General features: G+C 63.8%; 49 protein-coding genes, 1 tRNA gene and 2 pseudogenes (1 of these 52 running past the window's edge). 25 read left to right on the top strand and 27 right to left on the bottom strand.

The genetic code is table 11. From position 1 onward, the window contains the following. The 4 genes in view from X735_RS149865 to X735_RS149880 are tightly spaced (at most 8 nt apart) and all read left to right on the top strand, a layout consistent with a single transcriptional unit that may run on beyond the window. Nucleotides 1-188 carry the 3' end of a sarcosine oxidase subunit beta gene (locus X735_RS149865; protein ID WP_023811549.1) on the top strand. The gene continues 1,066 nt to the left of window position 1, outside the view, so 188 of the gene's 1,254 nt are visible here — the last part of the coding sequence; its start codon lies off the left edge, out of view; the stop codon is at nucleotides 186-188. A gap of 8 nt (nucleotides 189-196) precedes the next feature. Continuing rightward, on the top strand, nucleotides 197-463 hold the full coding sequence (locus X735_RS149870) for a sarcosine oxidase subunit delta (RefSeq protein ID WP_023811548.1): 267 nt from the start codon (nucleotides 197-199) through the stop codon (nucleotides 461-463). Next, nucleotides 460-3,345, top strand: coding sequence for a sarcosine oxidase subunit alpha family protein (locus X735_RS149875; RefSeq protein ID WP_023811547.1), 2,886 nt, complete (start codon nucleotides 460-462; stop codon nucleotides 3,343-3,345). Before X735_RS149870 ends, X735_RS149875 begins: the two co-directional genes overlap by 4 nt. Continuing rightward, nucleotides 3,338-3,877 carry a hypothetical protein gene (locus tag X735_RS149880; RefSeq protein ID WP_023811546.1) on the top strand — a complete coding sequence of 180 codons (540 nt, stop codon included), beginning with the start codon at nucleotides 3,338-3,340 and terminating at the stop codon, nucleotides 3,875-3,877. Before X735_RS149875 ends, X735_RS149880 begins: the two co-directional genes overlap by 8 nt. A gap of 11 nt (nucleotides 3,878-3,888) precedes the next feature. Here X735_RS149880 and X735_RS149885 read toward each other — a convergent pair whose 3' ends face one another. From X735_RS149885 to X735_RS149945, 15 genes and pseudogenes are all read right to left on the bottom strand, one after another. Continuing rightward, nucleotides 3,889-4,374: a hypothetical protein gene (locus X735_RS149885; protein WP_023811545.1), complete on the bottom strand. Its 486-nt coding sequence runs from the start codon at nucleotides 4,372-4,374 to the stop codon at nucleotides 3,889-3,891. A gap of 116 nt (nucleotides 4,375-4,490) precedes the next feature. After that, nucleotides 4,491-5,051 carry an FMN reductase gene (gene msuE / locus X735_RS149890; protein WP_023811544.1) on the bottom strand — a complete coding sequence of 187 codons (561 nt, stop codon included), beginning with the start codon at nucleotides 5,049-5,051 and terminating at the stop codon, nucleotides 4,491-4,493. 72 nt (nucleotides 5,052-5,123) lie between these two features. Continuing rightward, nucleotides 5,124-6,371 (bottom strand): SfnB family sulfur acquisition oxidoreductase, encoded by a 1,248-nt coding sequence (locus tag X735_RS149895; RefSeq protein WP_023811543.1) that lies wholly within the window; start codon nucleotides 6,369-6,371, stop codon nucleotides 5,124-5,126. Nucleotides 6,372-6,395: 24 nt separating this feature from the next. Then, nucleotides 6,396-7,202 carry an ABC transporter ATP-binding protein gene (locus X735_RS149900; RefSeq protein ID WP_023811542.1) on the bottom strand — a complete coding sequence of 269 codons (807 nt, stop codon included), beginning with the start codon at nucleotides 7,200-7,202 and terminating at the stop codon, nucleotides 6,396-6,398. A 79-nt stretch (nucleotides 7,203-7,281) separates the two neighbouring features. Next, on the bottom strand, nucleotides 7,282-8,619 hold the full coding sequence (locus X735_RS149905; RefSeq protein ID WP_023811541.1) for an ABC transporter substrate-binding protein: 1,338 nt from the start codon (nucleotides 8,617-8,619) through the stop codon (nucleotides 7,282-7,284). Between the two features lie 83 nt (nucleotides 8,620-8,702). Next, complete coding sequence (locus tag X735_RS149910) at nucleotides 8,703-9,743, bottom strand: branched-chain amino acid ABC transporter permease (RefSeq protein WP_023811540.1); 1,041 nt, start codon at nucleotides 9,741-9,743, stop codon at nucleotides 8,703-8,705. Between the two features lie 3 nt (nucleotides 9,744-9,746). After that, nucleotides 9,747-10,647: pseudogene (locus X735_RS01000000165905) on the bottom strand (branched-chain amino acid ABC transporter permease). After that, nucleotides 10,647-11,582: an ABC transporter ATP-binding protein gene (locus X735_RS149915; RefSeq protein WP_023811539.1), complete on the bottom strand. Its 936-nt coding sequence runs from the start codon at nucleotides 11,580-11,582 to the stop codon at nucleotides 10,647-10,649. The pseudogene X735_RS01000000165905 and the gene X735_RS149915 overlap by 1 nt, the downstream one beginning before the upstream one ends. A gap of 224 nt (nucleotides 11,583-11,806) precedes the next feature. After that, nucleotides 11,807-12,874: pseudogene (gene sfnG / locus X735_RS149920) on the bottom strand (dimethylsulfone monooxygenase SfnG); the annotation flags it as partial. Between the two features lie 165 nt (nucleotides 12,875-13,039). Beyond that, a complete protein-coding gene (locus X735_RS149925; protein ID WP_023811537.1) occupies nucleotides 13,040-14,500 on the bottom strand; it encodes an FAD/NAD(P)-binding protein in 1,461 nt (486 codons plus the stop codon). Then, a complete protein-coding gene (ssuD, locus tag X735_RS149930; RefSeq protein ID WP_023811536.1) occupies nucleotides 14,497-15,669 on the bottom strand; it encodes an FMNH2-dependent alkanesulfonate monooxygenase in 1,173 nt (390 codons plus the stop codon). The genes X735_RS149925 and ssuD overlap by 4 nt, the downstream gene beginning before the upstream one ends. A 235-nt stretch (nucleotides 15,670-15,904) precedes the next feature. Then, entirely contained in the window at nucleotides 15,905-16,843 is a 939-nt protein-coding gene (locus X735_RS149935) for a sugar ABC transporter substrate-binding protein (RefSeq protein ID WP_023811535.1), read from the bottom strand. Nucleotides 16,844-16,857: 14 nt separating this feature from the next. Then, a complete protein-coding gene (locus X735_RS01000000165900; protein ID WP_023811534.1) occupies nucleotides 16,858-17,538 on the bottom strand; it encodes an ABC transporter permease in 681 nt (226 codons plus the stop codon). 313 nt (nucleotides 17,539-17,851) lie between these two features. After that, nucleotides 17,852-18,850 carry an ABC transporter permease gene (locus X735_RS149940; RefSeq protein WP_245273225.1) on the bottom strand — a complete coding sequence of 333 codons (999 nt, stop codon included), beginning with the start codon at nucleotides 18,848-18,850 and terminating at the stop codon, nucleotides 17,852-17,854. Next, a complete protein-coding gene (locus X735_RS149945) occupies nucleotides 18,847-20,349 on the bottom strand; it encodes a sugar ABC transporter ATP-binding protein (RefSeq protein WP_023811531.1) in 1,503 nt (500 codons plus the stop codon). Before X735_RS149945 ends, X735_RS149940 begins: the two co-directional genes overlap by 4 nt. Before the next feature lie 339 nt (nucleotides 20,350-20,688). Here X735_RS149945 and X735_RS01000000165895 point away from each other — a divergent pair, with 339 nt between their 5' ends. The 4 genes from X735_RS01000000165895 (at nucleotide 20,689) to X735_RS149960 (ending at nucleotide 24,197) form a co-directional block, all read left to right on the top strand. Then, complete coding sequence (locus tag X735_RS01000000165895) at nucleotides 20,689-21,420, top strand: GntR family transcriptional regulator (RefSeq protein ID WP_245273224.1); 732 nt, start codon at nucleotides 20,689-20,691, stop codon at nucleotides 21,418-21,420. Next, nucleotides 21,390-21,635 (top strand): L-rhamnose mutarotase, encoded by a 246-nt coding sequence (locus tag X735_RS149950; RefSeq protein WP_023811530.1) that lies wholly within the window; start codon nucleotides 21,390-21,392, stop codon nucleotides 21,633-21,635. Before X735_RS01000000165895 ends, X735_RS149950 begins: the two co-directional genes overlap by 31 nt. Before the next feature lie 235 nt (nucleotides 21,636-21,870). Further along, nucleotides 21,871-23,382: an altronate dehydratase family protein gene (locus X735_RS149955; RefSeq protein WP_023811529.1), complete on the top strand. Its 1,512-nt coding sequence runs from the start codon at nucleotides 21,871-21,873 to the stop codon at nucleotides 23,380-23,382. A gap of 68 nt (nucleotides 23,383-23,450) precedes the next feature. Beyond that, nucleotides 23,451-24,197, top strand: coding sequence for an SDR family NAD(P)-dependent oxidoreductase (locus X735_RS149960; RefSeq protein ID WP_023811528.1), 747 nt, complete (start codon nucleotides 23,451-23,453; stop codon nucleotides 24,195-24,197). 14 nt (nucleotides 24,198-24,211) lie between these two features. On the opposite strand, the gene X735_RS149965 is transcribed toward X735_RS149960, so the two are convergent. The 6 genes from X735_RS149965 to X735_RS149990 form a co-directional block, all read right to left on the bottom strand. After that, on the bottom strand, nucleotides 24,212-25,117 hold the full coding sequence (locus tag X735_RS149965; RefSeq protein WP_023811527.1) for a dihydrodipicolinate synthase family protein: 906 nt from the start codon (nucleotides 25,115-25,117) through the stop codon (nucleotides 24,212-24,214). Between the two features lie 11 nt (nucleotides 25,118-25,128). Continuing rightward, nucleotides 25,129-26,841 carry an L-arabinonate dehydratase gene (gene araD, locus X735_RS149970; RefSeq protein WP_023811526.1) on the bottom strand — a complete coding sequence of 571 codons (1,713 nt, stop codon included), beginning with the start codon at nucleotides 26,839-26,841 and terminating at the stop codon, nucleotides 25,129-25,131. Between the two features lie 14 nt (nucleotides 26,842-26,855). Then, entirely contained in the window at nucleotides 26,856-27,635 is a 780-nt protein-coding gene (locus tag X735_RS149975) for an SDR family oxidoreductase (protein WP_023811525.1), read from the bottom strand. Nucleotides 27,636-27,650: 15 nt separating this feature from the next. After that, nucleotides 27,651-28,601 (bottom strand): L-arabinose ABC transporter permease AraH, encoded by a 951-nt coding sequence (araH, locus tag X735_RS149980; protein ID WP_023811524.1) that lies wholly within the window; start codon nucleotides 28,599-28,601, stop codon nucleotides 27,651-27,653. 10 nt (nucleotides 28,602-28,611) lie between these two features. Continuing rightward, on the bottom strand, nucleotides 28,612-30,123 hold the full coding sequence (araG, locus tag X735_RS149985) for an L-arabinose ABC transporter ATP-binding protein AraG (RefSeq protein ID WP_023811523.1): 1,512 nt from the start codon (nucleotides 30,121-30,123) through the stop codon (nucleotides 28,612-28,614). A 70-nt stretch (nucleotides 30,124-30,193) separates the two neighbouring features. Continuing rightward, a complete protein-coding gene (locus X735_RS149990; RefSeq protein ID WP_023811522.1) occupies nucleotides 30,194-31,183 on the bottom strand; it encodes an arabinose ABC transporter substrate-binding protein in 990 nt (329 codons plus the stop codon). A 257-nt stretch (nucleotides 31,184-31,440) separates the two neighbouring features. Between X735_RS149990 and X735_RS149995 the strand changes: the two genes are divergently transcribed. Both X735_RS149995 and dgoD read left to right on the top strand, forming a co-directional pair. After that, entirely contained in the window at nucleotides 31,441-32,130 is a 690-nt protein-coding gene (locus X735_RS149995) for a FadR/GntR family transcriptional regulator (protein WP_245273229.1), read from the top strand. 8 nt (nucleotides 32,131-32,138) lie between these two features. Next, a complete protein-coding gene (gene dgoD, locus X735_RS150000; protein ID WP_023811520.1) occupies nucleotides 32,139-33,287 on the top strand; it encodes a galactonate dehydratase in 1,149 nt (382 codons plus the stop codon). Between the two features lie 192 nt (nucleotides 33,288-33,479). On the opposite strand, the gene X735_RS150005 is transcribed toward dgoD, so the two are convergent. Beyond that, nucleotides 33,480-33,555: transfer RNA gene (locus tag X735_RS150005), tRNA-Ala, on the bottom strand. A 172-nt stretch (nucleotides 33,556-33,727) separates the two neighbouring features. Beyond that, nucleotides 33,728-34,117: a TIGR02300 family protein gene (locus X735_RS150010; RefSeq protein WP_023811519.1), complete on the bottom strand. Its 390-nt coding sequence runs from the start codon at nucleotides 34,115-34,117 to the stop codon at nucleotides 33,728-33,730. 206 nt (nucleotides 34,118-34,323) lie between these two features. On the opposite strand from X735_RS150010, the gene aroA reads away from it, so the two are divergent. From aroA to rpsA, 3 genes are all read left to right on the top strand, one after another. Then, on the top strand, nucleotides 34,324-35,682 hold the full coding sequence (gene aroA / locus X735_RS150015; RefSeq protein WP_023811518.1) for a 3-phosphoshikimate 1-carboxyvinyltransferase: 1,359 nt from the start codon (nucleotides 34,324-34,326) through the stop codon (nucleotides 35,680-35,682). Between the two features lie 105 nt (nucleotides 35,683-35,787). Continuing rightward, entirely contained in the window at nucleotides 35,788-36,438 is a 651-nt protein-coding gene (cmk, locus tag X735_RS150020; protein WP_023811517.1) for a (d)CMP kinase, read from the top strand. Between the two features lie 209 nt (nucleotides 36,439-36,647). After that, on the top strand, nucleotides 36,648-38,345 hold the full coding sequence (gene rpsA / locus X735_RS150025; protein ID WP_023811516.1) for a 30S ribosomal protein S1: 1,698 nt from the start codon (nucleotides 36,648-36,650) through the stop codon (nucleotides 38,343-38,345). Between the two features lie 113 nt (nucleotides 38,346-38,458). On the opposite strand, the gene X735_RS150030 is transcribed toward rpsA, so the two are convergent. The 3 genes from X735_RS150030 to X735_RS150040 all read right to left on the bottom strand — a co-directional run bounded on the left by X735_RS150030 (nucleotide 38,459) and on the right by X735_RS150040 (nucleotide 41,799). Continuing rightward, nucleotides 38,459-39,166: an SDR family NAD(P)-dependent oxidoreductase gene (locus tag X735_RS150030; protein WP_023811515.1), complete on the bottom strand. Its 708-nt coding sequence runs from the start codon at nucleotides 39,164-39,166 to the stop codon at nucleotides 38,459-38,461. Between the two features lie 186 nt (nucleotides 39,167-39,352). Continuing rightward, nucleotides 39,353-40,954, bottom strand: coding sequence for a 5-guanidino-2-oxopentanoate decarboxylase (locus X735_RS150035; protein ID WP_023811514.1), 1,602 nt, complete (start codon nucleotides 40,952-40,954; stop codon nucleotides 39,353-39,355). Then, nucleotides 40,951-41,799: an arginine deiminase family protein gene (locus X735_RS150040; protein WP_031213356.1), complete on the bottom strand. Its 849-nt coding sequence runs from the start codon at nucleotides 41,797-41,799 to the stop codon at nucleotides 40,951-40,953. The genes X735_RS150035 and X735_RS150040 overlap by 4 nt, the downstream gene beginning before the upstream one ends. A 244-nt stretch (nucleotides 41,800-42,043) precedes the next feature. Between X735_RS150040 and X735_RS150045 the strand changes: the two genes are divergently transcribed. The 8 genes from X735_RS150045 to X735_RS150080 all read left to right on the top strand — a co-directional run bounded on the left by X735_RS150045 (nucleotide 42,044) and on the right by X735_RS150080 (nucleotide 48,781). Further along, the gene (locus X735_RS150045) at nucleotides 42,044-42,859 is read left to right on the top strand and encodes an ABC transporter ATP-binding protein (RefSeq protein ID WP_023811512.1); all 816 of its coding nucleotides are present in this window, start codon (nucleotides 42,044-42,046) and stop codon (nucleotides 42,857-42,859) included. A gap of 54 nt (nucleotides 42,860-42,913) precedes the next feature. Next, nucleotides 42,914-43,714 carry a transporter substrate-binding domain-containing protein gene (locus X735_RS150050; RefSeq protein WP_023811511.1) on the top strand — a complete coding sequence of 267 codons (801 nt, stop codon included), beginning with the start codon at nucleotides 42,914-42,916 and terminating at the stop codon, nucleotides 43,712-43,714. 154 nt (nucleotides 43,715-43,868) lie between these two features. Next, nucleotides 43,869-44,582, top strand: coding sequence for an ABC transporter permease subunit (locus X735_RS150055; protein WP_206638004.1), 714 nt, complete (start codon nucleotides 43,869-43,871; stop codon nucleotides 44,580-44,582). Continuing rightward, nucleotides 44,582-45,391, top strand: a complete 810-nt coding sequence (locus X735_RS150060; protein WP_023811509.1) for an ABC transporter permease — start codon at nucleotides 44,582-44,584, stop codon at nucleotides 45,389-45,391. Before X735_RS150055 ends, X735_RS150060 begins: the two co-directional genes overlap by 1 nt. A gap of 147 nt (nucleotides 45,392-45,538) precedes the next feature. Beyond that, nucleotides 45,539-46,540, top strand: coding sequence for an Ldh family oxidoreductase (locus X735_RS150065; protein ID WP_023811508.1), 1,002 nt, complete (start codon nucleotides 45,539-45,541; stop codon nucleotides 46,538-46,540). 240 nt (nucleotides 46,541-46,780) lie between these two features. Further along, complete coding sequence (locus X735_RS150070; protein ID WP_023811506.1) at nucleotides 46,781-47,062, top strand: hypothetical protein; 282 nt, start codon at nucleotides 46,781-46,783, stop codon at nucleotides 47,060-47,062. A 195-nt stretch (nucleotides 47,063-47,257) separates the two neighbouring features. Further along, entirely contained in the window at nucleotides 47,258-47,710 is a 453-nt protein-coding gene (locus tag X735_RS150075) for a DoxX family protein (protein ID WP_023811505.1), read from the top strand. A gap of 93 nt (nucleotides 47,711-47,803) precedes the next feature. Further along, nucleotides 47,804-48,781 (top strand): complex I NDUFA9 subunit family protein, encoded by a 978-nt coding sequence (locus tag X735_RS150080; RefSeq protein WP_023811504.1) that lies wholly within the window; start codon nucleotides 47,804-47,806, stop codon nucleotides 48,779-48,781. A gap of 28 nt (nucleotides 48,782-48,809) precedes the next feature. Here the strand turns inward: X735_RS150080 and X735_RS150085 are convergent, their stop codons facing one another. After that, nucleotides 48,810-50,177: a cytochrome P450 gene (locus X735_RS150085; protein WP_023811503.1), complete on the bottom strand. Its 1,368-nt coding sequence runs from the start codon at nucleotides 50,175-50,177 to the stop codon at nucleotides 48,810-48,812. Between the two features lie 177 nt (nucleotides 50,178-50,354). Here X735_RS150085 and X735_RS150090 point away from each other — a divergent pair, with 177 nt between their 5' ends. The 4 genes from X735_RS150090 (at nucleotide 50,355) to X735_RS150105 (ending at nucleotide 57,417) form a co-directional block, all read left to right on the top strand. Then, nucleotides 50,355-50,924 carry an NADPH-dependent FMN reductase gene (locus X735_RS150090; RefSeq protein ID WP_023811502.1) on the top strand — a complete coding sequence of 190 codons (570 nt, stop codon included), beginning with the start codon at nucleotides 50,355-50,357 and terminating at the stop codon, nucleotides 50,922-50,924. 91 nt (nucleotides 50,925-51,015) lie between these two features. After that, nucleotides 51,016-53,634, top strand: a complete 2,619-nt coding sequence (locus X735_RS150095) for a caspase family protein (protein ID WP_023811501.1) — start codon at nucleotides 51,016-51,018, stop codon at nucleotides 53,632-53,634. Between the two features lie 161 nt (nucleotides 53,635-53,795). After that, nucleotides 53,796-56,267 (top strand): DNA topoisomerase (ATP-hydrolyzing) subunit B, encoded by a 2,472-nt coding sequence (gene gyrB, locus X735_RS150100; protein ID WP_023811500.1) that lies wholly within the window; start codon nucleotides 53,796-53,798, stop codon nucleotides 56,265-56,267. Nucleotides 56,268-56,499: 232 nt separating this feature from the next. Next, nucleotides 56,500-57,417, top strand: coding sequence for a hypothetical protein (locus X735_RS150105; RefSeq protein WP_023811499.1), 918 nt, complete (start codon nucleotides 56,500-56,502; stop codon nucleotides 57,415-57,417). The last annotated feature ends 254 nt before the right edge of the window (nucleotides 57,418-57,671 follow it).

Genomic DNA, 57,671 nt, shown 5'->3' with positions numbered 1-57,671 from the left:
TGCCCGGCCTGTTCCTCAATTGCGGCTGGGGCACGGGCGGCTTCAAGGCTATCCCCGCCGGCGGCACGCTGCTGGCGCAGTTGCTGGCGACCGGCAAGCACAACGACATCAGCCGCCCCTTCGACCTCGATCGCTTCGCCAGCGGGCGGCTGATCGACGAAGCGGCCGGCTCCGGCATCGCGCATTAGAGGCAATCATGCAGTTGTTCCCTTGCCCATTTTGCGGCCCGCGTGACGAGACCGAATTCCACTATGGCGGCGATGCCGGCAACATCAGGCCTGACGGTGCCGACGTGCCGATCGATCGCTGGGCTGAGTACCTCTATCTGCGCGGCAATCCGAAAGGCACGGCGCGCGAGATCTGGGTTCACATGATTTGCGGCGAGTTCTTCGTCATGGGGCGGGACACCATCACCCACAAGGTGCTGTCTTCGGCCGCTCTCGACGGGGAGCATGCCGCGTGACCGCCTCGCGTCTTGCCACCGGCGGCAGCGCCATCGACCGCTCGCGCCCGATCCGCTTCAGCTTCGACGGCGCCACCGTGCATGGCTTTGCCGGCGACACCATCGCCTCGGCGCTGCTGGCCGGCGACGTCGCGGTCGTCGGCCGCAGCTTCAAATATCACCGGCCGCGCGGCATCTGGGGTGCCGGCGTCGAGGAGCCGAACGCGCTGGTCGATCTCGGCGGCAGCGTGCCAGCGAAGCCCAACACGCGCGCCACGACCGAGCCGGCGCGCGACGGGCTGGTGGCGAAAAGCGTCAACGCCACGCCCAGCGCGCTGGCCGACCGCAACGCCTTTCTCGACCGTTTCGCGCGCTTCATACCGGCGGCGTTCTACTACAAGACTTTCATGTGGCCGGACTGGCACAGGTTCGAGCCGCGCATCCGCGCCATGGCGGGATTGGGCACAGTCGACGCCGACTGGATCTCGCCGGGCACGGCGGACCAGATCAACCATCATTGCGATGTGCTGGTTGTAGGCGCGGGACCCGCAGGGCTGGCGGCGGCAAGGCTGGCGTCTGGTGCTGGCCTGACCGTCACACTGGTCGACGACCAGCATAGCCCCGGCGGATCGCTCGGCCATCGTGCCGCGGAGATCGACGGCAAGCCGGCGGCCGTATGGGTCAAGGAGACGATTGCCGAGCTTGCCGCTGGCGGTCACCTCATCCTGCCTTCGACCATCGCCTTCGGCATTTACGACCACAATCTGGTCGGGCTGAACCAGCGTCATCTCGACGGCCGGCCGGATACGCTGTGGCGGGTCAGGCCGCGCCAGATCGTGCTGGCGGCCGGCGCCATCGAGCGGCCGCTGCCCTTCGCCAACAACGACCTGCCGGGCATCCTATCGGCGGATGCGGCGCTCGCCTATCTCCGGCGCCACGCTGTGCTGGTCGGCCGCCGCATCGTCGTCGCCACCAGCAATGACAGCGCCTATGAGGTGGCGGGGGCGCTTGCCGAGGCCGGCGCCGAAGTCAGGCTTGTCGACATCCGGCGCGACGGCACGCCTGCCGCGCCGGCCAATGTCCGGCTGGCCAAAGGGCGTTCTCTCATATCCGCCAGCGGCAGGCTGCGCGTCGACGGCGTAACGCTCGACGACGGCACGAGGTTCGATGCCGATTGCGTCCTGATCTCGGGCGGCTGGACGCCGACCATCCATCTCTTCGGCCAAGCCAAGGGCAAGCTCGCCTGGAGCGAGGCGCGCGCGGCCTTTCTGCCGGGCGATCCGGTTGATAACATCGCGGTGGCAGGTGCGGCTGCCGGCGCGGTTTCCTTGTCGGAGGTGTTTGCTGGTGCCAGCACCGCCGTTGCATCGCTCGGCCAGACGAAGGCTCCCCTACCGCGGAGCACCGGACCGGAGGCGACGGACGGCATAGTCGCCGCATGGCCGATGCCGGGCTCGAAGGGACGCATTTGGATCGACTATCAAAACGACGTGACCGTGAAGGACGTCGAGTTGGCAGCGCGCGAAAACTTCGTCTCGGTCGAACATCTGAAGCGCTACACCACGCTCGGCATGGCGACCGACCAGGGCAAGACCTCCAACCTGCCCGGCCTGGCGCTGATGGCCGGTATCACCGGGCGTACGGTGCCGGAGGTCGGCACCACCACCTATCGTCCGCCATTCACCCCGGTGCCGCTGGCAAGCTTTGCCGGCACGCGCGTCGGCGAATTGATGGCACCGGTGCGCCGGCTGCCGCTCGAAAATGTCCACCGCGCCAATGGCGCCGTCTTTCAGGAATATGGCGGCTGGCTGCGCCCGGCCCACTATGGTGGCTACGCAGATGCGGAGCGTTCGATCGCGGACGAGGCACGGCGCGCCCGTCAATCCGTGGCGCTGTTCGATGGTTCGACGCTCGGCAAGATCGAGGTGATCGGGCCGCAGGCGGCGGCATTCGTGGATTTTCTGTACTACAACACCATGTCGACGCTGAAGCCCGGCCGCTGCCGCTACGGCTTCATGCTGTCGGAGAACGGCGTGGTCTTCGACGACGGCGTTCTGGTGCGGCTGGACGAGCATCGCTTCGTCGTCTCGTGCTCGTCCTCGCATGTCGCTGCCGTTCACGCCCGGCTGGAGGAATGGCGTCAGGACCGTTTTGGGCGCGACGCCGTCTACATCCACAACGCCACATCAGACATGGCGACGCTGACCGTCTCGGGGCCAAACTCCCGAAAACTGCTCGAAACGCTTGGCCTCGGCCTCTCGCTCGACGATGCCGACCTGCCGCATATGGCGATCGCTCATGGCACCTATGCCGGCGACGATGTCCGTATTGCCCGCGTCAGCTTCACTGGCGACAGGAGCTACGAAATCTCCATCCGGGCCGATCGCGCCGAGCCGTTATGGGCGCATCTGCGCGAGGCCGGCCAGGCGCTCGAGGCCGTCGACATCGGACTCGAGGCGCTGATGATCCTGCGGGCAGAGAAAGGCTTTATCGTCATTGGCAAGGACACTGACGGCACCACGTTGCCGCATGATCTCGGCGTCGACGGTCCGCGCGCCAAACGCCAGAGCGAGTTCGTCGGCCGCCGCTCGCTGTTCACCGAGGAGGCCTCGCGCGGAAACCGCATGCAGCTTGTCGGGCTGGCGGTGCCGCAAGGCGACGCGCCACTGCCGACCGGCGCGCATGGCATCAAACGGAGCGACGGCAGAGTGCACAGCCAGGGCTTTGTCACCTCGAGCTACCAGAGCCCGACGCTCGGCCGCCCGGTTGCGCTTGGGCTGATCGAGCGCGGCGCGACGCGGCACGGCGAGACGATCGACATCCAGCATCTCGGCAAGATCAGCAAGGCGACGATTACCGCCCCTTGCGCCTTCGACCCGGCAGGAGAGCGGCTGCATGCGTGATCTCGCGGAAAAATGGTCTGTTGCACCGGACTGGCAGTCGGCGGTGATCACGGCGACCGGCCTCGTGGTGCGCGCGATCTGCGGCCTCAATCAATTGCTGGTCAGCGGCGACCTCGACGCGTGGGCGCACGCTTCCAGCATCGGCGGGACTGGCGTGGGTGCTTTTGGTACCGCACAGGGCGACCGCTATGCGGCGCGGCTGGCACGCGACCGGTTGCTCGTCGTGTCGAAGAGCCCGCTCCCCATCGCCACGGGCTGGCATGCAGACGGGTTCGCGGCGACGGCGATCAGCGCCGGGTTGCAAATATTCGAGGCCGAGGGCACGGCGCTCGATGCTTTCATCGCGCGTGGAACGACGCTCGATCCCAGCCAGCCAAGTGCCAGTGCAGCGCTTTCCTTTGCCGGCATCAGCGCCGTCGTCTATCGCCATGACGGCAAGCTGCGCATCCATGTCGATCGCGGTCTTGCCGCCTATCTCTGGACATGGATGGCAACGGCGGCTGGCAACATCGCCACCGGATCAGCCGCTTAGCCGGCGGCACGTCAGAGCGTGAACGACCAGAACAGGCAGGCCAGCGTCGCGGCGGCAAAGACCACGAAGAACAGGCTGCGCAGCAGCACGTTGCGGCGCAGCTCGTTCATGACGAAGTGACAACCTACGATCGCCGCCGCAAACAGGAACCGCCAGTTCAGCAATGCCCACACGGCGCTGCCCTGCCCGAACGCCCATCTGGCGACAAGACAGCCGACGATGGTCGCAAACAGTGCAATCACGGTCCAGAAGAGGGCATCGGCGGCATGGGTCAGGACGATGCCGGCCGCCCTGATCGGCAGGATCATCATCAGCATTGCGCTGAAGAAATAGACAGCGGCAATCGGGATGAACACGCCGGCGTCGGCGATGCCGTCAAGGCGCCTGACGCCGATGGCACCATAGGGATAGCCGTGCCTGGCGACAGCCAGGCTCAACGCCATGAGCAAGGCGGTCAGCACGGCGACCAATGCGAAGGATGTGAGGGCTTTGCTCATGACGTTCCTGTCCCAGACGAATCAGACAGGAACGTTTTTAGCGGGCAGTCGTAAATTGCGTAAGCGAGATCAATCACTACGCGAATTTCGATTGCGGCGTAATCCGCCGACGGCGTCTATTCGGCGGCGATCCTGCCTGCCGAGCGGTTGGCCAGCACGAAGCCGACCTCGTCGACCGCCTGCGCGGCACGCTTAAGGATCGCCTCGGAGTGTAGCACGCCGTCGGTGAAATCCTTGTCGGTGGCGTAGACGGCGGTGGGCAGCGCAAAAGCCTCGAAGAAGCCGAACAGCGGCCGCAGCTGATGTTCGACAATCAAGGCGTGGCGCTCGCCACCGCCGGTCGCCGTCAACACGATGGGCTTCCCCCGCAGCGCTGCCGGATCGATCAGGTCGAAGAAGTGCTTGAACAGGCCGGTATAGCTGCCCTTGTAGGTCGGCGAGCCGACGACGAGCACGTCGGCAGCGAGGACTTCGTCCAGGATCGCCCGGGCCTGGCTATCGAGGTCGCGGGCCCATCTTGCCGTGCCGAGCGACGGGCCGAGATCCTCGATATCATAAGTGGTCGCCGACAGACTGTGGCTGGCGGCGATGTCCCTGGTGACCAGATCGACGAAGGCGCGCGTCTTTGACGGCCGGGTGATGTTGCCGGAAAAGCCGACGACTGTTGGATTTGACATGGCAGTGAACCTCTTGGGGTATAGTGGCCGAAAAATTTTGCTGTGGCGAGCCTCTCGCCCGCCGGTGAGAAATCAGCTCCAGGCGTGCAGCGGCGGGTTTTCGCCGTTGAGGAAATATTTGCCGAGGATCGAATATTTCCAGCGCACCGGATCGTGCAGCGTGTGCGTGCGCGCGTTGCGCCAATGCCGGTCGAGATTGTGTTCGGCCAGCGTTGAGCGGGTCCCCGCAAGTTCGAACAGCTTGTTGGTGGCGGCAATGGCGATCTCGGTCGACAGGATTTTTGCCTCGGCGGTGACGATCTGGGCGTGCGCCACCGTGTCGGCGGTCGGCTCGATCACCGCCCGGTCGATTGCCAGGCCGGCCTTTTCCAGCAGCGCCTGCGCCGCGTGCAGGCGCAGCGTCAGGTCGCCGATGGCCTGGATGGTGTAGGGATCGTCCCAGGCATTGTCGACGCCACTGTCGATCCAGGCTCGGCTCTTGGTCCTGACGAAATTGACCGTCTCGTCGATCGCTGCCTGGGCGATGCCGGTGTCGACCGCCACTTGGATGATCTGGAAGATGGCGCCGTCGGCGGTTGGCCTGTCAAAACCCTTGTAGCCTGGCACCAGATGCGTCTTCGGCACCTTGACGTTGTCGATGATGACGGTGCCGGACAGCGTCGTGCGCTGGCCGAAGCTCGACCAATCGTCGATGACGGTCAGGCCGGGCGCGCCGCGGTCGGCGATCGCATACCAGGCACGGCCTTGGTCATCGAGCGCGACGATCGGCACGAGATGAGCGAGCAGCGCGCCGGACGAATAGAATTTGCGGCCATTGACGACGACATGGTCGCCGGCATCGGTGAAGCGGGTTTCGAAATCGGCGGCGCGTTTGGAGCCGAACTCGGAAAAGGCGTTGCCGAACCGCGTGCCTTTCAACGCTTCGGCAAACAGCAGCTTCTGCTGGTCCGCGTCGGACACGGTGCGGATGGCGGCGACCACGCCGAGATGGTTCTGGGCAATCTGGCCGATCGAGGAATCGGCCGCCGAGATGATCTCGATCACCTTCGCCAGCGTCGCATAGGACAATTCCGGCCCGCCGAATGCCTTGGGCACGTTGATCGACCACAGGCCGCTTTGCGAAAAGGCATCGAGTTCGGCAACCGGCCAGATCCGCTCGCGGTCGCGCCTTGAGGAGTCCTTGACGAATTCGGCGGCGAGCGCGTGGGCGATAGCAATCGCCTCGGCGGCGTCCTTGATGATGTGCGCCGGCGCGGTCGGTCTTGCGACTGCCGGCACGGCGGCGGAAGCCTGGTCGGTCTTGACGGTCGAAACGGTCATTTCACTGCTCCTTGGGATTTCATTTCAGGCAACGGCATGGAGATGGGCTGGTTTGACGGCGGGCGAAGGCTGTTGCCCGGCGGTCGATTGACCGAGGTAGAAGGCCCTGATGTCCTCGCGCTGGCGAAGCTCGGCGGCCGCACCAGTGAGAACGGAGACGCCGTTTTCGAGCACAGTGGCGTGGTCGGCATAACGGAGCGCCACCGCCGAATTCTGCTCGGCGACCAGGATCGACAGGCCGGTCTCGCGGTTCAGCTTTCTGAGCGTCTGGAAGATGTCCTGGACGATGAGCGGGGCGAGACCCATCGACGGTTCGTCGAGGACCAGCAGGCGCGGCCGCGACATCAGCGCTCGGCCGATGGCGGTCATCTGCTGTTCGCCGCCAGAAGTCAGGCCGGACAATGTCCGGCGCTTTTCCCTGAGCCTCGGGAAATAGCCGTAGATCCGCTCGAGATCTTCGTTGATCTCGGCGCGGCGGCCGCTGCGGCCAATGCCGCCGGCAACCAGATTTTCCTCGACGGTGAGGCTCTTGAAGCAATGCCGGCCTTCCAGCACCTGGACCAGGCCGGCGCGCACGAGATCGCCCGGCTTTCGACGCGAGACATCCGAGCCTTCATAGCGGATGGTGCCTGCATTGACTTGGCCGCGCTCAGCCGGCAGCAAATTGGAGACGGCCTTGAGCGTCGTGGTCTTGCCGGCGCCATTGGCACCGAGCAATGCCAGTATCTGGCCGCGCCTGAGCTCGAAGCTGACGCCATGCAGCGCCGTGATGGCGTGGTTGTAGGTGGCATGGACCGTGTCCACGGCAAGAATGACGTCATCGTTCGGCATAGGCTGTTCTTTCGCGGTTCGAAAACCGAACAGGTCGGGCGCCACGGAAACTTGGTCCGCTGCGCCCGGCTCTGACTGATCAGTTGGTGGTCACAGCATTGGCATCGTCGGCGGTGCGCAGCTTGATGCCCTTCTCGGCGGCGTAGGCCTCGGCGGACTTCTCGATGATCGGCCGCAGCAGCGCCCAGTCCGGCGCGATCCAGTCGGAGACGACGTTCCACTTCTTGCCGTCCCACTGCTGGAAGGTCACGTAGCCTTCGCCTTCGTGATTGTCCCAGCTGACATTGATCGAGTGGAACAGGTCCTTGGCGCCAAGCGCCTCGACCTTGGCCGGATCGAGCTTGAGGTGTTCGAAGCCCCAGCGGACCTCGTCGCCGGTCAGCGTGCGGTGGCCGAACTTCTCCTGCGCGACGCGGATCGCCTCGACATTGAGGATGCCGTTGACGATGCCGAGATTGTGGTAGACCGAGCCGATACGCGCCTTGTCTTCGAGGTTACCCTTGCCGGCGCCGTAGACCGTCTTCACGATCTCCTGAACCACCGGGTAGGAGTTGCCGGAAGCCTGCGTGGTGATGGCGGTGTAACCCTTGGCGGCGTCGCCGGCCGGGATGACATCCTCTTCAGAATTCGACCAGACATTGCCGACGATGTGATCGACGGGATAGCCGACCTTGACCGCCGTTTTCAGCGCCACCGGGTTCATCACGCCCCACCCGCGCAGGACGACGAAGTCCGGCTTGGCGCGGCGGATCGTCAGCCACTGCGACTGCTGCTCGTTGCCGGGATGCGGCACCTCGATCTGCTGCACGGTGAAGCCGTATTTCTGCGCCAGCAATTCATAGATCGGGATGGTTTCCTTGCCGTAGGGCGAGCCGTGATAGAGCACGACGATCTTCTTGCCCTTCAGCCTGTCGATGCCGCCTTCCTTGGATGCGATGTAGTTCACGATGCCTGACGTCTCGCTGTAGGGATTGAGCAGCAGCGGGAAGACGTAAGGGAAGACACGCCCGTCGGTGGAGTCGGTGCGGCCGTGGTTGACGGTGATCAGCGGCACCTTGTCGGCGGTGATGCGGTCGATCATGGCATAGGCGATGCCGACCGAGAGCGGGTTCCAGGCGGCGGCGCCGGCATGGCTCTTCTGCCGCTCGTAGCATTCGACGCCGCGCTCGACCTCGTACTGGGTTTCGCATTCGTCCCAGGTCAGCTTGACGCCGTTGACGCCGCCGTCGCGGATGTTGATGAGGTTGAGATAGTCGATGAAGCCGCCGAAGAAGCCGGTGCCGCCGGCCGCATAAGGCCCGACGCGATAGCTCTGCAGCGGGAAATATTGTTCGTCGGCGTGCGCGGCGGGCAAGGCCACCGACACGATCATCGCCGTGGACAGCGCCGCCGCCTTGATTGTGCTCAGGAAATTCATGGTTGAGGTACTCCCGGTATGGGCCGTCTTGGGTTCGGCCTCTGGTTCATTTTCAAACGTCGGTTCGGAGTGGATGCATGGGCTCAGGTCGACTGCCAGGCGAACACGAGCCGTCTTCGGACCCTGTCCCACAGCGCCACCAGCCCGTCGGGTTCAAGGATCAGAAACAGGATGATGAGCGCGCCCAGCACGATGCGCTGGCTCATGTCGAGCACGCCCGAATCGAAGAGATCGCCAAGCAGGAAGCCGCCGAGGCGCGACAGAGCGAGCGGGAAGACCACGATGAGGGCGGCGCCGAAAAACGCGCCGCGGATCGAAGCCAGGCCACCGATGATGATGATGAACAGGATCTGGAACGACCGGTCGAGATCGAAGCCGTCCGGCTCGACGGTTCTGAGATAGGCGAAGGCCCAGATGACGCCGGCAACGCCGATGATGAAGGACGAGATGGCGAAGGCCAGCAGCTTGGTCTTCAGCACCGGGATGCCGATGATGCGGGCAGCGGTTTCATTGTCGCGGATGGCGATGAAGTTGCGCCCGGTCTGCGACGAGACCAGCCGATGGGCGAGGAAGGTCAGCACGGTGACGATGGTTAGCGCGAAGAGATAGCGGCCGATGGCGCCGTCGAGCGCGAAGCCTGAAATCGACAATCTCGGCGCGTCGATGACGCCGGAAGCCGAGTTGTTGGAGAACCAGCTGAACTTGGTCAGCGCCCATTGCACGAAGAACTGCGCGGCGAGCGTCGAAACCGCGAGGTAGAAGCCTTTGAGCCGCAGGCTAGGCAGGCCGAAGACGATGCCGATCGCGGCGGCGACGATGCCGGCCAGGAAAATGCTGCCGATCAGCGGCAGGCCTTCGACGCGCAGGTTGAAATTATAGGCGGCGAAGGCGCCCGCCGCCATGAAGGCAGCACTACCCAGCGAAACCTGGCCGGCATAGCCGGTCAGGATGTTCAAGCCCACGCCGGCGAGGCTGAGCGCCAGGAACGGCAGCAGGATGGCCTCGAACAGATAGCTCGAGCCGATCAGCGGCACGACGCCATAGGCGAAGGCGAGCAGCAACACGGGCACGACCCATTTCGGCAGCACCGGCGCGGACGAGAAATCGCTTGTTATGGCGGTCATGGCTCAGATCCTCTCGACGAGCTTCTGGCCGAACAGGCCGGAAGGACGGATCAGCAGGAAGACCAGCGCGACGACATAGGCGAACNAACCAGCTCTCTATGCCGCCGCCGAAATAGTCGCCGATATAGACCTCGGCGAGCTTCTCGCTGGCGCCGATCAGCAACCCGCCGACGATGGCACCGAGGATGGAATCGAAGCCGCCGAGCACCAGCACCGGCAGCGCCTTGAGCACCACCAGCGACAGCGAGAACTGCACACCGAGGCGCGCACCCCAGAGCAGTCCCGCCACCAGTGCGACAAGACCGGCAGCAGCCCAGACGGTGGCCCAGATCAGCGGCAGCCTGAGACCGACCGCGAGGGCCGCGAACTGATCGTCGGCGACGGCGCGAAAGGAGAGGCCGATGCGGGTGTAGCGGAAAAACAGCGACAGCAAGAGGACCATGCCGGCGGCAACCACTGCGGCAAAAATGTCGAACTGGCTGATCAGCACGCCGCCGATTTCCAGCGGCACGTCCTCGATGCCGAGATCGAGGCCGTGGACCTGCGTGCCCCAGATCAGCTGGGCGGCGCCCTCGATGATGTAGGACAGGCCGAGCGTCGCCATGAACAGTGTGATCGGCGGCTTGTTGGTCAGCGGCCGCAGCACCGTGCGCTCGATGGCGACACCCATGGCGACCATGATGGCGAAAGTGATCACCAGCGCCAGCGCGAACGGGATGCCGCGCTCGATAAGGCTGACGAAGGTGAGTGCCGCGAACAACAGCATCGCGCCTTGCGCGAAATTGAGCACGCCCGAGGTCTTGTAGATCAGCACGAAGCCGATCGCGACCAGCGAGTACATGACGCCGGAGAGCAGGCCGCCGACGAGCACTTCGATGAAGAACTGGTAGTCGAAATCGGCGATCATATGCCTGCCCCGTCCTCATTGTCCGAGGCGACGCCGAGGTAGGCATCGATGACGCGCTGGTCGTTCCTGACCTCGTCTGGCGTGGCGTCGGCGATCTTGCGGCCGTAGTCGAGAACGGCAATGCGGTCGGACAGGCCCATGACGACGCCGACATCGTGCTCGATCAACACCACGGTGGTGGCGAAACGATCGCGCGCGGCACGGACGAAAGCCGCCATCTCGCTCTTTTCGCTCGCGGTCATGCCGGCCATCGGCTCGTCGAGCAAAAGCAGGCGCGGCTGGGCGACCAGTGCGCGGGCCAGTTCGACACGCTTCTGCAGTCCGTAAGGCAAGGTGCCGACAAGACGGTCGCGAATGGCGGTGAGGTCGAGAAATTCGAGGATCTGTTCCGCGCGGCTGCGTGTTTCGCGCTGCTCGCCGCGCGAGCGGCCGATGCCGAGCACCTGGCCGGCAAAGTTGGAGCGAACCTTGTAGGCGAGGCCGGAAGCGACATTGTCGAGGACGCTGAGACCCTTGAACAGTGCAAGGTTCTGGAAGGTTCTGGCGACACCGAGGTGAGCCAACTGCTGCGTCGGCACCTGGGCATAGAAGGTGCCGTCGAGCCGGACGTGGCCGCGATCCGGCCGATAGACGCCGCTGATGACGTTGATCAGCGAGCTTTTGCCGGCGCCGTTCGGGCCGATGATGGCGCGAATTTCGCCTGGGTGAACCGACAGGTCGATATCGGCCAGTGCCACGACGCCGCCGAACGACAGGCCGATGCCCTGGAGCGAAAGCAGCGGAGCGGCGACACCAGCAACGGAGCCGATCGGCTCGCCGTCGTCTTCGGACTGCTGCTGCAGACGCGGGCTTGACGGCAGGCCGCGCGCAAAGACTTCCGGCGCATAGACCGAAGCGTCCATCACTCCGAGCGTATAACTGGGCAACGGCATTCCAATCGTCCTTGATTAGGCGCGCAAAACCTCATTGCCGCTCGACGGATCGAGCGCGCCGGCAACCTTCATGCGTGTACTGGCCGGACCGTGGCGGGCCAGGCTGCGGGATGGCTACTCCGCCGCCAGCGACGCCGCCGCCTCGGCGTTTTCCAGTTCGCGGACCAGCGGGATGACATGCTTGCCGAAATACTCGACCTCTTCCTGGAAGTGCAGGAAGNGTTTTCCAGTTCGCGGACCAGCGGGATGACATGCTTGCCGAAATACTCGACCTCTTCCTGGAAGTGCAGGAAGCCGAGCAGGATGAGATCGGCGCCGGCGCGCTTCAGGTCGACGATGCGTTGAGCGACCTGCCTGGGGGTGCCGATCAGGTTCGAGCGGAAGCCGTCATTGTACTGGACCAGATCGTCGAAGGAGGATTTCGCCCAATTGCCCTCGCCTTCCGGCGAAGCCTTGCCGGCATTTTTCACCTCATGGCCAAAGGCGTTGACCGCCTCGGGGTTGGCCTTGGCAATGATTTCGGCGAGCACCGCCCTGGCCTCATCCTCTGTCTCGCGGACGACCGCGAAGGCGTTGACGCCAACCTTGACGGAATGGTTATTGGCCTTCGCCTTGGTCCTGAGGTCGTCGACCTGCTTGGCGATCTCGGCCGGCGTGTTGCCATTGGTGAAGTACCAGTCCGAGACCCGCGATGCCATGTCGCGCGCGGCGCGCGACGAGCCGCCCTGGAAGATTTCGGGCAGCGGCTGCGGCGGTTTCGGCTTCAGCGAATATTCGTTGAAGCGGTAGAAATCGCCACGGAAGGTGAAGCTGTCCTCGGTCCATATTCCGCGCAGCGCACGAATGAATTCCTCCGAGCGGCGATAGCGCTCGTCATGGTCGAGCCAATGCTCGCCGATGGCATGGAACTCGCCACGGAACCAGCCGGAGACGAGGTTGATCGCGACGCGGCCATTGGTGAGATAGCTGATGGTGGCGATCTGCTTGGCCGCCAGCGCCGGGTTCCACGGTCCGGGCAGGATCGCCGCGATGACCTTGAGCGTTGTGGTCGCCGCCAGCAGATCATGGCTGAACGCCACCGATTCATGCTGCTCGTCGGCGCCGTAGCCGGCGGTGAAGCGGATCTGGCTGAGTGCGTAATCAAAGCCGGACTTCTCGGCGATCTGCGCCAGCTTGCGATTGTACTCGGCCGAATGGTTGGTGCGCTGCTCGATGTTGGAGATCACAAGGCCGCCCGAAACATTCGGCACCCAGTAAGCAAACTTGATCGAGTCGGTCTCTGCGTGTGCCATGAACTGTCTCCCATTCAGGCCATCTCGTTGATCGATCCGACCGCAGCCGGTTTCGTCGGTATTTATTATGTTTATAGAATCTATATACAAAGAAGGATTTTCCGTTTTTGAGCCCCTCTTGGGACGGAAATACCAATTTTGCTCGGCCAACCCGGTTTGCCGGTGTCAGCTCATGACCGGACCCTGCGCGGCATTGGCGCCGATGGCCTGCGCTGACGGCAGCGTTACCAGCAGCTTGGCAATTTCAACCGCGACCGCCTGGGCATGGCGAGCGACTTCCGGCAGACCCATGAGCTCGCCGAAAGTCCCTCGTGCCAGCGGGCCGGCGACCAGGAGTGTCGCGACCGCCTCACCGTCCCGGCCGATCGCGCGGCTGTCGAGACCTGTCTCGATGCCAAGCCCATATTGGTCCGTCCTGATCAAGCCGGTTTCCGCCAGCGAGCTCAGCGCCGGGTTCAGCTGCAGCGCCTGCCCATGAGCCGGACCGGTGGTGTTGATGACGGCAGCGAAGCGCGCCGCCTCGATCCGGGTCTGCCCGCGCCGTTGAAAGCTGACAGCCAGGCTGCCGTCCTCATCGTTCGACGCGACAAGCCTGGCGGCAATGGTGTCGACTGTACCGGCGGCATGGCGCCGGTCGAGCACGGCGGCGACCTGCGGGGCGATCCTGAAACGATGCACGTCCCAGAACACGCGCAGCTGGCGGACCAGCCTTGCCCGCTCCGGCGGGGCAAGTGCGGCCCACAGCACCGGCCCCTGCAGGCGCAACTGGTCGAAGACCGACTGCCAGTTGACATTGGCCGCTCTTGCCGCTGCCAGCGTCGCGCGAATGGTCCTGAGCAGGCCGAGCGCCGTCGTCGCCGGCGCGGATGCAAAATCGCCAAAAGGCTCGCCCCTGACATCGGGGTGTCCGCGCGAGCGTAAGCCGCGGCGCGACAGCGTGAGGATGCGGCCACGATGGCCACGACGGTCAAGTTCGGCGGCCATGTCGGCCGAGGTCAGCCCGGAGCCGACGATCAGCACCGAGGCGTCCGGCCCGATCCCGGCAAGCGCCGCGGCAGCGTATGGGTCGGCGATGAAACCCGGCGCTTCCGTCAGGTGGATCAACGCGGCTGGAATTGCAGGCTGGGGATGCGTTGCTGCTAGAACGACGATGTCGGAGGCGACCGGTCCGGCAGAGGTGTGCACGGTCCAGCCCGCGCCACTGGCATCGCGTGTCACGCGTGTGGCGGAACCTTCAACATGATGGACAAGGCCGGAATTGAGATGCGGCGCCAGATGCTCGGCAACATAGCGACCGAACACGCGCCGGCGCGGAAAAGCGTCGCCGTTCTTCCAGATGGCATCCGGGTCGTGTTCGAGTTCTCCGCTGCCAGTCAACCAGCGTGCAAAATGCTGCGGGTCGTCGGGAGCCATGCTCATCCTGACCGCGGGAACATTGACCCGATGAGACGGTTCCTCGCTGGAATAGGCAAGGCCACCGCCAAGAACCGGTCGTGGCTCGATCACGGAAATGGAAATGCGCTCCGGTCGAGGCATTTGCGCCAGGTGCCACGCCACCGCCGCACCGGAAAAGCCGCCACCAATAATGGCGACGCGCAACCGCGAGGACGCAGGAAGCAAGTTCACGAGGCGCTGGCGAGCGACTTCGGCCGGTGGTCGCCGGCGATGGTTTCGCCGAACGGACCGGTGTTTACGGACGAGCCGGCTGCCTTGACCGGATGGTCGGTCGGCAGTTTCGGCAGCACCAGCTCGCCGAAGCGATAGGCTTCTTCGAGATGTGGATAGCCGGAAAGGATGAAGGTATCGATGCCGAGGCGCCGGTACTCGTCGATGCGCTCGGCGATCGTGTCGGGATCGCCGACAAGTGCGGTACCTGCGCCGCCGCGCACCAGGCCGACGCCGGCCCAGAGGTTGGGGGCGATCTCGAGCTTGGCGCGATTGCCGCCATGCAATGCGCTCATCCGCGCCTGGCCGACCGAATCCATGCGGGCAAAGACCTTCTGCGCCGAGGCGATCGTCGCGTCGTCGAGCCGGCTGATCAGCCTGTCGGCAGCGGCCCAGGCCTCCTCGGTGGTTTCGCGGGCGATGACATGCAGCCTAATGCCGAAGGAGAGCTTGCGGCCAGCCTTCTGCGCCAGTTCACGCATGCCGTCCAGCTTGCGCTCTACATCGGCTGGCGGCTCTCCCCAGGTCAAATATTTGTCGATCTCCTGCGCCGCCACCACGGACCCAGCGTCGGACGAGCCGCCGAAATAGAGGGGGGGGTAGGGCGTCTGCACCGGCGGAAACAGCAGCCTTCCATCCTCGATGCGGAAATGCTTGCCCTGATGCTCGACCGTCTCGCCGCTCAGCACCCGCTTGTAAATCCGAAGGAATTCCTGCGTCACCTCGTAACGTTCGGCATGCGACAGGAAAATGCCGTCGCCCTTGTTCTCCAGCGGATCGCCGCCGGTGACGACGTTGATCAGCAGGCGGCCATTGGAGATGCGATCCAGCGTCGCAGTCATGCGCGCGGCCAGCGTCGGCGACTGCAAACCGGGCCGCACGGCGACAAGGAAACGCAAGCGTTCGGTCATCGGTACGAGGGCCGATGCGATCACCCAGGAATCCTCGCAAGAGCGGCCGGTCGGCAACAGCACGCCATAGTAGCCGAGCGTGTCGGCCGCCTTCGCCACTTGCGTCAGATACGGCAGATCGACCGATCTGCCGCCCTCGGCTGTGCCGAGATAGCGGCTGTCGCCATGCGTCGGCAGAAACCAGAGCACCTTGATGCGGTCTGGCACGATCCGGCTCATGGCCTTTCTCCCGCTGCCTGGCGACTGGATATGTCTGCTTTGGTCGAGGGCGAGCGTAAGAGAGTGGGCATGGCGTGGTCCTGTCCGGGTGGAAACCAGATCGCCAGTGCAGATTGCTTATTCCACAAACTCTGTAGAGTTAGTTTATTCCAATTCTGTCGCCGCTATTAGAATTTCTCTCTCCAACGCGTCGGCGGTGAGGCCGACCCGAGTGCACCGGGCCGGCCTTCCTGAATCAGAACGCGGGTTCGACCGCGTTGACATTGTCCTTGGTGACGACGGTCAGCGGGATGGGTAGCCGGTCCTTGACCTCCTTGCCGTCGATGATCTCGGCCATCGTGTTGATCGCCAGGCGGCCATCCTCGACGGGCGACTGGACGATGGTCGAGTACATCTCATTGGTGCGGATCGATTCGAACGCATCCTTCTGGCCATTGATGCCGACGATCGGCGGTGCGGCCTTGGAGGGGTTCGCCTCCTTCCATGCGTCGATGAAGCCGCGGGCCATCGTGTCGTCATTGGCGTAGACACCGCTGATCTGGTCGCCGAAGCGTGTGATCAGATCGCGGCTGACCACCAGCGCCTTTTGCTGGTCGAAGTCGGCGTTGACCGTGTCGAGCACCTTGATGTCGGCATTGGTTTCCTTGAGACGGTCGGTGAAGCCGCTGACACGTCCGATCGTGGTGCCGTTGCCAGCCTGGCCGGCGATGATGACGACGGAGCCCTTGCCGCCCAGCGCCTTGCTCAGCGAGTCCGCCGCCAGCTTGCCTTCCTCGTAGACATCAGGCCCGGTGAACGACTTGATGAACGGCTTGGCATCGTCGCTCATCGGCGAATTGATGAGGATCGCCGGAATGTTCGCCTGCTGCGCGCGCGCCAGCCCCGGTATGTATGCCTGCGGGTCGAGCGGCCACAGGATGATGCCGTCGACCTTGCGCGCAACGCAGGTGTTGAGCTGCTCGGTGCCTTTCTGGACGTCGAAATCCTGGCTGAGGCTCAGGATCTCGATGCCGAGTTCCGCGGCGCGCGCCTGAAGCGCCTTGTTGGCCGGCGTCGCGTAGGCATGCGAATCCGCTGCCGTCACGTAGCAGACCGTCTTGGCGCTGGCCCAGCCCGTCGATGCCAGCACAGCCGCCATGGCGGCGACGTGAAGCATGCTTTTCTTGCCAATCATGTGTTTCCTCCCAATCATGTGGTTCCTCCTTGAGTGATTGGATTGTCGCGAACGAGCGCCGGGCGCGTGCCCGGAGCCCTCCCCTTGGTGGTAACGGCCCGATCGAGCACGACGAGCAGGATCAGGATAAGCCCGGACACGACCTGCTGGACGTATGCGGGAACGGACTGGAACTCCATCGCGATGGTCAGCGAGCCGATTGTCAGCACGCCGCCGAGCGTGCCGAGCGCGGATCCCCTGCCGCCTTCGAGACGAGTTCCGCCGACAACGACCGCGGCAATGACGGCGACCGTCAGTTCCGAGCCGAAGACGGGCGAGCCGGTGTTGGTGACGAGGCTCTGGAGAACCCCCGCTAGGCCGGCAAGCGTGCCGGCAAAGACAAAGCCGAGAAAGACGATACGGTCCGAGGCGATACCGCTTTCCTTGGCAGCCGCCGGGTTGGATCCCACCGCAAAAACGTTACGCCCAGGTATGGTGCGCGTCAGCCAGAAATGCAGCAGCACGATCAGGGCGATGAACAGCGCGCTGCGGAGGGTGAAGACATCGAGATAGATCTTGGCCAGCGCCAGGGAGAGCATGATGTCGGTTCCGGTCACCGGCTGGCTGTTGGTGATCCAGTGCGCGAGCGAGCGGAAGATCAGCATCGTCGCGAGCGTCAGCACGAGCGAATTCACCTTCAGGCCGACGACCAGCATGCCGTTGACGGCGCCTGCCAGGGTACCGACCAGGATGCCGACGATCGCGGCAGGGAGGATGCCGATCTNCGCTGCAGGATGACCGATACGATGCCGGCCAGGGCAAACACCGCGCCACCGGAGAGGTCGATCTGGCCCGATATCAAAAGCACCGTCAGGCCGATCGCGATCAGGCCGATTGTCGCCGCCCGGTCGAGGCCGAGGCCGAGGGTCGATGCCGAGAGGTAGCCGGGGACCACCAGCGCGGAAATGACCAGCGTCAGACCGAGAATGACGATGACGCGATACTGCGAGACAAGCGAAAGAAAACGCATCACGACACGCCCCGCTTGCGCAGCGCCGCATCCATGCCGACGGCGCCGACGATCAGGATGCCGAGCACGAAACCCTGGATCGGCGTGCGCACACCGTCGAGCACCATGACGTTGGTCAGCAGTTGCACGAAGATGAGGCCGGCGATGGCCCGTGGCACCGATCCGAAGCCGCCGACGATCGACACGCCGCCGACCACCACCGCCGTGATGGCACTGAATTCGTAGCCGCCGCCGATGAGCGGCCGCGCGCTCTGCAGCGTCAGCCCGAGCAGGCCGCCACTGATGCCGGAAGCGAGTGCTGTGATCACGAAGGCGCCAGCCTTCACGGCCTGCACCGGAACCGCACTTGCCTCGGCGGCGCTGTAATTGCCGCCGGTGGCGAGCGTCCATCTGCCCCAGAAGGAGCGGGACAGGACGAAATGGCCGACAAGAGCAATGACCAGGAAGATCAGCACCACGACCGGAATGCCGAACAGCCGGCCCTTGGCGAATTCGGCGGAGGCGGGATTGCTGCCATAGACGATGACCCCGCCGACAGCCGCCTGGACGATGCCCAGTCCGATCGTGCCAATGCCGAGCGTGGCAATGATTGGATTGATGCCGACATATCCGACCAGGACCCCGTTGAGCAGGCCTATGAGGCCCGCGAGACCAACCGCCAGCACGAAGGCCGGCAGCGGCCCGATCATCGGCTGCAGCCCGAGCGACAGGATGGCGCCGCAGGCGATGGTGGCCGGCACCGACAGGTCGGCCAGGCCGCCGACCACGAGCACGAAGGTCATGCCGACGACGACGATGCCGACGATGGACATCGAGGTCAGGACGTTGAGCAAATTGCCTGATGTGAAGAAGGCGGGGCTGACGAAGGAGCCGTAGAGCATCACGGCGAGGATAGCGAAGGCCAGCCCCGCCTTCGACAGGACATCGACAAGCCTGCTGCCACGCGTAAAGCGGTCGTTGCGGTTCACGCCGCCGATCTCCATGGCAGCTTCGGTCACGCCGTCTCCTCCCCCGTGGCTAGCGCCATGATGCGCTCCTCGCTCAATTCGCTGCGCAGGAGAGGCTCGGAGGCATAGCCATCGCGCATCACCACCACGCGATCGCAGACGCCGAGGATTTCGGGCAGCTCCGACGAGATCATCACGACCGCCATGCCGCCGGCGACGAGTTGGCCGATGATGTGGTGGATCTCGGCCTTGGCGCCGACGTCGACGCCCCGCGTCGGCTCGTCGAGGATCAAGGCCGAAGGTTTGGCGGCAAGCCATTTGGCGATGACCGCCTTCTGCTGGTTACCGCCCGACAGAAGGCTGATGCGCCGTTCGCCGTCGGGCGGTGAAATCGAAAACTGCTTGACCGAGTCCGCGGCAAGCGAGTGATCGGCGCTGCGGCTGATGCGACCGAAACGGCTCAGGCGGCGCAGTATGGGCAGGCTGATGTTTTCCCGGATCGACATTCCAGGCACGACGCCGTCGCCCTTGCGATCTTCCGGAACATAGGCAATGCCTGCCCTGACCGCCTGGGATGGCGAGTTGATCGAGACCTCGCGTCCGTTGACGCTGACCGAGCCCTCGACAAGCCGCGACAGGCCGAAGATTGCGCGGGCGACCTCGGTGCGGCCAGCGCCCACCAGCCCCGTCAAGCCCAGTATCTCGCCGGCGCGTACATCGAAGCTGACATTGCGGAAGCGCGTGCCGTCGCTGATGCGTTCGACGCGCAGCACCGACTTGCCGATCTCGGCCGGGCTTTTCGGGAAGACATTGCTGACTTCGCGACCGACCATCAGCCTGATCATCTGAGCGGCATTTATGCCTTCGATCGGACGCGTCTCGATCATTGAGCCGTCGCGCAGCACAGTCACCTCGTCGGCGATTTCGAGCACCTCCTTCAGTCGGTGGCTGATGTAGATGATGGCGATGCCGTCATCGCGCATCTTGCGCAGGATCCGGAACAACGCCGCCGTCTCATGCTCGCTGAGGCTGGATGTCGGTTCGTCCAGGACGATGATCCTGGGCTGCGCCGCGTAGGCTTTGGCGATCTCGACGAGCTGCTGCTGGCTGATCGACAGGTTGCCGAGCCGTTCACGTGGGTTGATGGCCGCTCCGAGCTCATCGAGAACGGCGGCTGCAGCCCGGATCATCTCGCCCTTGCGCAGAAAGGTCCACTTGCCCGGCATGCGGCCGAGATAGACGTTTTCGGCGACGCTCAGGTCGGGGACCAGATTGATTTCCTGATGCACCATGCGGATGCCCAGCGCCTGGGCGTCCGCGGGCCGGCGCATGCGCACTTCGGCGCCGCCGACCCTGATTGTGCCGCTGGTGGGTGCGTAGGACCCGTTGAGCACTTTCATGAGCGTCGATTTGCCGGCGCCGTTCTCACCCACGACCGCATGAACGGTACCGAATTTCACGGCGAAATTGACGTTGGACAGAGCCTTCACGCCCGGGAACGTCTTGCTGATGCCTCGCATGTCCAAGGCGCAATCGGCGGCGACAGTCATATCTGGCTAGGTTCCTCCTGGCGGCTGGCCGATCGTCCTCGGTATCGGCCATCGATATGTTAGTATAATAGTTTCTTCAACGCAGCTCGACCCCTCTTCGAACTGGCTTGAACGTCCGGGCTTTTGAACACGCGACTCAGTCCAGGCTCTCGGTTGCGGATTGAATTTCTCACCGCGGACGATGACTATTGCACTAATATAACAGTTCTGGCAAGCTGGATTCCGGCGGTCGTTTATGGGCATCGTGTCCACCGACACCCGACGCTTCCATTGGATGCGTGCCAATTGACATTCTAGTATTATCTGGCCATTTCTGGTGAACGAAGACACGGATTTGCAATGGACCTGGATCCTTCGACGCTCAATCGGGCTCTTCCGCTCCGCGATCAGATCTACCACAAGATCCGCAACCTGATCGTCGTCGGGCAGCTGAAGCCGGGGGAGGTGATCAACGAGGTCGCCATCGCGGAGGCCCTGGGGGTGTCTCGCACCCCCGTTCGCGAAGCGGTCAAGCGCATCAGCGACGAGGGCCTGGTCAAAATCCTGGCACAGACCGGCACCTATGTCGCTCCGATCAGCCGGGCCGACCTGGAAGAAGCCTATGTCATCCGGCGGGCCCTGGAGATGGAAAGCGCCCGACGCGCGGCCGCCAAGTTCACAGCGGCAGCCAGCGAATTGCTGGAAGACAACATGGCGGCGCACCGGCTTGCCATATCGCGCGGCAGATATGCCACCGCGATACAGCTCGACGATGTCTTCCACCGCACCATAGCCGAGATCTGCGGCCTGCCGATGATCTGGAGAGCCGTCGACATCTCGAAGGCACAGATGGACCGCGGACGCTATCTCGCCATCCCAAGACCGGGTTATGGCGAACAGACGATCGAGCAGCACGAGGCCATTTTCGACGCGCTATGCGGAAAGCGTCTGGTCACCGACATGGGNGGCAAGGGCCATGGAACATCATCTCGAGACGTCGTTCCGCAACACGCTCGAAGTCGCCGCCGACCTTCTCGACTGAAGCCTCGCGAGCAACCGGCATGCAAAGAATGGGGCTTTGTATCGGCGTGAAAGCCGAGGCGATCGCGGACTACAAGCGCGTCCACGCCGCCGTCTGGCCCGAGGTGCTGGACGTCATCAGTCGCGCCGACATCCGCAACTATTCGATCTTCCTGCGCGAACCGGAGAACGGTGGGAGTTGTGCGACCCCATGCAGACGCCGCTGCCGACGCGCGCCGACGGGCGAATGGCGGGCGGCCATGGAAGAGGTCTTCCATCTCGACTGACCGTGTCCCGGCCGTGCGGCGGTCCGTTCTTTCATCCAGCCGTTTGCCGCCCTCAAACTGCGCCGCAAGGCGCACTCATTGCACGCCACTCACCTAACCGATCCGCCGCAACGCCCTGCAGTCCAGGCCTTTCGCAACCGCACCTTGACCACTGACATTCTGTTATATTAGTATTCCAAATCACTTTTGCCTCTCGGCGCTCCTTGTCGGGGGGAGCTTTTTCAGAGTTTGGGTCATGGCACGGTTCATCAAGCTGTCGGATATCGACAACATTCTTCTGGCGGTCGATCCGTTGAAAATCGGCGACAAAGCCGGGGACGTGGCGGCCAGGGCACGCATACCGCGCGGGCACAAAATGGCCTTCCGCGACATCGGCTCGGACGAGCCGATCGTGAAATACGGCCAGACCATTGGTTTTGCGCGGGGATCCATCGTCGCCGGCGACTGGGTTCACGAGCACAATGTGTATCTGCGCAATTTCGAACGCGACTACGTCTTCGGCACCAATACCAGGCAAACCGAGGTCGTTGCCGAGGCCGAGCGCGCTACTTTCATGGGTTACCGCCGGCCGAGCGGCAAGGTGGGCACGCGCAACTTCATTGCCGTCCTGACCTCGGTGAACTGCTCTGCCAGCGTCGCCCGGTTCATCGCCGACGAAGTCAACCGGTCCGGCATCCTGCGCGACTATCCCAATGTCGATGGCGTCATTGCGCTCGTCCACGGCACCGGCTGCGGCATCGACACCAAAGGCCCCGCTTACGACCTGCTGAAGCGCACGCAATGGGGCTTTGCCACGAACCCCAATGTCGGCGGCGTGCTGATGGTCGGGCTCGGCTGCGAAGCGTTCCAGATCCCACGCTGGATGCAATCCTACAACATCGAGGAGAGCACGACCTTCCGCACAATGACCATCCAGGAAACCGGCGGCACGCGAAAGACGGTCGAAGCCGGCGTCAAGGCGATCGTCGACATGCTGCCTACGGTGAACGCTGCCGAAAGGACGCCGCAGCCGGCCTCCGAACTGGTGCTTGCGCTGCAATGCGGCGGCTCGGACGGCTATTCCGGCATCAGCGCCAATCCGGCACTTGGCGCGGCGGTGGACCTGCTTGTCGCGCAAGGCGGCACGGCCGTGCTTTCGGAGACGCCGGAGATCTATGGCGCCGAACATCTCCTCACCTTGCGCGCCGAGAGCCGCGCAGTGGGTGAAAAGCTGATCGAACGCATCCGCTGGTGGGAGGATTATACCGCCAGGCACGACATGGAGATGAACAACAACCCCTCGCCCGGCAACAAGCTGGGCGGGCTGACGACCATCCTGGAGAAATCGCTCGGCGCCTCCGCCAAGGGCGGCACCACCAATCTGCGCGCGGTGCTGGAATATGCCGAGCCGATCAACGAGCGCGGCCTCGTCTTCATGGACACGCCCGGCTACGACCCGGTCTCGGCCACCGGGCAGGTCGCCGGCGGCGCCAACATATTGTGCTTCACCACCGGCCGCGGTTCGGCCTTCGGATGCAAGCCGACGCCCTCGATCAAGCTTGCCTCCAACACCTTTATCTTCGAGCAGATGCGCGAGGACATGGACATCAATTGCGGGGATGTACTGGACGGCGTCTCGCTGGCCGAGAAGGGCCGGGAAATCTTCGCCGAGATCCTGCGCGTGGCATCCGGCGGGCGCACCAGGTCGGAAGCGCTCGGCTATGGCGACAACGAGTTCGTGCCGTGGAGCCTTGGCGCGACCATGTAGCGATATCGCCCGCCTGCACAGGCCGGCGGGCGCCCACGAAAAATCTCAAACGGAAAGAACCGCTCGACATGAACAGCATCGATCTTGACGGCCAGCACGCTGTCGTCACCGGCGGCGCCCAGGGCCTCGGCTTCGCGATGGCCAGACGCTTCGTTGCCTCCGGCGCGACGGTCAGCTTGTGGGACCTCGATGAGGCACGTCTCGAGACCGCACGAGAAGAACTCGGCAGCGCCGCTTCGACAGAATTGGTGGATGTCGCCGACTGGGCGTCGGTGGATGCCGCGCGCGCCAGGACCGAAGAGCGCGCCGGCAAGATTTCCATTCTGGTCAATTCCGCCGGGATCGCGGGCCCGGCCGCCCCGCTCGACGTCTACGACATCGAGACGTGGAAGAAGGTCATCGACGTCAATGTGAACGGCACGTTCTACGTCAACCGGGCGGTGGTTCCGGGAATGAAGGAGCGCAATTACGGGCGCATCGTCAACATCGCCTCGGTCGCCGGCAAGGAGGGCAACCCCAACGCATCAGCCTATTCGGCCTCGAAGGCGGCGGTCATTGGCCTGACCAAGTCGCTCGGCAAGGAACTGGCGCAGTACGACATCGCGGTGAACTGCATCTCGCCAGCCACGGCGCAGACGCGCATTCTCGAACAGCTGACGCCGGAGCATATCGAATATATGCGCTCGCGCATTCCGCGCGGCCGCCTGCTGGAGGTCGACGAGGCCGCCGCCATGGTCGCCTGGCTCGTCTCCAAGGAGAACAGTTTTACAACCGCCTCCACGTTCGACCTGTCGGGTGGGCGGACGACCTATTGAAAGGCAGTTGCCGTTCAGCCAGGCAACCGACCGAGATCAACCGCAAAGCGCTCCACCATCGCGAGGCCAGGCTCGCTGGGCCGCATCGCCGGAGCCCGGTCGTGTATCGGGATGCCTGCGCGGGCGCCGAACAGCCGCTTGCCATAGCAGATCAAGTTTTCGATGCCTTGCATGACGAAGACCGCTGCCGGCAACATTCTTGCATATTCAGCCTCGGCCGTGGCTTCGCCTCCGGCGCGGAACGCATGATAGGCGCGCACGGCATAGTCGGCGCAATCCGGCGCCAGGATCATGCCGCGGCAACCGATGCGGAAATTGTCGATCAGTTCCAGGCCGCCACGCCCGTTGAAAACCGGTATCCGGCCATCGGTACGCTCGATCAGCCCGGCGATGTCGGTAACCGGACCCTCGCCCTTGATCAGCCTTACGTTGGGATACAGCGTGACGAGGTCGCGGATTTCGTCTGATGAAAGGCCGCGCCCGAAAAACGCCGGCGCGTTCTGGATCGCCACCGGCAGATCGGTCGCCTCGGCAACGCGGCCGAAGAAGCTGATGTATTCCGGCGTACCATAGGATCCGACGGGCGGCGGCTGCAGGATCACCCAATCCGCTCCGACGCTTTCGGCGTGCCGAACCTGCGCCACCTGCTCAGCCACAGAAGAACCGAAGATGGTGAAGGCGAGCGGCACTTTTCCGGCGGTGTCTTCGGCTGTCCAGTCCATGATCGTCCGGCGCTCGGCGTCGGTCAGCTTGGCGACTTCCGTCGCCAGGCCGAGCGCCGCCATGCCGTGCACGCCGCTCGCCAGGCAAATCTCGACCTGCCTGCGCATCGCTGCGCGGTCGAGTTTTTCGTCGCTGTCGAACAGCGCGTAGAGAATGGCGTGAATGCCGTGGAAATCGTCAGGCTGGAAATTGGGCATGCAGGTCAGCCTCAATGGCTTTCGCGAGGGATAGCATGGCCACGGCATCCGACGAGAAAGTCGAGATCGGCGCCGCGATCCGCCTGCAGAACATGGTCGACATAAAGTCCCTGATAGCCGCCGCGCATCGCCGGCTCCGGCGGAGCCCAGGATGTCCGCCGCCGCGCCAGTTCCTGTTCCGACACGTCGAGATGCAGCTTTCTTGCTTCGACATCGAGTTCGATGAAGTCGCCGCTCCTGACCAGCGCCAGCGGACCGCCGACGGCGGCTTCCGGTGCAGCGTGCAGAACGACGGTGCCGAAGGCGGTACCGGACATGCGGGCGTCGGAGATGCGTATCATGTCGCGGACGCCTTGCTTCAGCAGCTTCCGAGGCAGAGCCATGTTGCCGACCTCGGCCATCCCCGGATAGCCCTTGGGGCCGCAATTCTTCAGCACCATGACCGAGCTCTCGTCGATATCGAGCGCGGGATCGTCGACGCGCGCCTTGTAGTCGTCGATGTCCTCGAACACGACGGCGCGGCCGCGATGCTTCATCAATCCTGGCAACGCGGCTGAAGGTTTGATGATGGCGCCGTCCGGCGCCAGATTGCCGCGCAGCACCGCGATGCCGCCCTGGGCGGTAAGCGCCTTGTCGCGCGGGCGGATAACCTCGGGATTGTAGTTTTGGGCATCGGCAATGTTGTCGCGCACGGTCTTGCCGGTGACCGTCAGCGCGTCGAGATCAAGCCGACTGGCGATCTCTTTCATGACGGCCGGAATGCCGCCGGCGTAGCAGAAATCCTCCATCAGGAAGCGGCCGGACGGCATCAGGTCGAGGATGGTCGGCACATCGCGGCCATATCGATCCCAATCGTCCAGCGTCAGCTCGGTGCCGACACGGCCGGCAATCGCCAGCAGATGCACGACCGCATTGGTCGAGCCGCCGATGGCACTATTGACACGGATTGCGTTGGCGAAGGCCGCCTTCGTGAGGATGGCCGACGGGCGCAGATTCTCATCGACCATCTCGACGATGCGCCGCCCGGTCATGCGGGCGATGCGGCTGCGGCGCGCGTCGACCGCCGGATAGGCGGCGTTGCCGGGCAGCGCCAGGCCGAGCGCCTCGACCATCGAGGCCATGGTCGAGGCCGTGCCCATGGTCATGCAGTGGCCGGGGGAGCGCGACATGGCGCTCTCGGCATTGGCGAAATCCTGCTCGCTCATCACGCCGGCGGGGACATCCTCGGAGAATCTCCACACATCGGTGCCGGAACCGATCTCCCGTCCCTGAAAGCGGCCATTGAGCATCGGTCCGCCGGAAATGACGATCGACGGCAGATTGCAAGAGGCCGCGCCCATGACCAGCGACGGCGTGGTCTTGTCGCAGCCTGCCATCAGCACGACGCCGTCCATCGGGTTGCCGCGGATCGCCTCCTCGACATCCATTGAGGCGAGGTTGCGAAACAGCATCGCCGTCGGCCGCAGATTGGACTCGCCGCAAGAGAAGACCGGGAATTCGAGCGGCAGGCCGCCAGCTTCCAGGACGCCGGCCTTGATGTGCTCGATCAGGCCACGGAAATGCACGTGGCAAGGCGTGAATTCGGAGAAGGTGTTGCAGATGCCGATCACCGGGCGGCCGTCGAAAGCATCGTCGGGCAGGCCGTTGTTCTTCATCCAGCTGCGGTGGATGAAGGCATCCTTGCCCAGCCCGCCGAACCAATGCTGCGATCGTCTCTTGGTCATGGTCTTTCCGGCGTTCAGGCGGGATGCTGCAGCTGGCTCAGCCCGCCATCGACGACGAGCGTCGCCGCGTTCATGAACGGGCACTCGTCGGAAATCATGAACACCGCGGCAAGCGCGATCTCGTGCGCCGTGGCGATGCGGCCGCCGGGATGCAGCGCCATGGTGTTGGCGCGTGCTGCGGCCGGATCGGCAAAGCTGTTCCAGTAGTCGATCGCCTTCTGCGTCTCGACATAGCCCGGCGCCAGCGCGTTCACGCGCACGCCTTGCGCCGCATATTCGAGCGCCAGCGATTTGGTCAGGCCGAGCAGAGCGTGCTTGGCGACGGGATAGGGGAAGGTGTGCGGAATGATGGTGAAGCTGTGCGTCGAGGCGATGTTGAGGATGGCGCCGCCGCCGCTTGTAATCATGCCCGGCAGCACAGCCTTGCTGCAATTCCAGGCGCCCTTGACGTTGAGGTCGAAATTGCGGTTCCACTCTTCCTCGGTCGCCTTGAGCGGCGTCGAGAACACATTGACCCCGGCATTGTTGATCAGCGCGTTGATGTGGCCGATTTCGTCGGTCGCTTGGCCGACGGCAGTGGCAATCGCGGCTCCGTCGCTGATGTCGGCTGCCGCATGCCCGACATGGCCGTGCGGCGCGGCAAGGCCGGCGACGGCCTTGTCCAGCAGTGCGCCGTCGCGGTCGACGAGGAACAGTCTTGCACCTTCGGCAAGGCAGGCCTCGGCGATGGCCAGCCCGATGCCTTGCGCGGCGCCGGTCAGGAAGATGCGTTTGCCGGAAAGGCGCTCAGCCATTTTTGTCCCTCCAGCTTAGCGCCGGCCCAGTGCCGACGAGCGCAGATTGTCGAGCAGCACGGCCAGCAGCAGGATCACGCCACGTACGATGTACTGGTAGAAGGCCGGGATGTTGAGCAGGTTCATGGCGTTTTCGGCGATGCCCATGATCAGCACGCCGACGATGACGCCCGACATGGTGGCGCGGCCGCCGGCAAGCGAAACACCGCCGAGCACGCAGGCCGAGATGACCGAGAGTTCGAGCCCGACCGCCGCGTTGGGCTGGCCGGAGGTGATGCGCGACGCCAGCAGGATGCCGGCGATGCCGCAGACGACGCCCTGCAGCGCAAAAATCCAGATGCGCGTCCGGTCGACATTGACGCCGGCAAGACGCGAGGCCTCCGGATTGCCGCCGATGGCCAGCGTGTTCTTGCCGAAGACGGTGCGGTTGAGGACGAAGCCGAAGATGCAAAACAGGATAGCGAGCACCCAGACCGGCGTCGGTATGCCGAGCAGTTTCGAGAGCGCCAGCTGATAGAAATCCGAGCTGTTGATGCCGACGGCACGGCCGTCGGACGCGATCAGCGCAAAGCCGCGCACGATCTGCATGGTGGCCAGCGTCGTGATCAGCGCGTTGATGCGGAATTTGGCGATGACGACGCCGTTGATGAAGCCGACGAAAGCGCCGCAGGCGATTGCCGCCAGCAGGCCAAGCAGGATCGAGCCGGTGTAATTCGACGCCATCACAGCGACCATGCCGGCAAAGGCGACGATCGAACCGACCGACAGGTCGAAGTCGCGCGCGGCGAGGCAGAACATCATGGTGCAGGCGACGATGCCGACGGTGACCACCGACTGCAGCAGGCCGAGCATGTTGCGGTCCGTAAGGAAGTTCGGCACCAGAGCCGACACCAGCGCGAAGGCGACGACGAAGATGACGACGAGGCCCTGTTCGCCGAGCAGGATTTTTTTCAACTGGTCGGTCATGCCAAAGTCCTCAGGATGCGATCGCGTCGGGAGTTTTCTGATCGGGGAGAGCGGCGGCCAGGATCGCCCTTTCGGCGAACTGGTCGCGGGTGAGTTCAGCGCTGACGCGGCCACCGCACATCACCAGAATACGGTCGCAGATGCCCATCACTTCCGGCAGTTCGGACGAGACCACGACGATCGCCATGCCGTCCTGCGCAAGCTGGTAGAGCAATTCGTAGATTTCCGATTTGGCCCCTACGTCGATACCGCGCGTCGGTTCGTCGACAATGAGAACCCGCACCCCTTGTTCGGACAGCCAGCGGCCAAGGATGACCTTCTGCTGGTTGCCGCCGGAGAGATTGATGATGTCCTGCTTGCGCGACGGCGTGCGCACCTTGAGCTTCTTGATGAAGGTTTCGGCGGTGGCGATCTCGCTGGCGCGGTTGAGCACGCCGAAGCGCGTGTGATGGCGCCGCGACGAGATGTTGATGTTCTCCTCGACCGAGCGGCCCTGGATGATGCCGTCATGCTTGCGATCCTCCGAGCACAGCACGATGCCGGCCCGGATCGTGCCACGCGGATCGGCGGCACGGACCAGCTTGCCGTCGACGGTGATGCTGCCGCCCGAGCGCGGATCGGCGCCACAGACCAGCCGCATCAGTTCCGAGCGCCCGGCGCCGATCAGGCCGAAGAAGCCGACGATCTCGCCTGCCCTCGCCTCGAAACTGGCCGGCGTCTTCAGTTTGGGGCCGCTGAGAGCGTCGACCTTCAGGCGGACATCGCCCGTTTTTCGTGCGCGAAAACCCCAGATATCCGAAATCTCGCGGCCGACCATCTCGGCGACGACCTGGTCGCGGGTGACGCCTTTCAGCGACGCATGGTGCGCCGCGAGCTTGCCGTCGCGCAGCACGGTCAGGCTGTCGCAGAGCCGGAACACTTCGTCGAGCCTGTGCGAGACATAGATGATGACCTTGCCTTCGCCGCGCAGGCGGTCGATCAGGGCAAACAGGATTTCGCTTTCGCGCGAGGAAAGCGACGAGGTCGGTTCGTCCAGCGCGATAACGCGTGCGTCGAGCATGACCGCCTTGGCGATCTCGACCATCTGGCGTTCGCCGATCGACAGCGTCTTGACCTTGCGGCGCATGTCGATGTCGATACCGGCCGATTTCAGCTTGGCGCCGACGTCGTCCAGCATCCGGCGGCCGGCGATGATGCCGGCGTTGGCGGGGAAACGACCGAGGCTGAGGTTTTCGGCAACGGTGAGTTCAGGAACGAGTTGCAGTTCCTGATGAATGACAATGACGCCATTGTCGAAGGCATCCCGGGTCGAGGTATAGGCCTGAACCCTACCGTCAATGCGGATCTCGCCCTGATCGGCATGCTGGTCACCGGACAGTATCTTGATCAGGGTGGATTTGCCGGCGCCGTTCTCGCCCATCAAACCATGCACGGCGCCTTTGTCGACACCGAACGAGACGTCCGACAGCGCCTTGACGCCCGGATAGGTCTTGGTGATGTGCGAGAAGTCGAGAAAGGACACGGGCAGCGATCCTCTTATGGAATGGCAAACAGGCGGCGGGATGAGCCGCCGCCTGTTTGTACAGGGAGGATTATTCGATGCCGAGACCCTGGCGGACCTTCTGGTAGTCGTCGCGCTTGGCGAGTGCACCCGAGGTCAGGATCAGCTTCTCCGGCTCCTTGTTGTTGGCAACCCAGTCATACATGTTGAGCGCCGTCTCGTAGCCATGACGCTTCGGCGAGATGATCACGGTGCCGACGAAGCCGGTGGCCGTCGGCTTCTTAAACTCGTTGATCGCCGAATCCGCGCCGCCAATGCCAACACCGATCATGCCGTCCGCCGGAATGCCAACGCTTTCGGCTGCACGCACGGCGCCGAGCACCGCTTCGTCGTTGAGGCCGAAGGAAACCCACTTCTTGATGTCGGCATGGGCGTTGAGCACGACCGTCGCCGCATTGAGGGCAGCTTCCGTGTCGGTCTTGGCCTGCGGGGCGTCAAAAATGTTCTCGGCCTTGAAGCCGTTTGCCTTCAGCACCGAGATGGCACCTTCGACGCGATCGACCGCCGTCGGCAGCTGGTCGTAGGAGACGCGGATGGCGCCAACCTCGTCGGCTTTCCAGCCGCGCGCCTTCATTTCGTCGACGATCGCCTGGCCGACGGCTTCGCCGATCTTGGTGGCCGAAATGCCCATATGCGGGACGTCTTCCAGCGCCTTGCCGTCGGCGCCGACCAGACGGTCGTCGACAGTCATCAGCTTGAGATTGTTGGCGGCGGCCTTGGCGACGATGCCGGGGCCAAGCTTCACGTCCGGTGTGCAGACGATGAAGCCCTGGGCGCCCTGGGCGCCGAGATTGTCGATCGCCGACATCAGCTTCTCACCGTCCTCGGCGCCGATCTTGACCAGGGTAAAGCCCTTCTCCTTGGCGGCCTGGTCAGCGAACTTCCATTCGTCCTGGAACCACGGCTCCTCGGGCTGCTTGACGATGAAACCGATCTTGGTGTCCTGAGCATATGCAGCGATGGTCGTGACGGACAGCACGGCAAGCGCGCCCGCGACGAGCGCGGTCTTTAGAAGTCGCATGATTACCTCCCAGCGATAGACCGGGCGCTCAGCCCGGATGCCGGAGTGTCTAATCGTTTTTATCATACTCGTCAATTGATCTGGTATGATAATTAATGTACATGCTCTGACCAGCAATCGCTGGCGCAATCAGTCCGCATCCGTTAATGGCGGATCGGTTGTGCGAAACCAGCGGTTCGCCGCCTTGGAGGAGGGCTGAGGTGACCGGGACTTTGAAGAAACCGCAAGGCGACACAGCCACTCGCCGCCCGCGCGTCATGCCCGATGTGACCAAGGCAATGGCCTCAGACATCTTTTCCGGGCGCTACCCGGCCGGATCCTCCTTGCCGACCGAAAACGAACTCGGCGTCGAATATGGTGTCAGCCGCACTGTCATCCGCGAGGCCCTGAAAGTGTTGGCGGCAAAGGGGCTGGTGCTGTCGCGGCCGCGCGTCGGCACGATCGTCTGCAACGAGGACGACTGGAACATCATCGACCCACAGGTGCTGGCCTGGCACGCGCCGCATGCACTGGACGACAAGCTGTTCGACGCCATCCTCGAAACGCGCCGCGCCATCGAGCCGCTGGTCGCCGAACTGGCGGCCACGCGCGCAACGCTGCAGGAAATAGCCGATCTCGAAGCGGCATGGCGCGGCATGGCCGGCGCCGGCGAGGATCTCGCCGCCTTCTCGCGCAGCGACATCGCCTTCCACCAGATCGTCTATACAGCGAGCCACAACCCGATCTTTCGCCAGATCGGCAATCTGATCGACACCGGGCTGAAATTCTCGCTGGAGGCGACGGCGGTGATTTCGCTCGACCGGCGCATGGAGGCCGTGGCGGCGCACCGCGAGGTGGTCGAGGCGCTGCGCATGCGCGACGCGGAGGCGGCGCGCGGGGCGGCAAATCGAATCCTCGACCTTGCGGCGCGCGACCTCGTCAGCGCCAAGAAACTCAAGAGCAACTGAGACGGCGCATGAAAATCATCTCGCTCACCACCTACATCGTTCCGCCGCGCTGGCTGTTCCTGAAGATCGAAACCGATGCCGGCGTCACCGGCTGGGGTGAGCCGGTCGTCGAAGGCCGGGCGCTGACCGTCGAGGCAGCGGTCAAGGAGCTTGGTGATTACCTGATCGGCAAGGATCCCCGCCTGATTGAAGACCACTGGACGGTAATGCACCGCGGCGGCTTCTATCGTGGCGGGCCGATCCTGATGAGCGCCATTGCGGGCATCGACCAGGCACTGTGGGACATCAAGGGCAAGGCGCTCGGCGTGCCGGTGCATGAACTGCTCGGCGGCAAGCTGCGCGACACGATCAAGGTCTATTCCTGGATCGGCGGCGACCGGCCGGCGGAGGTCGCGGCCGGTGCCAAGGAAATGGTGGCGCGCGGCTTCCTGGCGCTCAAGATGAACGGCACGGAAGAACTGCAGATCGTCGACAGCCATGACAAGATCGACGCGGCTATCGAACGCGTCGCCATGGTGCGCGAGGCGGTCGGGCCCAACATCGGCATCGCCGTCGATTTCCATGGCCGCGTGCACCGGCCGATGGCGCGCGCCCTGGTCAAGGAGCTCGAGCCCTACAGGCTGATGTTCATCGAGGAGCCGGTGCTCAGCGAAAACCGCGAGGCGCTGAAGGAGATCGCCGCGCTTGGCTCGACGCCGATTGCGCTCGGCGAGCGGCTCTACAGCCGCTGGGACTTCAAATCCGTGTTCGAGGAAGGTGTCGTCGACATCATCCAGCCCGATTTGTCGCATGCCGGCGGCATCACCGAATGCCGCAAGATCGCGGCGATGGCGGAAGCCTATGACGTCGCGGTGGCGCCGCACTGCCCGCTCGGGCCGATCGCGCTTGCCGCATGCCTGCAGCTCGACGCGGTCAGCTACAACTGCTTCATCCAGGAGCAGAGCCTCGGCATCCACTACAACGCCTCCAACGACCTGCTCGACTATGCCGCCAACAAGGATGTCTTCCGCTACGAGGATGGCTATGTCGCCATCCCCGACGGCCCGGGCCTGGGTGTCGAGATCGACGAGGACTATGTCAAGGAGCGCGCTAGGGAAGGCCACCGCTGGCGCAACCCGATCTGGCGCCACAAGGACGGCTCCTTCGCCGAGTGGTGATCGGGCTGGCTTTCAGTCTCTAAGCGCTCCATGAACAGTGAAGACTTTGTCCGGCGAACAGTTGCTCTCGAGAAATGGCTGGTTCGTTCCGTTTGATGGGGGCGCTTTCAGCGGCGTTGCCTGAACTGACCATCAAACGCAGATGACCGCAGTACGGCACATTCATCGGCTGCGAATTGCAGAGGGACTGTTTGGTGGAGCCAATCGGGATCGAACCGACGACCTCTTGAATGCCATTCAAGCGCTCTCCCAACTGAGCTATGGCCCCACTTCCGGCAGTCAACCGGCGCCGTTTCCGGCGAAGAGATCCGGCGCGGGTTGGAGACCGCGCCGTTAGTGCAGGCGGCTTCTAACCCCGCCTTTCGTCAATATCAAGCCTTCAAGAGCCGCTTTTTCTTCGCAGGCTACGAAAGCCTGCAAACGCCCGCTTTCAAGGCCGATCAGACCTCGTCGTCGTCGTCGCCGACGCCGATCATGTCGGCAACGTCGTCATCTTCTTCCTCTTCGTCGGCGAGGAAGGTGTCATCCTCGTCGTCGCCGAGGTCGACGTCATCCTCGTCGTCGCCGAGATCCGGCAGGTCGTCGCCCTTGGCGTCCTCGTCGGCCTCTTCAAGCGAGACGACCTCAACGCCCTCTTCTTCCTCGGCGTCCACTTCCTTCTCGGCCACTTCCTCTTCCTCCTCGAGAGCGGCAATCTTGCCTTCCTCGAAATAGGAACGCGGATAGGTCTTGCCGGTGTAGGGCGAGACGATCGGGTCCTTGTTCAGGTCGTAGAATTTTCGGCCCGTCTCCGGGTCGATACGTTTTGTGCCAAGTTCGGTTTTTGCCACGGCAAGCCTCGTCAATAAAAGAGTGGTCCCCTTAACCACAGTTTGCAGCGCTGTCAAAGCGAAAAGCCGGCGTCACAAAACCATACGTTGAAAGGCGTCGCGTCAGTGACGACCATGGGGGATGACCATTTCGGCCCGCCGTGATACGAGACCGCCGCAACAAATGAAAAGCGCCGGCCCGCCGGCATTCCGTCCAGGGAAATTCCATGTCTCACGCCGCCGCGCCCAAGCCGGCCACCGCCCGCCAATCCCCAGCCCTTTCTGGTATCGCGCGCGTGCCGGGCGACAAGTCGATCTCGCACCGCTCCTTCATGTTCGGCGGCCTCGCCTCGGGCGAGACCCGCATCACCGGCCTGCTCGAAGGCGAGGACGTGATGCGCACAGGTGCTGCCATGAAGGCTATGGGCGCACATATCGAGAAGAACGGCGACGAGTGGGTGATCCGCGGCACAGGCAATGGCGCACTGCTGCAGCCGGAAGGCCCGCTCGATTTCGGCAATGCCGGCACCGGCTCGCGGCTCACCATGGGCCTTGTCGGCACTTATGACATGGAGACGACCTTCATCGGCGACGCCTCGCTGTCGGGCCGGCCGATGGGCCGCGTGCTGGAACCCTTGCGCCAGATGGGCGTGCAGGTGCTGAAGGCGACACCGGGTGACCGCATGCCGATCACGCTGCATGGGCCAAAGCATGCCGCGCCGATCACCTATCGTGTGCCGATGGCCTCGGCGCAGGTCAAGTCGGCGGTGCTGCTTGCCGGGCTGAACACGCCGGGCATCACCACCGTCATCGAGCCCGTCATGACGCGCGACCACACCGAAAAGATGCTCAGAGGATTCGGCGCGAACCTGTCGGTCGAAACCGACGAGCGCGGCGTGCGCCACATCTTCATCGAAGGACAGGGCAGACTGACCGGCCAGACCATCGCCGTGCCGGGCGACCCGTCCTCGGCCGGCTTCCCGCTGGTGGCCGCGCTGATCGTGCCGGGTTCCGACATCACAATCGAGAACGTGCTGATGAACCCGACCCGCACCGGCCTGCTTTTGACGCTCCAGGAAATGGGCGGCAAGATCGACATTTTGAACCCGCGCAACGCCGGTGGCGAGGACGTCGCCGATTTGCGCGTGCGCTACTCCGAGTTGAAGGGCGTCACCGTGCCGCCCGAGCGGGCGCCGTCGATGATCGACGAGTATCCGGTGCTGGCGGTCGCGGCGAGCTTCGCCGAGGGCGAGACGCTGATGCAGGGGCTGGAGGAGCTGCGCGTCAAGGAATCCGACCGGCTGTCGGCCGTCGCCAACGGGCTGAAGCTCAACGGCGTCGATTGCACCGAGGGCGAGGCCTCGCTCGCCGTGCGCGGAAAACCGGGCGGCAAGGGGCTGGGTGGCCATCCGAACGGCCAGGACACGACCGTGCAGACCCATCTCGACCACCGCATCGCCATGAGTTTCTTGGTCATGGGGCTGGCGACGGAAAAGCCGGTGACGATCGATGACGCCGCGATGATTGCGACGAGCTTTCCGGAGTTCATGGGGCTGATGACGGGGCTGGGCGCGGAGATCGGCTAGTCGATGGCTTGGGACCAGACTGCAACGCTGGCAGGACAGAGGGGGGTGTGAAGAATCTCGGCGCCCGTCTTCTTCATCGCACCTGTCAATCGCGGCGGCCCGCCAATGACTCACACCTTCACCATCGCCATCGACGGCCCCGCAGGCGCCGGAAAAGGCACGCTGGCCCGGCGGCTCGCCGACCACTACCGGCTGAACCTGCTCGACACCGGTCTCACCTATCGCGCCGTCGCCTATGCGCTCATCCAGCACGCGCTGCCGCTCGACAATGTCTCGGCCGCCGAAACCGCGGCCCGCCAGGTCGATCTGGCGAAGCTCGACCGGGCGGTCTTGTCAACGCATGCCGTCGGCGAGGCTGCCTCCAAGGTCGCGGTGTATCCGACGGTGCGGCGCATCCTCGTCGAAAAGCAGCGCGACTTCGCCAAGACGCCGCCGGGCGCGGTGCTCGACGGGCGCGACATCGGCACCGTTGTCTGCCCCGACGCCGACATCAAACTCTATGTGACAGCGAGCGCCGAGGTGCGGGCACAGCGCCGGCTGTCGGAGATCGAGAGCATCGGCGGGACCGCCGATTTCACCGAAATCCTCGCCGATATCGTGCGCCGCGACGAACGCGACATGAGTCGAGCGGACTCACCGTTGAAGCCGGCGGCCGACGCGCACTTGCTTGATACCAGCGAAATGGCTATAGAAGCCGCGTTTCTTGCAGCCATGGCGATCATAGACGACGTGCTGGCCAAAAGAGACAACGCCTAATCCGGGTTTTCCCTCGTATTTCCGTTGTCGGAGGCGAAGAAAATACCCATATCGGGCACGAACCAGCCTGCCAGCATTCTTCATGCGCCGGAATTGCCGTTTAAAGAGCGGCCCAGGGTTTTTGTAGCCCGGAACGCCGGTAGGCCAAACGCAACGCTAACCCACGGCGCCCGTCCCGCTTTTAGATGCGGGGCACTCCAGGAGAAACAATGTCAGCTGCAAATCCCACTCGCGACGATTTCGCGAGCCTGCTCGAAGAATCTTTTACCGCCGGCCATTCCGGCGAAGGTCAGGTCGTCAAGGGCATCATCACCGCCATTGAAAAAGACATGGCTATCATCGACGTCGGCCTCAAGGTCGAAGGCCGCGTGCCGCTGAAGGAATTCGGCGTCAAGGGCAAGGACACCACCCTCAAGGTTGGTGACACCGTCGAAGTCTATGTCGAGCGCATCGAAAACGCGCTTGGCGAAGCGATGCTTTCACGTGAAAAGGCCCGCCGCGAAGAGAGCTGGGTCCGCCTGGAAGAGAAGTTCACCAAGGGTGAGCGCGTCGAAGGCGTCATCTTCAACCAGGTCAAGGGCGGCTTCACCGTCGACCTCGACGGCGCCGTGGCCTTCCTGCCGCGCAGCCAGGTCGATATCCGCCCGATCCGCGACGTCTCCCCGCTGATGCACAACCCGCAGCCGTTCGAGATCCTCAAGATGGATCGCCGCCGCGGCAACATCGTGGTGTCGCGCCGTACCGTGCTTGAGGAGAGCCGCGCCGAACAGCGTTCGGAAATCGTGCAGAACCTCGAAGAAGGCCAGGTTGTCGAAGGCGTCGTCAAGAACATCACCGATTATGGTGCGTTCGTCGACCTCGGCGGCATCGACGGCCTGCTGCATGTCACCGACATGGCATGGCGCCGCGTCAACCATCCGACCGAAATCCTCAACATCGGTCAGACGGTCAAGGTGCAGATCATCCGCATCAACCAGGAAACCCACCGCATCTCGCTCGGCATGAAGCAGCTCGAGAGCGATCCGTGGTCCGAGATCGGCACCAAGTTCCCGATCGGCAAGAAGATCAAGGGTACCGTCACCAACATCACCGACTACGGCGCGTTCGTCGAACTGGAGCCGGGCATCGAGGGTCTCATCCACGTTTCGGAAATGTCGTGGACGAAGAAGAACGTGCATCCCGGCAAGATCCTGTCGACGACCCAGGAAGTCGACGTGGTGGTGCTCGAGGTCGATCCGGCCAAGCGCCGCATCTCGCTCGGCCTCAAGCAGACGCTCGAGAATCCGTGGCAGGCTTTCGCCTCGAGCCATCCGGTCGGCAGCCAGGTCGAGGGCGAGGTCAAGAACAAGACCGAGTTCGGCCTGTTCATCGGCCTCGAAGGCGACGTGGACGGCATGGTGCACCTTTCCGACCTCGACTGGACCCGTCCGGGCGAGCAGGTCATCGAAGAGTACAATCGCGGCGACATGGTCAAGGCGCAGGTGCTCGATGTCGACATCGACAAGGAGCGCATCTCGCTCGGCATCAAGCAGCTGGCCAAGGATACGGTCGGCGAAGCGGCGACTTCAGGCGAACTGCGCAAGAACGCGGTCGTCACCTGTGAAGTCATCGGCGTCAAGGATGGCGGTCTGGAAGTGCGGCTGGTCGACAGCGGCATCGAAACCTTCATCAAGCGCTCCGATCTGAGCCGTGACCGCGACGAGCAGCGCCCCGAGCGCTTCACCGTCGGCCAGAAGGTCGACGCGCGCGTCATCGCCTTCGACAAGAAGACCCGCAAGCTGCAGGTCTCGATCAAGGCGCTGGAAATCGCCGAAGAGAAGGAAGCGGTCGCTCAGTACGGCTCGACCGACTCCGGCGCTTCGCTGGGCGACATCCTGGGTGCCGCGCTGAAGAAGCAGGGCAGCTAAGCCCTTCGCACCGCGAAGCCCTTCGAAGCGAAGTTTTCGCACAGGCTCGAAAACAAAACCCCGCCGGAACAATCCGGCGGGGTTTTTCTTTGACCGCGGTAAAGGGTGGAAGGTTACGCCCTGCCGTAAAGCGGCACCAGCGTACCACTCATCGCCAGATTGGCCGGCGATGCCAGATAGGCGATGGCCTCGGCGGCGGCTTCGAGGCTGACCCATCTGGTGACATCGGCATCCGGCATGTCGGCGCGGTTTGCCGGCGTATCGAGTGTCGACGGCGCCACGGCATTGACCAGGATGCCCTTGTGCTTCAGCTCTTCGGCCATCGCCACCGTCATGGCTGCCACCGCCGCCTTGCTGGCGGCGTAAGCGACCATGCCGGCGCCGCGTCGCGGATCGAGCCCGGCGCGCGCGGTGACGTTGACGATACGGCCCGCGGTATCCGATGCGAGCATAGAGCGTACCGCGGCGCGGCAGCACAGGAAGGCTGTGCGCGCATTGGTGTCCATCATCTCGGCAAAGGACGCCGACTCGATCTTTTCAACAGGTGCCGAGGTGAAGCCGCCGGCCAGATGGATCGAGCCCCAAAGGCCTGGAACCTGGCTGTAGAACGCTTCGACCTTGGCAGGGTCCGAGAGATCGACGTTGTGCACCAGCTGGACACGGTCATGCGTGGTAAAGGGGAAATGCGTGGGGGCGGCAGCATGGGCGTTGGGCACATGGCAGATCGCGCCGTCACTCAGCAGTTTGCCGACAACCGCACCGCCGAGCGCACCGGTTCCACCGGTCACGACGATATGCTTGCCTTCAAGTGTTTCCGTCATCTTGGACGCTCCTGTCATTTTTTTGTCGTTAGGTCGTTTCTGTGCCGCCGACGCGAAGCGTCGCGCCTTTTGCGCCATCACTCAATTGACATCTCGACATGGCAGTTGTCGCGTCTTTGCATGCGTCCGCCCACCGGCCGGCCGTGGTTCAGGGCCGTCGAGACGGGAAATACGTAGCACCGTCCTTCAGTCAACCGTGATTTCGATGACGCGCGGCAGTCCGGTGGCCCGGGCGCGCTTCAACGCGTCCGCGAGAGCGTCGATATCGGCAAGCCGTTCGGCGCCGATGCCATAGGCCTCGGCCAGCTTGCAGAAATCGGGCGGCGCCGGCGATACGCCGACGGGCTCGACACCGACATCGAGCATGGAGGTTTCGATCTCGCGGTAGCCTCTGTTATTCCAGACGATGAAGATGACCGGCGCCCGCGCATCGAGCGCGGCGCCCAACTCCGGCAGCGTGAACTGGAAGCCGCCGTCGCCGGTCAGGCAGACAACCGGCGCATCGGGTATCGCAAGGGCCGCGCCAATCGCCGCCGGCGGGCCATAGCCGAGCGCGCCGAAGCCGGTGGCGGCATTGAACCAGCCGCCTGGGCGGTCGTGGTCGTAATAGAGGTTGGCCGCATAGATCGGCTGCGTCGAATCGCCGACGATGAGCGCGCCCGGCAAGGTGTCGCGGATCATCTCGACGGCACGCACTTGCGCCTGCAGGGTCGGATTGAGCTCGGCAAAGGCTGCTTTTCGTGTAGCAGCTGCGCGCGACGGACCGCCCTCGCTTGCCCGGACATGGCCCGTTTCCAGAAGCAGCGCTTCGAGCGCCTCGGCGCAATCGGCCTGGATCGAAACGGTTGCCGGGCGGCGGGCAATCTGGTCCGCGCCGATATCGATGCGGATCAGATTGGCGGGCAGGACGAAGCCGCCATCGCTGTAGCCGTCATAGTCGGTCGGGCCGAATTCGGTGCCGGCGGCAATGACCAGATCGGCTTCGGCCATCAGCGCCCGTACTGTCTTCAGGCTGGGACTGGCCGGCACGCAAAGCGGATGACCATGCAGCAGGCCGCGCGCATTGGTGGTCTGGACGACCGGCGCTCCCAGCCGCTCGGCCAGACGCCGCAATGGCGCCCCGGCGCGTTTGGCGCCGCCGCCGACCAGGATCAGCGGGCGGCGCGCGGCAGCGATGAGTTTGGCCGCGCTGGCAATTGCGGCACCTTCCGGCGCGGGTGGCGTCACATTGCTCAGCATGGCAGCGATGCCATCCGCCGGCTTGACCATGACGTCGGTCGGGATCTCGATATGCACCGGGCCGGGCCGGGCCAATGAAAACAGGGCGAAGGCCTGCGCCAGAGCAGCGGGCAATTCGCTGGCCTCGGTGACGCGCTTCGAAAACAGCGCCACCTTCTCCATCATGCCGCGCTGATCCGGCAGTTCATGCAGATGGCCGAGGCCCTTGCCCAGCGTCGGCATGGCGTTGACGCCGGATATGACCAGCATCGGCACCGAATCAGCGCGTGCCTGCCCCATGGCGGTGATGGTGTTGGTCAGCCCCGGTCCGGTGATGACGAAGGCGACGCCCGGCCTGCCGCTGGCGCGTGCGTAGCCATCGGCCATGAAGCCGGCGCCTTGTTCGTGGCGCGGCGTGACGTGGCGGATCTTCGAGCGCGCCAGCCCGCGATAGAGTTCGACCGTGTGGACGCCCGGAATGCCGAACACCGTGTCGACGCCATGCGCTTCAAGCAGCGAAATCAACGCCTCGCCGACGGTCGTCCCAGTGGTGGTCCCAGTGGCGATCATTGGCGCAGCACCGGGCGCGTCAGGCAGGTCGGACCGCCCTCGCAGGCGATGCAGAGCGCATCCGCATCGAAGGTGGCGACCGTGCAGCCGGCCGCTTCCATGGCGGCCGCCGTCCTGGGAAAGCCGGCAACGGCAATGATCTGGCGCGGCGCGGTCGGCAGCACATTGAGACTGAGCCCGCTGGAAGCGAAGAACTCGTCGGCATCGCCCTCGACCAGCTTGATGCCGCGACCCCGCAGCATCTGGTAGAAGGGGGCCGGCAGCAAGGGCGGGTAGACCAGCGCCAAATCGTCGGCGAGCGGGCTGATCACCGACATCAGATGCAGGCAGGCTTCCTCGCCGTGCCAGAGCGGCAGGTCGAAACCGAAGACCGAAATGCCCTTGGGCGAGAGCAGGTTCGAAAGCTGCTGGATGCCGTCCTGGTTGGTGCGTACGCCACGACCGACGGCCAGCGTGGTTGCATCGACCCAGACGCAGTCGCCGCCTTCCACCTGCCCCGGATCATCGATCCGACCGAGAATGGGTATCCCCATGCGCTTGTAAGCTGCCTCGTGCAGACCGGGCTCGGCACGGCGCAGCGCCTTGCCCATCGAAAGGATAATCGCGCCATGATCGGTCATCAGCGACGGATCATGGGTGAAGACGGAATCGGCCAGCCCGTCATCGGCGTCCGTCAGCCATTCGATCTCGGCGCCGGAAGCCGCGACCATGCTGGTCAACTGCTCATGCTGGGCCGCCGCCTTCTGCGGATCGAACCCCGGACCATAGTGCCATTCCTGTGCCCTGGCATGACGCATGGCGCTCGTGGCGGACCGCATCAACACGCGTTTCAGGGGTCCGGCCATGGACTGCGACCCGTATGATTTGCCCACTAAATTCTCCCTGAACGTCGGTTGGCGCCACTAACCACTACAGCAAGCTGTGATCAATAGTCCAAAAACCATGGTTGACGGAGGCAAGCGGAACGGTCCATCCTGAGCATGGGAACTCTGTCCAGTGACGGGTAATGGGTAAAAGATACCAGCAGCGACGAGCTCGAACGCTCCGCGGAGCGTGGAAGGAATGACGGCCATAAGCGCCGCATCCGGGATGACAGCGCAAAGCGCCGCACCCGCATTGAAACATACGGCGCAGGACGGCGCCGCCGAAGCCATCCATGTCGAGAACCTGCACAAGAGATTCGGTGAGCTGCATGTGCTGAAGGGCGTCTCGCTGTCGGCGCGCGACGGCGAGGTCATCGCCATCATCGGCGGCTCGGGCTCAGGCAAATCGACCCTGCTGCGCTGCATCAACTGCCTGGAAAACCCCACCAGCGGCATCATCCGCGTCAATGGCGAGGAGATCAAGCTCAAGGCCGACAGCCATGGCCACACGGTCCCGGCCGACCGCAAGCAGATCGAGCGCATCCGCTCCAAGCTCGGCATGGTGTTCCAGAACTTCAACCTGTGGAGCCACATGACGCTGATCGAAAACGTCATCGAGGTTCCCGTACATGTGCTTGGCATCAAGCGCGATGTGGCGATCGGCGAGGCCGAGAAACTGCTCGCCCGTGTCGGTCTGGCCGAAAAGCGCGACGTCTATCCGGCCTATCTGTCGGGCGGCCAGCAGCAGCGCGCGGCGATCGCCCGGGCGCTGGCCATCAATCCGCGCGTCATGCTGTTCGACGAGCCCACCTCCGCACTCGATCCCGAGCTGGTCGGTGAGGTGCTGAAGGTGATCGGCGACCTGGCGCGCGAAGGCCGCACCATGGTGCTGGTCACCCACGAGATGAAGTTCGCCCGCGAGGTCGCGACGCATGTCGTCTATCTCTACAATGGATTGGTCGAGGAAGAAGGCCCGCCGGAGCAGATCTTCGGCGCGCCCAAATCCGAAAGGCTGAAGCAGTTCATCCGCAACATCGGCTAGGACAGGCCGGGACGGAAGAAAACCGGGAACCAACAACAAACTGGGAGTCGTGACATGAAGACTGTTCTGAAAACATTCGCCGCAGCGCTGCTGCTCGGCGTCGCCGCCATGGGCGTGGCCAAGGCCGATCCGGTCAAGATCGGCGTCGCCGCCGAGCCTTATCCGCCCTTCACCTCGCCCGATGCTTCGGGCAAGTGGGTCGGTTGGGAGATCGACTTCATCGATGCCGTCTGCGCCGAGGAGAAGCTCGATTGCGTCATTACCCCGGTCGCCTGGGACGGCATCATCCCGGCACTGACGACCAAGAAGATCGACCTCATCGTCTCCTCGATGTCGATCACCGCCGAACGCGCGAAGACGATCGATTTCTCGGACAAGTACTATAACACGCCGACCGCGATCATCGGCCCCAAGGACCAGAAATTCGGCTCCGCCCCGGACGACCTCAAGGGCAAGATCGTCGGCGTGCAGGTTTCGACGGTGCACGCTGTCTACGCCAAGAAGCACTTTGGCAGCACAGCCTCGGAGATCAAGGAATACCAGACCCAGGACGAGGCCAACAACGATCTGGCCGCCGGCCGCCTCGATGCGGTTCAGGCCGATTCCATCGCGCTTGGCGAGTTCCTGAAATCCGACCAGGGCAAGGCCTGCTGCGACTTGAAGGGGATGGTCGCTCCTGACGACGAAGTGCTCGGACCGGGCGTCGGCGCCGGCGTGCGCAAGGAAGACACCGAACTGAAGGGCAAAATCAACGCCGGCATCAAGGCGATCCGCGCCAACGGCAAATATGACGAGATCTCGAAGAAATACTTCGATTTCGACATTTACGGCGGTGGCGGCGCACAGTCGAACTGACGATCCTCGTATGAGCGGTGGGGCATGGCGCCAGCGCCATGCCCCCTGCTCGATCTTTCCCAGGCATGTTTGCCGCCGACGCAGCCGTCGGCGGTTGGCCAGCACTTCGGGGGCGACGCTGATCGACGCACTTCTTTCGGCCTCCGCGGCCGGCATCACCGAGCTTCTCTCGCCCTACCCGCCAGGCTGGGGCGGGGCTCTTTTGGTTGGGCTGCTCCATTCGATCGAGATCGCGCTGGGCGCCACGTGCCTCGGCCTTCTGATCGGCACCGGCGGCGCCTATGGCAAACTTTATGGCGGGCCGGTGGTGCGCGATCTCCTGGCGGTCTACACCACCATCGTGCGCGCGGTGCCCGAACTGGTGCTGATCCTGCTGCTCTATTACGCCGGAACCGACCTGATCAATCAGGCGCTGACGGCCATGGGCTATCAGCGCGTCGACGTGAGTGGCCTTGCCGCCGGCATCGCCGTGCTCGGCTTTGTCCAGGGCGCCTATTCGACAGAGGTGATACGCGGCGCGATCCTGGCCATTCCGCAGGGCCAGATCGAGGCCGCCCGCGCCTATGGAATGTCTCCGGGCCTGATGTTGCGGCGCATCACCTTGCCGTCAATGCTGCCCTTCGCCATACCGGGCCTCGCCAATCTCTGGCTGATCGCCACCAAGGACACCGCGCTGCTGGCGGTCGTCGGTTTCTACGAACTGGCGCTGGCGACGCGGCAGGCGGCGGGCGTCACCAAAGCCTATTTCACCTTCTTTTTCGCGGCGGGCGTGCTCTATCTGCTGCTGTCGCTGGTCTCCAATCTCATCATCGGCCGGGTCGAGGCATGGTCGCGGCGCGGCATGCCTTCGCTCAAGGAGGCGCGCTGATGGCCAACGAGGCCGCCATCATCAATGTCGTCGCGCGAACGTCGCTGTGGCTGCAGCCGCACCGCATCGTGCTGATCCTGATCGCACTCGGCCTGGTTCTGTCGGCCGCCTTTTTCATGCGCTGGGACTGGCTGCCGCAATATTATGAAATGGGCTTGATCGGCATCTGGCGGTCGCTGTGGATCCTGGCCGTCACCTGCGTCCTGGGCTTCCTGCTGGCCGTGCCGCTAGGGCTGGCGCAAGCCGCCGGCTCATTCTGGTTCGCCGCGCCCGCCAAGGTGTTCTGCACGGTGATCCGGGGCACGCCGCTGCTGATCCAGCTATGGCTGCTTTACTACGGCCTGGGCTCGCTGTTCCCGCAATATCCCTGGATCCGCGAATCCTGGATGTGGCCATATCTGCGGCAAGCCTGGCCCTATGGCGTGCTGGCGTTGACCCTGTCGTTCGCCGGCTATGAGGGCGAGGTGATGCGCGGCGCCTTTGCGGGCGTGCCGAAGGGGCAACTCGAAGCCGCCCGCGCGTTCGGCATGAGCCGCTGGAAGGCGTTCCGGCGCATCTGGCTGCCGCAAGCCATCTATCGGGCGTTGCCGACGCTGACCGGGGAGACCGTGCTGCAGTTGAAATCGACGCCGCTGGTGGCGACGATCAGCGTCATCGACATCTTCGCCGTTTCGTCCAAGGTGCGGCAGGACACCTATCTCACCTATGAACCCCTGCTGCTGCTGGCGCTGATCTACATGATGATCACCGGTATTCTGGTCTTTGCGTTCAGCAGGATAGAAGCGCGGATCCCCAACAAGATTGGTTAGAGGGGAGTAGGGGAGTAGGGGAGTAGGGGAGTAGGGGAGTATCCGGCTACTATCCACATTCACATTTCCATCCCCATTCGCTATTCACTGCTCACTGTCCCCTACTCCCGTACTCCCCTATTCCCTTACTCCCCTAGGACGGCCATGATGCAACTCAGTCTCGACCAGGCAAAAGGACTGTGCCGGATGGCGGCACTTGGCGCCGGCGCCAATGAGGAAGCGGCACAATCGCTCGCTGCTTCGATCATATCAGCCGAGGCCGAAGGGCTTTCCTCGGTCGGTCTGTCGCATTTCATCGACTATCTTGAGGCGCTGGAAGCCGGACGCATCGACGGCAATGCCGATCCGGTGATCACCCGGCCGGCGCTTGCGGTCTATCTCTCCGATGCACGCGGCGGGCTGGCGCATACCGGCTTCGACCGCACCATCGACGACCTCGCCAAGGCGGCAAAGCTGTTCGGTGTCGCCATCTTCTCGCAGAAGAACGCCTATACATGCGGCGCGCTCGGCTATTTCACCGGAAGGCTGGCAGCACTTGGACTGGTGTCGTTCGCCGCCACCAACGGCCCGGCCGTGCTTGCCGGCTCGGGCTCGGTCAAGCCGGTCTATTGCACCAACCCGATGTCGTTTGCCGCACCCGCCGCCGACGGCGCGCCGCTGGTCATCGACCAGTCGTCAAGCGCCACCGCCTTCGTCAACATCCGCAAAGCGGCCGAAGAGGGCAAGACCATCCCGGAAGGCTGGGCGCTGGACGCCTGCGGCAACCCGACCACCGATCCGGCCGCCGCCATGAAGGGCGCCATGCTTGCCTTCGGCGGCCAGCGCGGTGCCAACATCGCGTTGATGGTCGAAGTGCTGGCAGCCGGCCTGTCAGGCGCCAACTGGTCGCTCGACGCGCCATGGTTCAGCGGCGGGCCGGACAGTCCCGGCACCGGCCTGTTCGTGCTTGCCGTCGAGCCCAAGCTGCTCGATCCGGATTTCGAGCAGCGAATGAAGGACCAACTCGACCGGCTGCGGCGGCGCTTCGGCGTGCACGTGCCGGGCCGCGCCCGTGCAGAGGCGGCAGAGAAGGCGCAAGCGCGGGGCATCACCGCATCCAAGGCGGTGGTGCAGCGCATTTCCGAATTCGCCGCACGCTACTCTTCCTGAATAATAATTAAATATCAATTGGTTATCTGAAATCAGCCCGCCCCAGGCGCGGTGCGGTGCGATTTTCTTTGCGCGCCGCTGAACCTTTCCGCGCCTTGCTGCGACACAGCTTTGTCCAGGGCAAGGCGAGCTTGCCCGATCCACACCGGGGGAAGCAGCAAACCGAAATCGAAAGCCTGCATCACGCGATGGCCGGTCCTTCGCGCCTCGGAAACTCAACCCAAATCAAAGGAAATTGTCATGACCAACACCAAGATCACCATGCTGACCGCCGTCCTTCTGCTCGGCTCGTTCATGGGTGCCACACAGGCAGCCACCTTGAAGGCCGCGCCGGCCAAGCCGTCCAGCCCGGGTGTCATCACTGCCCCGAGCGGCGGGGCCACCGAAGATCACTACTGCAAGAACGGCCATGCAAAATTCGCCAATTGCAGCGCCGATTTCGTCGCCGCCTGCAAGAAGGTTGGTGGCACCATGTCGGATGTTCAGGGCTGGGGTGGGCGTACTTGCTTCACGCCCTCCTGATACCGTCTCAGGTCAGGCCGCTCCGTCGGCACCTGACTTCACATGGACGTCGCCCGGAAAACCCCGCTTCTGCGGGGTTTTCTGCGTTTGGCCGCGCAATGTTAAAACATTCGTAGTTTGGTCAACTTTTGTTTATTTGACTTCGTCCGACCTGATCGGCCGTTTGCGCTGATCAAGCAAAACAGAGGAGCTACAATGTCGGCAAGCACGGACAATCCCCGCAACGCCCTTATCATTCCGGCCCTTGGCAGGGTTTACGCCGCTCTGCACGATGGTGCCGAAACGGTTCTTCGCGTCGTCGCCGGTGGGTTTCTAGCCATCCACGGTTCGCAGAAGATCACCAATCCTTTCGGCGCCGCCGAGATGGTCGAGGGTCTCGGCTTTTATCCGGGTGCGTTGTGGTCCTTGCTTTTGGCCTGCACTGAATTCTTCGGCGGCATCTTCATCGCCATCGGGTTTTTGACGCGGCCGGCCGCCTTTGCCGGCCTGTTCGTGCTGCTGGTCACGGTCTGGTTCCACTGGGTTACGATGGACCAGGGTTATTCGGGCGCGGAGAAGTCGCTGCTGTGGGCGGCGATCCTGCTCTTCTTCGTCATTCGCGGCGGCAACCGCCATTCGGTCGACGCCCGTATCGGCAAAGCGTTCTGACAGGCTGATAGCGACGACGCGTCGCCCTTTGCCTTTGGCACGAAACGGATTATGAAACGGCTTCAGCCAAGCTTGCGAGCGCCGGAGCCAGCCATGACCGAAATCCTGCAGACCCCAAAGCTCGTCGTCGTCTTTGGCGGGTCAGGCTTTGTCGGGCGCCATGTCGTGCGTGCGCTGGCCAAGCGCGGCTATCGCATCCGGGTCGCCTGCCGGCGGCCCGATCTTGCCGGCCATTTGCAGCCGCTTGGCAATGTCGGCCAGATCCAGCCGGTCCAGGCCAATGTGCGCGTGCGTTGGTCGGTAGACCGCGCCGTGCAAGGCGCCGACCATGTCGTCAATCTGGTCGCCATCCTGCATGAGAGCGGCCGGCAGAAATTCTCCGCCGTGCACGAATTCGGCGCCCGCGCAGTGGCCGAGGCCGCGCGCTCGGTCGGCGCCGGCCTGACCCACATTTCTGCGCTTGGCGCCGATCTGGACTCCGAATCGGACTACGCGCGCACCAAGGCGCTTGGCGAAAAGGCTGTGCTGGAGACGATCAAGGACGCCGTGATCTTCCGGCCGTCGATCAATTTCGGACCCGAAGACGGCTTCTTCAATCGCTTCGCCAACATGGCGCGCTATTCGCCGGTGCTGCCGCTGATCGGCGGCGGCCAGACCAAGTTCCAGCCGGTCTATGTCGGCGACGTTGCCGAAGCGGTGGCGCGCTCGGTCGACGGCAAGGTGGATGGCGGCCATATCTATGAACTCGGCGGGCCGAAGGTGCTCACCTTCAAGGAATGCATGGAAGAGCTGCTCGAGGTGATCGAGCGCAAGCGCCTGCTGGTGCCGGTGCCGTGGTGGGTGGCCAACATCCAGGCCTCGATCCTCGGCCTCTTGCCCAATCCGCTGCTGACCAAGGACCAGGTGATGCAGCTGCGCGAACACAACATCGTTTCGGACGCGGCCGCCAAGGCCAACCGGACGCTTGCGGGGCTCGGCATCCAGCCGCAATCGATCGCGACGATCCTGCCCAGCTATCTCTGGCGCTACCGCGCCGCCGGCCAGTTCCAGCAGCGCAAGCCTGCAGCATAGTCGTTACAGCTACCTGAAGGGGTCACGCCTATCTTGGCGTCACCCGCATCGGCAGACCGCCTTGTGGCTGCGTGGTGAGTTTCTGCACCGGCCAAGGCTTGGTTTCGGCGGTGGTGTCGAAGCGGAAGCGCGACAGCATGATCGCCAGCGCGATGATCGCCTCCTGCATGGCGAAGCTGGCGCCGATGCAGACGCGAGGACCGGCGCCAAACGGCAGATACTGGAAGCGGTCGATCTTTTCGCGATTTCCCGGGTGGAAGCGCTCCGGCAGGAAGGCATCCGGCCGGTCCCAAAGCTTCCTGTGGCGATGCACGACCCATGGCATCACCAGCACGGCGGCATGCTTGGGGATATGAAGATCCTTCCACATTTCCGGTTCGATCGGCTCGCGGTTGATCGACGGCGCCGGCGGATAGAGCCGGAGCGCCTCGTCGAAGGCGGCGCGGGTGAACGGCATGGCATCGAGCCATTTCGTCGGATCGGGCTCGCGCGCCAGCACCTGGTCAATCTCCTGCTCGACCCGGTTGCGCTCCCACGGTGATTCCGCCAGGCAATACAGCGTCCAGCCCAAAGCCCGCGCGGTCGTCTCATGGCCGGCGCCGATGAAGGTGATGATGTTGTCCTCGACCTCGGCCCGTGTCAGTCCGTCGGGTCCCTCGGCCTTGAGCAGCAGTGTCAGGAAATCCTGCGGCACGGCATCAGGGTCGCGCTTGAATTTCGCTTCGCGCATCGTGACCGTGTCGGTGACGATCTTGCGGAAATAGGCCATGGTCTTGCGGCCGCGGATGCGGGTCAGCCTCGGCAGCCAGTCGGGCGCGCGCAACAGATCGAGCGGATCGACGCGGCCCATGGTCTCGAACAGGCGGTCGATCTCGTTGGCGAAACTGCCCGGCTCGCCCGATATCTCGCCGGAAAATAGCGTCTCGGCCAGGATGTCGTAGGTGAGCAGCGTCATGTCATGAGCGATGTCGGACGTGCCGCCGTCTTCATAGCGGGTGACGAAGTCCAGCGTGCGTCTCAGCATCGGCTGGGCGAAGCCGAAGATGTGGCGCGGCGTGAACACCGGCGCCATCGCCTTGCGCGACCGCTTCCAGACCTCGCCCTCGGCGGTCAGCAGGCCGTCGCGCAGGATCGGCCGCAGGATCTTCTGGCGCACCGTCGCCATCTTGTAGTTCCTGGCGTTGTCGACCAGCACATGGCGGATCAGGCCGGGATCGTTGGCGACGATCAGATGTCCGCCAACGCCATTGGCCGAAATCCAAGGCTCGTTGTAGGTGTGTTCACCCCACAATTCGAGCGGGTTGCGGTAGACGATGCGGATCATCTCCAGCGTCGAGGGCGGCGTCGTGCGCGGCTTCGGCGCCGGGGGAATGAAGGGGGCGGGCTGGATGTCCATGCTGTGCTCCGCTGATGACCCAATGTAGTGGGCCGCAAAGCAGGCGTCCATGTGACCGTACGGCAAGGCCCTGCTCTCCGGAACGTGACCGGTTACCGTGAGGTGCCTTCTTGTTGCCCCGAGCGGCATGCCCTAGGTGGCAGTCACCAATGGATACCGCTATCGCAGGAGCCCAGCTTGAAGCACCAGTTGAACATCATCATCGGCAGCACGCGGCCAGGCCGCGCAGGGCCGGTTTTTGCCAAGTGGCTGGAGACGTTCGCGCGCGAGCATGGAAAATTCGAGCCGGTACTGACCGACATCGACACGTTCAAGCTTCCGGTGCTGGACGAACCGCACCATCCAAGACTCGGCAATTACCAGAACGACCATACCAAGGCCTGGTCAAAAGCGATCGATGCCGCCGATGCCTTCGTCTTCGTGGCGCCGGAATACAATTATTTCGTGGCGCCGGCGATCGTCAACGCGATCGATTATCTCTCGCGTGAATGGAAGTACAAGCCTGCCGCCATTTTCAGCTATGGCGGCGTCTCCGGCGGCCTGCGCGCGGCGCAAGCGCTGAAGCCGCTGCTGACCTCGGTGGGTGTCATGCCGATCTCGGAAGGCGTCGCCCTGCCGATGTATCAGAAACTGCTCGACGAGAACGGCGCTTTCAACGCCGGCGAACAGGTGCAGGGCGGAGCCAAAACCATGCTCGACGAGCTGTTGCGCTGGAGCGAGGCTTTGAAGCCTATGCGGGCTGCCTGAAAACGCTGGTCTTCCGCAAAAAGCCCGGCTTGCTCATGGCATAAAGAGGTGGAATGTTCGCGCAAAGGGACAAGCCGGGGGGCGGTTCGACTTGCGTTTGCTTTTTGCCTTGCTGCTGATGCTCATGACCACCGCCACCGCGGCGGCTGAGCGGCGCGTGGCCTTGATCATCGCCGACGACGACTACCGCCTGATCCGGCCGCTTGCCAACCCGGTTCATGACGGCGAGGCGATGGGAGCGGTGCTGAAGAAGCTCGGCTTCGAGGTCGTCCTCGAAACCAACCGCGACCTGCGGCGCATGCGCCGCGCGCTCGACGATTTTCGCCAGGATGCCAAAGGCGCCGACGTGGCGCTGGTCTACTTCTCCGGCCACGGCGTGGAAATCTCGGGCGATAACCGGCTGCTGCCGGTCGATGCCGACCCCTCTTCGCTCGATGCGCTGGAGAAGACCAGCTTGCCTCTGGAGGAGGTGCGCAAGACCGTGGCCGCCACCGCCAAGGTCGGCCTGATCATGCTCGACGCCTGCCGGAGCGATCCGTTTTCGGGCACGGTGGGTGACGGGCGCGGTGCGACGTCGCTGGTCAAGGATGTCGTGGAAAATGTCCGGCCGGGGCTTGGTCGGACTGGCCGCGCCGAAAACATCCTGTTCGCTTTCTCGGCAGCACCCGGCGAGACGGCGGCCGACGGAACCGGCCAGAACTCGCCATTCACCACGGCGCTGACCAAATATCTCGGCACCAGCGGGCTCGAAATCCGCTCGGTGCTGACGCTGGTGCAGCAGGAGGTCTACGATTTGTCGCGGGGCAAACAGCTGCCTTACGTCGAGAGCGGCCTGCCGAAGCTGTTCTTTGCCGCGGCCGCCATGGAACAATTGCCGGAGCGCGAGCGCCTGTTGCTTGCCATGGCCGACGTGACGCCGGAAATGCGCGGTGAGGTCGAGCAGGTTGCCAGCGATGCCGACATGCCGCTGGCGCCTCTCTACGGCGTGCTGATCAGCTCCGACGCCAGCCACCTTTCGGCGGACAGCCTGAATGCCCGGTTGCGCGAGGCGGCGGACGCCTTCGTCAAGGTGCGCGGCGAAATGAGGACGCTGGCCTCCGATGATCCGCAGGTGACGGAGCTGCGCCGGCAGGCCGAGGAGCAGCTTTCGCTCGGCGCCTTCGATGGGGCTCGCGCCATCCTCGCAAAGGCCGCCGACATCGACAATGTTTCGCGCAACGCCTTGAAGGCCAATTTCGTCGGCCGCACGCTGTCCGAGGCGGCGACGCGTTTCCTGTCCGGCGGTGCGGCGCGCGCCGACCTCGACTACGCCACGGCCATCAACGATTATGAATCGGTCCTGGCTCTTTACCGCGAGGCCGGGCAGACCGATCTGACCCTGGACCAGGCCGACCGCCAGATCCGCACGCTGGACGAACTCGGCAAGCTCTACACCCTTGTCGGCAACACCGATGCGGCAGGCCGCGCCTTTGCAGCGCTGGTATCCAATCTCGAGCTGCGTTCGGCCCGGGAAACCGACCCGAGCGTCAAGCGCGATTTTGCCGTCAGCCACATCAAGCTCGGCAACGTCAAGCTGGCGCAAGGGGACCTGCCGGAAGCGCTGGAAAACTATCGGACCGCCAGAACCATGCTCAGGGATTTGACCGCTGCCGAACCCGATCGGCTGCCATGGTTCGGGGACTTCGCCATGGTCGACGACAAGATCGGCAACGTGCTGGTGACGCAAGGCGATCTGGCCAGCGCCGCACAAGTCTACCAGGAAAGCCTGTCGATCAAGAAGCAACTTGCCGATAATGAACCGGAGCGCGCCGAGCTGCAGCGCGACCTGACCATCACCTATGACGAGATCGGCGGCCTTGCCCGGGTCATGGGGCGACTGGACAACGCCCAGATGGCCTACGAGGAGAGCCTGAAGGTCCGATTGGCGCTGGCCGAGAAGAAGCCGTGGGACGCCGAGCGGCAACGCGATGTCTCCGTCAGCCATGATACGATCGGCGACCTCAAGCGCGAGCGCGGCGATGCGGCGGGCGCACTCGCGTCCTATAAAGCGGGCCATGCGATCGTCGAACAATTGGTGGGCCGCGACCCCGACAACAGTGAGCTGAAGCGCGACCTGTCGGTCGGCAACGCAAAGATCGGCAATGCGCTGAGCGATCAAGAGGACTGGCCGGCAGCCCTCGCCGCCTACAGGCAAGCCCTCTCGATAGCCCGCGTGCTGGCGGCCAGTGACCCTGCCAACGCCGACTGGCAACGCGACCTCTCGGTCAGCTTGGAAAAAGTAGCGGGCATTCGGGCGATACAGGGCGACCGCGCTGGAGCGCTCAAGGCCTATACAGACAGTTTCGCCATCGCCGACCGGCTGGCCAAGCTCGACCCTGCCAATGCCGACTGGCAACGCGACCTGTCGATCACTCTGTCCGAGATCGGCATGCTCAAGGCCAAGCATCGCGACGTCAAAGGCGCGCGGCAGGCTTTCCAGGACAGTCTCGACATCCGCCAGCAGCTCGCCCGGTCCGACCCAAACAACGCCACCTGGCAGCGCGACCTGGTGGTGGCCATGATCGACTACGCTCAGGTCGCCAAGAACCCCAAGGCCGTGCTTTCCCAGGCGCTGGACATGACGCTGGAGCTCGACCGCAGCGGGCGGCTGGCGCCGCGATATAAGTTCATGATCAAGTTTCTCAGGGACCGGCTGGCCAAAGTGAAATAGGGCCTGACGGGAGGCTGTCATGGACAGCCGGCTCATTCCCCGTGAAATGCCTGCAAACCTTGGAAAAACCGCCTTTTGCGCCTATATCTAGTGCATATCAGAGGCGCGATTCGAAGCGGGTTTTTCGCGCCGTGCAAGCGGCATCCAGACAACAGGTTTTCATGAGCGATCAGATCGACAACAACAACGGCGCTGAAGCCGAATACGGCGCCGATTCCATCAAGGTTTTGAAGGGGTTGGATGCTGTCCGCAAACGCCCCGGAATGTATATCGGCGATACCGACGACGGTTCGGGCCTGCATCACATGGTCTATGAAGTGGTCGACAACGCCATCGACGAGGCGCTGGCCGGTCACGCCGATCTCGTCACCGTGACGCTCAACCCCGATGGTTCGGTCACCGTGATCGACAATGGCCGCGGAATTCCAACCGATATCCACACCGGAGAAGGCATTTCGGCGGCCGAAGTGATCATGACGCAGCTGCATGCCGGCGGCAAGTTCGACCAGAATTCCTACAAGGTCTCGGGCGGCCTGCATGGCGTCGGCGTCTCGGTGGTCAACGCGCTGTCGGCGTGGCTGAAGCTGAAAATCCGCCGCAACGGCCAGATCTTCGAGATGAGTTTCACGCATGGCAATGCCGACGCGCCGCTGAAGGCCACCGGCAGCTATGAGCAGGACAAGCAGCCGGGCACCTATGAGGGCCGCAGCGGCAGCCAGATCACCTTCTTCCCGTCGGCCGAGACCTTCACCATGGTCGAGTTCGACTTCGGCACGCTGGAACACCGGCTGCGCGAGCTTGCCTTCCTCAATTCCGGCGTGCGCATCATTTTGACCGATGCCCGTCACGCCGATGTCGTGCGCCATGAACTGCACTATGACGGAGGCCTCGAAGAATTCGTCAAATATCTCGATCGGGTCAAGAAACCGCTGATCGACAAGCCGATCGCCATCAAGGCGGAGCGCGACGGGATCACCGTCGAAGTGGCGATGTGGTGGAACGACAGCTACCACGAGAACGTGCTGGCCTTCACCAACAACATCCCGCAGCGCGATGGCGGCACGCATCTGGCCGGCTTTCGCGGCGCGCTGACGCGCCAGATCACCGGCTATGGCGAATCGTCGGGCCTGACCAAGAAGGAAAAGGTCTCGCTGATCGGCGACGATTGCCGCGAAGGCCTGACGGCGGTGCTTTCAGTCAAGGTTCCAGATCCGAAATTCTCCTCGCAGACCAAGGACAAGCTGGTCTCGTCGGAGGTCCGTCCTGTCGTCGAAGGCCTGGTCAACGAAGCGCTCGGCACCTGGCTTGAAGAACATCCGAGCGAAGGCAAGGTGGTCGTCGACAAGGTGATCCAGGCCGCGGCGGCGCGTGAAGCGGCGCGCAAGGCGCGCGATATCACCCGCAAGAGCTCGCTCGGCGTCACTTCCCTGCCCGGCAAGCTGGCCGACTGCCAGGAACGCGACCCGGCGAAGTCCGAAATCTTCATCGTCGAGGGTGACTCCGCCGGCGGCTCGGCCAAGGGCGGCCGTTCGCGCCAGAATCAGGCCATTCTTCCGCTGCGCGGCAAGATCCTCAATGTCGAGCGGGCCCGCTTCGACCGCATGCTCGGCTCCGACATGATCGGCACGTTGATCACGGCGCTCGGGACCTCGATCGGCAAGGACGAGTTCAACGCCGACAAGCTGCGCTACCACAAGATCATCCTGATGACCGACGCCGATGTCGACGGCGCCCATATCAGAACCTTGCTGCTGACCTTCTTTTTCCGGCAGATGCCGGAGCTGATCGAGCGCGGCCATCTCTACATCGCCCAGCCGCCGCTCTACAAAGTGACGCGCGGCAAGAGCTCGCAATACATCAAGGACGAGAGCGCGTTCGAGGAGTTCCTGATCGGCTCGGGACTGGAGGAAGCATCGCTTACCCTCGGCTCGGGCGAGGTTCGCATCGGACAGGACCTGCGCGGAGCCATCGACGACGCGCTGGCGGTGCGCCAGCTGATCAACGGCCTGCACACGCGCTACAACAGAGGCGTCGTCGAGCAGGCGGCGATCGCCGGCGGGCTCAACCCGGACGTGTTCACCGATCTCGGCCGCGCCAACGACATGGCGGAGCGGATTGCAAAACGCCTCGACATCATCGCCGAGGACACCGAGCGCGGCTGGACCGGCCGCATGTCGACCTCGAATGAAGGCGTCGGCGGCTATGTGTTCGAGCGCACGGTGCGCAGCGTCAAGGAATACGCGCATCTCGACCTGGCGCTGATCAATTCGGCCGACGCACGCCAGCTCGACCGCTACGCACAGCGCCTCAGCGAGGTCTACGGGTCGCCGCCGGTGCTGCGCCGCAAAGATGTCTCCGAAACCATCTCGGGGCCGCTGGCGATGCTCAACGCGGTCTTTGCGACCGGCCGCAAGGGCCTGACGATGCAACGCTACAAGGGTCTCGGCGAGATGAACGCCGAACAGCTGTGGGAAACCACGCTCGATCCGAACGTGCGCTCGCTGCTGCAAGTCAAGGTCAATGACGCGACCGATGCGGATTCGCTGTTTTCGCGGCTGATGGGCGATGAGGTCGAACCCAGGCGCGAGTTCATCCAGGACAACGCGCTGTCGGTCGCCAATCTGGACATCTGATCTGGACATCAAATCTGAATTGGCGCGCTGCGGCGCGCCAATGTTCCGCTGGCGGCAAGAAAATCATTTTACAACGCGCCGGAACGGAAGTTCCCTTGGAACATTGTGACAACATCGATTCACAATATTCTAACAGGAGGCCTCCATGGGACGTGGCATTTTGCTCTGGTTGCTCGGCATTCCGATTCCGATCATCATTCTGATCATGCTGTTCGTACGATAGGGGGCTTCCATGCAGTCCACCCTGTCGGCGGTCGATGTTTCCGCCTCAACCGAGTCCTCCTCCACCGCCGTCAGCTGGGGACCGATCATCGCCGGAGCCTTCGCGGCCTCGACATTGACCCTCATCCTCATGCTGCTCGGTTCGGGGCTGGGATTGAGCATGGTGTCGCCATGGTCGGGATCGGGCGCATCTGTGACCACTTTCGCGGCGTCCACCGCGATCTGGCTTGTCATCGTGCAATGGCTGTCCTCCGGCGTCGGCGGCTATCTTGCCGGACGCCTGCGCACCAAATGGGTCGGCATCCACACCGATGAAGTCTATTTCCGGGACACCGCACACGGCTTTCTTGCCTGGGCGCTGGCCACGTTGCTCGTCGTCGGCGTGCTTGGCTCCGCGCTTTCCGCTGCGATAGGCTCAGGCGTGCAGGCGGTGTCCACCATCGCGTCTGGCGCGGCCATGGGCGCATCGGCGGGAGCTTCGGCCAATGCCGACAGCACATCGGCAGACAATGCGACCTCCTACCTGGTGGATTCGCTGTTCCGTCCGGCTGATCCGGGCAGGCTGGCTGCCGCCAATCCGGACAGCGATGCGGCTGCGGTCGGTCAGGCTTCGCGCATCCTGATCGCCGGTGCAGCGGCAGGCGAGGTTTCCGCAGACGACAAAACGTATCTGTCGCAGCTGGTCGCCGTCCGCACAGGGCTTTCTGAAGCAGACGCCAGGACCCGGGTGGATGCCGTCCTCGCCAAGGCTCAGGACGCCAAAGTCAAGGCGCAGCAGGCCGCCGACACCGCCAGGAAGGCCAGTGCGACGTTTGCCCTGCTTGGTGCGCTCTCGCTGGCCATCGGCGCCTTTATCGCCAGTGCCGCCGCGGCCCTCGGAGGCAGGCAGCGCGACGATGAGGAAGCGGTTTTTATCGCCAACCGCTGAACTGCACTTGCAACAAAGCCACTCCGGCCCGCCCGGAGTGGCTTTGCTTTGAATTGTCGCACAGCGTTGCCTCGACCCCGTTCGCTGAAGTCCGTTCCTATTTTCGGGGAGGAATCGTCGGTGCTTCGGCTTGGCTCGGCTCCAGTTTGCGACCGAGGTCGACCGCGTCGCGCAGCACGGCTAGAGCGTTTCATATTTTGACGGAAGCGTAGCCTGCGTTTTCGAAGTAGTTCTTGCATTCGGCTGCCTCGATG

The sequence above is a fragment of the Mesorhizobium sp. L2C084A000 genome (assembly GCF_000502875.1).
Taxonomy (GTDB): domain Bacteria; phylum Pseudomonadota; class Alphaproteobacteria; order Rhizobiales; family Rhizobiaceae; genus Mesorhizobium.
The sequence above is the reverse complement of the archived record's forward strand: the minus strand, read 5'-3'. Positions and strand labels throughout refer to the sequence as shown.

What these genes read in the sequence shown, in the direction of transcription:
- X735_RS149870 (WP_023811548.1), top strand. Translation starts at nt 197, where the DNA reads ATGCAGTTGTTCCCTTGCCCATTTTGCGGCCCGCGTGACGAGACCGAA.
- X735_RS149880 (WP_023811546.1), top strand. Translation starts at nt 3,338, where the DNA reads ATGCGTGATCTCGCGGAAAAATGGTCTGTTGCACCGGACTGGCAGTCG.
- X735_RS149885 (WP_023811545.1), bottom strand. Translation starts at nt 4,374, where the DNA reads ATGAGCAAAGCCCTCACATCCTTCGCATTGGTCGCCGTGCTGACCGCC.
- msuE (WP_023811544.1), bottom strand. Translation starts at nt 5,051, where the DNA reads ATGTCAAATCCAACAGTCGTCGGCTTTTCCGGCAACATCACCCGGCCG.
- X735_RS149895 (WP_023811543.1), bottom strand. Translation starts at nt 6,371, where the DNA reads ATGACCGTTTCGACCGTCAAGACCGACCAGGCTTCCGCCGCCGTGCCG.
- X735_RS149900 (WP_023811542.1), bottom strand. Translation starts at nt 7,202, where the DNA reads ATGCCGAACGATGACGTCATTCTTGCCGTGGACACGGTCCATGCCACC.
- X735_RS149905 (WP_023811541.1), bottom strand. Translation starts at nt 8,619, where the DNA reads ATGAATTTCCTGAGCACAATCAAGGCGGCGGCGCTGTCCACGGCGATG.
- X735_RS149910 (WP_023811540.1), bottom strand. Translation starts at nt 9,743, where the DNA reads ATGACCGCCATAACAAGCGATTTCTCGTCCGCGCCGGTGCTGCCGAAA.
- X735_RS149915 (WP_023811539.1), bottom strand. Translation starts at nt 11,582, where the DNA reads ATGCCGTTGCCCAGTTATACGCTCGGAGTGATGGACGCTTCGGTCTAT.
- ssuD (WP_023811536.1), bottom strand. Translation starts at nt 15,669, where the DNA reads ATGAGCCGGATCGTGCCAGACCGCATCAAGGTGCTCTGGTTTCTGCCG.
- X735_RS149935 (WP_023811535.1), bottom strand. Translation starts at nt 16,843, where the DNA reads ATGATTGGCAAGAAAAGCATGCTTCACGTCGCCGCCATGGCGGCTGTG.
- X735_RS01000000165900 (WP_023811534.1), bottom strand. Translation starts at nt 17,538, where the DNA reads ATGCTGGTCGTCGGCCTGAAGGTGAATTCGCTCGTGCTGACGCTCGCG.
- X735_RS149945 (WP_023811531.1), bottom strand. Translation starts at nt 20,349, where the DNA reads ATGACTGTCGCCGCCGATTGCGCCTTGGACATGCGAGGCATCAGCAAG.
- X735_RS149950 (WP_023811530.1), top strand. Translation starts at nt 21,390, where the DNA reads ATGCAAAGAATGGGGCTTTGTATCGGCGTGAAAGCCGAGGCGATCGCG.
- X735_RS149955 (WP_023811529.1), top strand. Translation starts at nt 21,871, where the DNA reads ATGGCACGGTTCATCAAGCTGTCGGATATCGACAACATTCTTCTGGCG.
- X735_RS149960 (WP_023811528.1), top strand. Translation starts at nt 23,451, where the DNA reads ATGAACAGCATCGATCTTGACGGCCAGCACGCTGTCGTCACCGGCGGC.
- X735_RS149965 (WP_023811527.1), bottom strand. Translation starts at nt 25,117, where the DNA reads ATGCCCAATTTCCAGCCTGACGATTTCCACGGCATTCACGCCATTCTC.
- araD (WP_023811526.1), bottom strand. Translation starts at nt 26,841, where the DNA reads ATGACCAAGAGACGATCGCAGCATTGGTTCGGCGGGCTGGGCAAGGAT.
- X735_RS149975 (WP_023811525.1), bottom strand. Translation starts at nt 27,635, where the DNA reads ATGGCTGAGCGCCTTTCCGGCAAACGCATCTTCCTGACCGGCGCCGCG.
- araH (WP_023811524.1), bottom strand. Translation starts at nt 28,601, where the DNA reads ATGACCGACCAGTTGAAAAAAATCCTGCTCGGCGAACAGGGCCTCGTC.
- X735_RS149990 (WP_023811522.1), bottom strand. Translation starts at nt 31,183, where the DNA reads ATGCGACTTCTAAAGACCGCGCTCGTCGCGGGCGCGCTTGCCGTGCTG.
- X735_RS149995 (WP_245273229.1), top strand. Translation starts at nt 31,441, where the DNA reads ATGCCCGATGTGACCAAGGCAATGGCCTCAGACATCTTTTCCGGGCGC.
- dgoD (WP_023811520.1), top strand. Translation starts at nt 32,139, where the DNA reads ATGAAAATCATCTCGCTCACCACCTACATCGTTCCGCCGCGCTGGCTG.
- aroA (WP_023811518.1), top strand. Translation starts at nt 34,324, where the DNA reads ATGTCTCACGCCGCCGCGCCCAAGCCGGCCACCGCCCGCCAATCCCCA.
- cmk (WP_023811517.1), top strand. Translation starts at nt 35,788, where the DNA reads ATGACTCACACCTTCACCATCGCCATCGACGGCCCCGCAGGCGCCGGA.
- rpsA (WP_023811516.1), top strand. Translation starts at nt 36,648, where the DNA reads ATGTCAGCTGCAAATCCCACTCGCGACGATTTCGCGAGCCTGCTCGAA.
- X735_RS150030 (WP_023811515.1), bottom strand. Translation starts at nt 39,166, where the DNA reads ATGACGGAAACACTTGAAGGCAAGCATATCGTCGTGACCGGTGGAACC.
- X735_RS150035 (WP_023811514.1), bottom strand. Translation starts at nt 40,954, where the DNA reads ATGATCGCCACTGGGACCACCACTGGGACGACCGTCGGCGAGGCGTTG.
- X735_RS150040 (WP_031213356.1), bottom strand. Translation starts at nt 41,799, where the DNA reads ATGGCCGGACCCCTGAAACGCGTGTTGATGCGGTCCGCCACGAGCGCC.
- X735_RS150045 (WP_023811512.1), top strand. Translation starts at nt 42,044, where the DNA reads ATGACAGCGCAAAGCGCCGCACCCGCATTGAAACATACGGCGCAGGAC.
- X735_RS150050 (WP_023811511.1), top strand. Translation starts at nt 42,914, where the DNA reads ATGAAGACTGTTCTGAAAACATTCGCCGCAGCGCTGCTGCTCGGCGTC.
- X735_RS150060 (WP_023811509.1), top strand. Translation starts at nt 44,582, where the DNA reads ATGGCCAACGAGGCCGCCATCATCAATGTCGTCGCGCGAACGTCGCTG.
- X735_RS150065 (WP_023811508.1), top strand. Translation starts at nt 45,539, where the DNA reads ATGCAACTCAGTCTCGACCAGGCAAAAGGACTGTGCCGGATGGCGGCA.
- X735_RS150070 (WP_023811506.1), top strand. Translation starts at nt 46,781, where the DNA reads ATGACCAACACCAAGATCACCATGCTGACCGCCGTCCTTCTGCTCGGC.
- X735_RS150075 (WP_023811505.1), top strand. Translation starts at nt 47,258, where the DNA reads ATGTCGGCAAGCACGGACAATCCCCGCAACGCCCTTATCATTCCGGCC.
- X735_RS150080 (WP_023811504.1), top strand. Translation starts at nt 47,804, where the DNA reads ATGACCGAAATCCTGCAGACCCCAAAGCTCGTCGTCGTCTTTGGCGGG.
- X735_RS150085 (WP_023811503.1), bottom strand. Translation starts at nt 50,177, where the DNA reads ATGGACATCCAGCCCGCCCCCTTCATTCCCCCGGCGCCGAAGCCGCGC.
- gyrB (WP_023811500.1), top strand. Translation starts at nt 53,796, where the DNA reads ATGAGCGATCAGATCGACAACAACAACGGCGCTGAAGCCGAATACGGC.
- X735_RS150105 (WP_023811499.1), top strand. Translation starts at nt 56,500, where the DNA reads ATGCAGTCCACCCTGTCGGCGGTCGATGTTTCCGCCTCAACCGAGTCC.